At 45.3% G+C, this 57,671-nt stretch carries 61 protein-coding genes and 1 rRNA gene (1 of these 62 running past the window's edge); 15 read left to right on the forward strand and 47 right to left on the reverse strand.

Features of this window, described 5'->3' with window-relative positions:
• The 17 genes from ACN6NF_RS20800 to ACN6NF_RS20880 all read right to left on the reverse strand — a co-directional run.
• Nucleotides 1-116, reverse strand: a 16S ribosomal RNA gene (locus ACN6NF_RS20800); the annotation flags it as partial.
• 457 nt (nucleotides 117-573) lie between these two features.
• On the reverse strand, nucleotides 574-1,452 hold the full coding sequence (locus tag ACN6NF_RS20805) for a nucleotidyltransferase-like protein (RefSeq protein ID WP_474319407.1): 879 nt from the start codon (nucleotides 1,450-1,452) through the stop codon (nucleotides 574-576).
• A gap of 112 nt (nucleotides 1,453-1,564) precedes the next feature.
• Nucleotides 1,565-3,283 carry a glycosyl hydrolase family 18 protein gene (locus ACN6NF_RS20810; protein ID WP_474319408.1) on the reverse strand — a complete coding sequence of 573 codons (1,719 nt, stop codon included), beginning with the start codon at nucleotides 3,281-3,283 and terminating at the stop codon, nucleotides 1,565-1,567.
• A 185-nt stretch (nucleotides 3,284-3,468) separates the two neighbouring features.
• Nucleotides 3,469-3,900, reverse strand: a complete 432-nt coding sequence (locus ACN6NF_RS20815) for a Fur family transcriptional regulator (protein ID WP_013373015.1) — start codon at nucleotides 3,898-3,900, stop codon at nucleotides 3,469-3,471.
• A gap of 108 nt (nucleotides 3,901-4,008) precedes the next feature.
• Nucleotides 4,009-5,412 carry a DUF4097 family beta strand repeat-containing protein gene (locus ACN6NF_RS20820; RefSeq protein ID WP_474319409.1) on the reverse strand — a complete coding sequence of 468 codons (1,404 nt, stop codon included), beginning with the start codon at nucleotides 5,410-5,412 and terminating at the stop codon, nucleotides 4,009-4,011.
• The gene (locus ACN6NF_RS20825; RefSeq protein ID WP_474319410.1) at nucleotides 5,397-6,065 is read right to left on the reverse strand and encodes a hypothetical protein; all 669 of its coding nucleotides are present in this window, start codon (nucleotides 6,063-6,065) and stop codon (nucleotides 5,397-5,399) included. The genes ACN6NF_RS20820 and ACN6NF_RS20825 overlap by 16 nt, the downstream gene beginning before the upstream one ends.
• Nucleotides 6,066-6,148: 83 nt before the next feature.
• Nucleotides 6,149-6,862: an MgtC/SapB family protein gene (locus ACN6NF_RS20830; protein WP_474319411.1), complete on the reverse strand. Its 714-nt coding sequence runs from the start codon at nucleotides 6,860-6,862 to the stop codon at nucleotides 6,149-6,151.
• 59 nt (nucleotides 6,863-6,921) lie between these two features.
• A complete protein-coding gene (locus ACN6NF_RS20835) occupies nucleotides 6,922-7,383 on the reverse strand; it encodes a GNAT family N-acetyltransferase (protein WP_474319412.1) in 462 nt (153 codons plus the stop codon).
• Between the two features lie 128 nt (nucleotides 7,384-7,511).
• Entirely contained in the window at nucleotides 7,512-8,957 is a 1,446-nt protein-coding gene (gene gatB / locus ACN6NF_RS20840; protein WP_016820259.1) for an Asp-tRNA(Asn)/Glu-tRNA(Gln) amidotransferase subunit GatB, read from the reverse strand.
• A 26-nt stretch (nucleotides 8,958-8,983) separates the two neighbouring features.
• A complete protein-coding gene (gene gatA / locus ACN6NF_RS20845; RefSeq protein WP_474319413.1) occupies nucleotides 8,984-10,441 on the reverse strand; it encodes an Asp-tRNA(Asn)/Glu-tRNA(Gln) amidotransferase subunit GatA in 1,458 nt (485 codons plus the stop codon).
• Between the two features lie 27 nt (nucleotides 10,442-10,468).
• Nucleotides 10,469-10,756: an Asp-tRNA(Asn)/Glu-tRNA(Gln) amidotransferase subunit GatC gene (gatC, locus tag ACN6NF_RS20850; RefSeq protein ID WP_016820261.1), complete on the reverse strand. Its 288-nt coding sequence runs from the start codon at nucleotides 10,754-10,756 to the stop codon at nucleotides 10,469-10,471.
• A 293-nt stretch (nucleotides 10,757-11,049) separates the two neighbouring features.
• Nucleotides 11,050-11,436 carry a hypothetical protein gene (locus tag ACN6NF_RS20855; RefSeq protein ID WP_016324719.1) on the reverse strand — a complete coding sequence of 129 codons (387 nt, stop codon included), beginning with the start codon at nucleotides 11,434-11,436 and terminating at the stop codon, nucleotides 11,050-11,052.
• Nucleotides 11,437-11,516: 80 nt separating this feature from the next.
• On the reverse strand, nucleotides 11,517-11,726 hold the full coding sequence (locus tag ACN6NF_RS20860) for a hypothetical protein (RefSeq protein ID WP_474319414.1): 210 nt from the start codon (nucleotides 11,724-11,726) through the stop codon (nucleotides 11,517-11,519).
• 244 nt (nucleotides 11,727-11,970) lie between these two features.
• On the reverse strand, nucleotides 11,971-12,600 hold the full coding sequence (locus tag ACN6NF_RS20865; RefSeq protein WP_474319415.1) for an MBL fold metallo-hydrolase: 630 nt from the start codon (nucleotides 12,598-12,600) through the stop codon (nucleotides 11,971-11,973).
• A 3-nt stretch (nucleotides 12,601-12,603) separates the two neighbouring features.
• Nucleotides 12,604-13,173, reverse strand: coding sequence for a thioredoxin family protein (locus ACN6NF_RS20870; protein WP_474319416.1), 570 nt, complete (start codon nucleotides 13,171-13,173; stop codon nucleotides 12,604-12,606).
• A 1-nt stretch (nucleotide 13,174) separates the two neighbouring features.
• Entirely contained in the window at nucleotides 13,175-13,789 is a 615-nt protein-coding gene (gene uptA, locus ACN6NF_RS20875) for an undecaprenyl phosphate transporter UptA (RefSeq protein WP_029517185.1), read from the reverse strand.
• Nucleotides 13,773-13,904 carry a hypothetical protein gene (locus tag ACN6NF_RS20880; protein ID WP_474319417.1) on the reverse strand — a complete coding sequence of 44 codons (132 nt, stop codon included), beginning with the start codon at nucleotides 13,902-13,904 and terminating at the stop codon, nucleotides 13,773-13,775. Before ACN6NF_RS20880 ends, uptA begins: the two co-directional genes overlap by 17 nt.
• A gap of 29 nt (nucleotides 13,905-13,933) precedes the next feature.
• Between ACN6NF_RS20880 and ACN6NF_RS20885 the strand changes: the two genes are divergently transcribed.
• Nucleotides 13,934-14,257 carry a dehydrogenase gene (locus ACN6NF_RS20885; RefSeq protein WP_474319418.1) on the forward strand — a complete coding sequence of 108 codons (324 nt, stop codon included), beginning with the start codon at nucleotides 13,934-13,936 and terminating at the stop codon, nucleotides 14,255-14,257.
• 80 nt (nucleotides 14,258-14,337) lie between these two features.
• Here ACN6NF_RS20885 and ACN6NF_RS20890 read toward each other — a convergent pair whose 3' ends face one another.
• The gene (locus tag ACN6NF_RS20890; RefSeq protein WP_474319419.1) at nucleotides 14,338-15,552 is read right to left on the reverse strand and encodes a class I SAM-dependent methyltransferase; all 1,215 of its coding nucleotides are present in this window, start codon (nucleotides 15,550-15,552) and stop codon (nucleotides 14,338-14,340) included.
• A complete protein-coding gene (locus tag ACN6NF_RS20895) occupies nucleotides 15,539-16,195 on the reverse strand; it encodes a DUF6483 family protein (RefSeq protein ID WP_474319420.1) in 657 nt (218 codons plus the stop codon). The genes ACN6NF_RS20890 and ACN6NF_RS20895 overlap by 14 nt, the downstream gene beginning before the upstream one ends.
• Before the next feature lie 403 nt (nucleotides 16,196-16,598).
• On the opposite strand from ACN6NF_RS20895, the gene ACN6NF_RS20900 reads away from it, so the two are divergent.
• Nucleotides 16,599-17,165: a pyridoxamine 5'-phosphate oxidase family protein gene (locus tag ACN6NF_RS20900; RefSeq protein ID WP_474319421.1), complete on the forward strand. Its 567-nt coding sequence runs from the start codon at nucleotides 16,599-16,601 to the stop codon at nucleotides 17,163-17,165.
• Nucleotides 17,166-17,263: 98 nt separating this feature from the next.
• Here the strand turns inward: ACN6NF_RS20900 and ACN6NF_RS20905 are convergent, their stop codons facing one another.
• On the reverse strand, nucleotides 17,264-18,058 hold the full coding sequence (locus ACN6NF_RS20905; RefSeq protein ID WP_474319422.1) for an alpha/beta fold hydrolase: 795 nt from the start codon (nucleotides 18,056-18,058) through the stop codon (nucleotides 17,264-17,266).
• An 88-nt stretch (nucleotides 18,059-18,146) separates the two neighbouring features.
• Complete coding sequence (yyaC, locus tag ACN6NF_RS20910) at nucleotides 18,147-18,761, reverse strand: spore protease YyaC (RefSeq protein WP_474319551.1); 615 nt, start codon at nucleotides 18,759-18,761, stop codon at nucleotides 18,147-18,149.
• A 96-nt stretch (nucleotides 18,762-18,857) separates the two neighbouring features.
• Between yyaC and ACN6NF_RS20915 the strand changes: the two genes are divergently transcribed.
• Complete coding sequence (locus tag ACN6NF_RS20915) at nucleotides 18,858-19,085, forward strand: DUF1128 domain-containing protein (RefSeq protein ID WP_013373034.1); 228 nt, start codon at nucleotides 18,858-18,860, stop codon at nucleotides 19,083-19,085.
• A gap of 157 nt (nucleotides 19,086-19,242) precedes the next feature.
• On the opposite strand, the gene ACN6NF_RS20920 is transcribed toward ACN6NF_RS20915, so the two are convergent.
• Nucleotides 19,243-19,962, reverse strand: coding sequence for a pirin family protein (locus tag ACN6NF_RS20920; protein ID WP_474319423.1), 720 nt, complete (start codon nucleotides 19,960-19,962; stop codon nucleotides 19,243-19,245).
• A gap of 231 nt (nucleotides 19,963-20,193) precedes the next feature.
• Between ACN6NF_RS20920 and ACN6NF_RS20925 the strand changes: the two genes are divergently transcribed.
• The 4 genes from ACN6NF_RS20925 to ACN6NF_RS20940 all read left to right on the forward strand — a co-directional run bounded on the left by ACN6NF_RS20925 (nucleotide 20,194) and on the right by ACN6NF_RS20940 (nucleotide 22,311).
• Complete coding sequence (locus tag ACN6NF_RS20925; protein ID WP_474319424.1) at nucleotides 20,194-20,874, forward strand: phosphatase PAP2 family protein; 681 nt, start codon at nucleotides 20,194-20,196, stop codon at nucleotides 20,872-20,874.
• A 169-nt stretch (nucleotides 20,875-21,043) separates the two neighbouring features.
• Nucleotides 21,044-21,301 (forward strand): GlsB/YeaQ/YmgE family stress response membrane protein, encoded by a 258-nt coding sequence (locus ACN6NF_RS20930; RefSeq protein ID WP_474319425.1) that lies wholly within the window; start codon nucleotides 21,044-21,046, stop codon nucleotides 21,299-21,301.
• A gap of 42 nt (nucleotides 21,302-21,343) precedes the next feature.
• Nucleotides 21,344-21,745 carry a YtxH domain-containing protein gene (locus ACN6NF_RS20935; protein ID WP_016820275.1) on the forward strand — a complete coding sequence of 134 codons (402 nt, stop codon included), beginning with the start codon at nucleotides 21,344-21,346 and terminating at the stop codon, nucleotides 21,743-21,745.
• Between the two features lie 95 nt (nucleotides 21,746-21,840).
• Nucleotides 21,841-22,311, forward strand: a complete 471-nt coding sequence (locus ACN6NF_RS20940; protein WP_474319426.1) for a DUF5665 domain-containing protein — start codon at nucleotides 21,841-21,843, stop codon at nucleotides 22,309-22,311.
• Nucleotides 22,312-22,425: 114 nt separating this feature from the next.
• Here the strand turns inward: ACN6NF_RS20940 and ACN6NF_RS20945 are convergent, their stop codons facing one another.
• The 11 genes from ACN6NF_RS20945 to ACN6NF_RS20995 form a co-directional block, all read right to left on the reverse strand.
• Nucleotides 22,426-23,385 carry a magnesium transporter CorA family protein gene (locus ACN6NF_RS20945; protein ID WP_474319427.1) on the reverse strand — a complete coding sequence of 320 codons (960 nt, stop codon included), beginning with the start codon at nucleotides 23,383-23,385 and terminating at the stop codon, nucleotides 22,426-22,428.
• Between the two features lie 120 nt (nucleotides 23,386-23,505).
• Entirely contained in the window at nucleotides 23,506-24,279 is a 774-nt protein-coding gene (locus tag ACN6NF_RS20950) for a sigma-70 family RNA polymerase sigma factor (protein WP_474319428.1), read from the reverse strand.
• A complete protein-coding gene (gene rsbW / locus ACN6NF_RS20955; protein ID WP_061831463.1) occupies nucleotides 24,276-24,728 on the reverse strand; it encodes an anti-sigma B factor RsbW in 453 nt (150 codons plus the stop codon). Before rsbW ends, ACN6NF_RS20950 begins: the two co-directional genes overlap by 4 nt.
• 18 nt (nucleotides 24,729-24,746) lie before the next feature.
• Complete coding sequence (locus ACN6NF_RS20960; protein ID WP_013373043.1) at nucleotides 24,747-25,085, reverse strand: STAS domain-containing protein; 339 nt, start codon at nucleotides 25,083-25,085, stop codon at nucleotides 24,747-24,749.
• 100 nt (nucleotides 25,086-25,185) lie between these two features.
• A complete protein-coding gene (locus ACN6NF_RS20965) occupies nucleotides 25,186-26,856 on the reverse strand; it encodes a response regulator (RefSeq protein WP_474319429.1) in 1,671 nt (556 codons plus the stop codon).
• 19 nt (nucleotides 26,857-26,875) lie between these two features.
• Entirely contained in the window at nucleotides 26,876-27,745 is an 870-nt protein-coding gene (locus ACN6NF_RS20970; RefSeq protein WP_016820280.1) for a CheR family methyltransferase, read from the reverse strand.
• An 80-nt stretch (nucleotides 27,746-27,825) separates the two neighbouring features.
• Nucleotides 27,826-31,542: a response regulator gene (locus tag ACN6NF_RS20975; RefSeq protein ID WP_474319430.1), complete on the reverse strand. Its 3,717-nt coding sequence runs from the start codon at nucleotides 31,540-31,542 to the stop codon at nucleotides 27,826-27,828.
• Entirely contained in the window at nucleotides 31,526-32,707 is a 1,182-nt protein-coding gene (locus tag ACN6NF_RS20980) for a PP2C family protein-serine/threonine phosphatase (RefSeq protein WP_474319431.1), read from the reverse strand. Before ACN6NF_RS20980 ends, ACN6NF_RS20975 begins: the two co-directional genes overlap by 17 nt.
• A gap of 234 nt (nucleotides 32,708-32,941) precedes the next feature.
• Entirely contained in the window at nucleotides 32,942-33,283 is a 342-nt protein-coding gene (locus ACN6NF_RS20985) for a YflT domain-containing protein (protein ID WP_013373048.1), read from the reverse strand.
• 96 nt (nucleotides 33,284-33,379) lie between these two features.
• Nucleotides 33,380-33,898 carry a hypothetical protein gene (locus tag ACN6NF_RS20990; protein ID WP_049825388.1) on the reverse strand — a complete coding sequence of 173 codons (519 nt, stop codon included), beginning with the start codon at nucleotides 33,896-33,898 and terminating at the stop codon, nucleotides 33,380-33,382.
• A gap of 50 nt (nucleotides 33,899-33,948) precedes the next feature.
• Entirely contained in the window at nucleotides 33,949-34,470 is a 522-nt protein-coding gene (locus ACN6NF_RS20995) for a DUF948 domain-containing protein (RefSeq protein WP_474319432.1), read from the reverse strand.
• A 261-nt stretch (nucleotides 34,471-34,731) separates the two neighbouring features.
• Here ACN6NF_RS20995 and ACN6NF_RS21000 point away from each other — a divergent pair, with 261 nt between their 5' ends.
• Complete coding sequence (locus tag ACN6NF_RS21000; protein ID WP_013373051.1) at nucleotides 34,732-34,899, forward strand: DUF1328 domain-containing protein; 168 nt, start codon at nucleotides 34,732-34,734, stop codon at nucleotides 34,897-34,899.
• Nucleotides 34,900-35,028: 129 nt separating this feature from the next.
• Here ACN6NF_RS21000 and ACN6NF_RS21005 read toward each other — a convergent pair whose 3' ends face one another.
• On the reverse strand, nucleotides 35,029-36,216 hold the full coding sequence (locus tag ACN6NF_RS21005) for a C40 family peptidase (protein WP_474319433.1): 1,188 nt from the start codon (nucleotides 36,214-36,216) through the stop codon (nucleotides 35,029-35,031).
• Between the two features lie 188 nt (nucleotides 36,217-36,404).
• Complete coding sequence (locus ACN6NF_RS21010; RefSeq protein WP_474319434.1) at nucleotides 36,405-37,274, reverse strand: cation diffusion facilitator family transporter; 870 nt, start codon at nucleotides 37,272-37,274, stop codon at nucleotides 36,405-36,407.
• A 439-nt stretch (nucleotides 37,275-37,713) separates the two neighbouring features.
• Between ACN6NF_RS21010 and ACN6NF_RS21015 the strand changes: the two genes are divergently transcribed.
• Nucleotides 37,714-37,899: a hypothetical protein gene (locus ACN6NF_RS21015; protein ID WP_016820288.1), complete on the forward strand. Its 186-nt coding sequence runs from the start codon at nucleotides 37,714-37,716 to the stop codon at nucleotides 37,897-37,899.
• A gap of 182 nt (nucleotides 37,900-38,081) precedes the next feature.
• Here ACN6NF_RS21015 and ACN6NF_RS21020 read toward each other — a convergent pair whose 3' ends face one another.
• The 8 genes from ACN6NF_RS21020 to isdC form a co-directional block, all read right to left on the reverse strand.
• The gene (locus tag ACN6NF_RS21020; RefSeq protein ID WP_430192141.1) at nucleotides 38,082-39,710 is read right to left on the reverse strand and encodes an ABC-F family ATP-binding cassette domain-containing protein; all 1,629 of its coding nucleotides are present in this window, start codon (nucleotides 39,708-39,710) and stop codon (nucleotides 38,082-38,084) included.
• 214 nt (nucleotides 39,711-39,924) lie between these two features.
• A complete protein-coding gene (locus ACN6NF_RS21025) occupies nucleotides 39,925-40,758 on the reverse strand; it encodes an ABC transporter ATP-binding protein (protein WP_474319435.1) in 834 nt (277 codons plus the stop codon).
• Nucleotides 40,748-41,731 carry a FecCD family ABC transporter permease gene (locus tag ACN6NF_RS21030; protein ID WP_474319436.1) on the reverse strand — a complete coding sequence of 328 codons (984 nt, stop codon included), beginning with the start codon at nucleotides 41,729-41,731 and terminating at the stop codon, nucleotides 40,748-40,750. Before ACN6NF_RS21030 ends, ACN6NF_RS21025 begins: the two co-directional genes overlap by 11 nt.
• Before the next feature lie 14 nt (nucleotides 41,732-41,745).
• On the reverse strand, nucleotides 41,746-42,705 hold the full coding sequence (isdE, locus tag ACN6NF_RS21035) for a heme ABC transporter substrate-binding protein IsdE (protein WP_474319437.1): 960 nt from the start codon (nucleotides 42,703-42,705) through the stop codon (nucleotides 41,746-41,748).
• A gap of 181 nt (nucleotides 42,706-42,886) precedes the next feature.
• Entirely contained in the window at nucleotides 42,887-47,266 is a 4,380-nt protein-coding gene (locus ACN6NF_RS21040; protein WP_474319438.1) for an NEAT domain-containing protein, read from the reverse strand.
• 99 nt (nucleotides 47,267-47,365) lie between these two features.
• Nucleotides 47,366-47,863 (reverse strand): NEAT domain-containing protein, encoded by a 498-nt coding sequence (locus ACN6NF_RS21045; protein WP_016820293.1) that lies wholly within the window; start codon nucleotides 47,861-47,863, stop codon nucleotides 47,366-47,368.
• Between the two features lie 31 nt (nucleotides 47,864-47,894).
• Nucleotides 47,895-48,362: an NEAT domain-containing protein gene (locus ACN6NF_RS21050; protein ID WP_031462237.1), complete on the reverse strand. Its 468-nt coding sequence runs from the start codon at nucleotides 48,360-48,362 to the stop codon at nucleotides 47,895-47,897.
• Between the two features lie 72 nt (nucleotides 48,363-48,434).
• Nucleotides 48,435-48,950, reverse strand: a complete 516-nt coding sequence (isdC, locus tag ACN6NF_RS21055) for a heme uptake protein IsdC (RefSeq protein ID WP_474319439.1) — start codon at nucleotides 48,948-48,950, stop codon at nucleotides 48,435-48,437.
• A gap of 399 nt (nucleotides 48,951-49,349) precedes the next feature.
• On the opposite strand from isdC, the gene ACN6NF_RS21060 reads away from it, so the two are divergent.
• Genes ACN6NF_RS21060 through isdG form a run of 4 tightly spaced genes read left to right on the forward strand, consistent with a single transcriptional unit; the run spans nucleotide 49,350 to nucleotide 52,478 of the window.
• Nucleotides 49,350-50,330, forward strand: coding sequence for an ABC transporter substrate-binding protein (locus tag ACN6NF_RS21060; protein WP_474319440.1), 981 nt, complete (start codon nucleotides 49,350-49,352; stop codon nucleotides 50,328-50,330).
• Between the two features lie 9 nt (nucleotides 50,331-50,339).
• A complete protein-coding gene (locus ACN6NF_RS21065; protein WP_474319552.1) occupies nucleotides 50,340-51,338 on the forward strand; it encodes a FecCD family ABC transporter permease in 999 nt (332 codons plus the stop codon).
• A complete protein-coding gene (locus tag ACN6NF_RS21070) occupies nucleotides 51,335-52,126 on the forward strand; it encodes an ABC transporter ATP-binding protein (RefSeq protein WP_474319441.1) in 792 nt (263 codons plus the stop codon). Before ACN6NF_RS21065 ends, ACN6NF_RS21070 begins: the two co-directional genes overlap by 4 nt.
• 1 nt (nucleotide 52,127) lies before the next feature.
• On the forward strand, nucleotides 52,128-52,478 hold the full coding sequence (gene isdG, locus ACN6NF_RS21075; RefSeq protein ID WP_474319442.1) for a heme oxygenase: 351 nt from the start codon (nucleotides 52,128-52,130) through the stop codon (nucleotides 52,476-52,478).
• 116 nt (nucleotides 52,479-52,594) lie between these two features.
• On the opposite strand, the gene ACN6NF_RS21080 is transcribed toward isdG, so the two are convergent.
• From ACN6NF_RS21080 to ACN6NF_RS21095, 4 genes are all read right to left on the reverse strand, one after another.
• Nucleotides 52,595-53,605, reverse strand: a complete 1,011-nt coding sequence (locus tag ACN6NF_RS21080; RefSeq protein WP_474319443.1) for an MBL fold metallo-hydrolase — start codon at nucleotides 53,603-53,605, stop codon at nucleotides 52,595-52,597.
• A 210-nt stretch (nucleotides 53,606-53,815) separates the two neighbouring features.
• The gene (gene cydS / locus ACN6NF_RS21085; protein ID WP_474319444.1) at nucleotides 53,816-53,926 is read right to left on the reverse strand and encodes a cytochrome bd oxidase small subunit CydS family protein; all 111 of its coding nucleotides are present in this window, start codon (nucleotides 53,924-53,926) and stop codon (nucleotides 53,816-53,818) included.
• A gap of 6 nt (nucleotides 53,927-53,932) precedes the next feature.
• Nucleotides 53,933-54,964, reverse strand: a complete 1,032-nt coding sequence (locus ACN6NF_RS21090; RefSeq protein ID WP_474319445.1) for a cytochrome d ubiquinol oxidase subunit II — start codon at nucleotides 54,962-54,964, stop codon at nucleotides 53,933-53,935.
• Nucleotides 54,961-56,307, reverse strand: a complete 1,347-nt coding sequence (locus tag ACN6NF_RS21095) for a cytochrome ubiquinol oxidase subunit I (RefSeq protein WP_474319447.1) — start codon at nucleotides 56,305-56,307, stop codon at nucleotides 54,961-54,963. The genes ACN6NF_RS21090 and ACN6NF_RS21095 overlap by 4 nt, the downstream gene beginning before the upstream one ends.
• A gap of 359 nt (nucleotides 56,308-56,666) precedes the next feature.
• On the opposite strand from ACN6NF_RS21095, the gene ACN6NF_RS21100 reads away from it, so the two are divergent.
• Both ACN6NF_RS21100 and ACN6NF_RS21105 read left to right on the forward strand, forming a co-directional pair.
• Nucleotides 56,667-57,221, forward strand: a complete 555-nt coding sequence (locus ACN6NF_RS21100) for a MarR family winged helix-turn-helix transcriptional regulator (RefSeq protein ID WP_474319448.1) — start codon at nucleotides 56,667-56,669, stop codon at nucleotides 57,219-57,221.
• A gap of 91 nt (nucleotides 57,222-57,312) precedes the next feature.
• A protein-coding gene (locus ACN6NF_RS21105; RefSeq protein WP_474319449.1) for an MFS transporter crosses the window boundary here: on the forward strand, nucleotides 57,313-57,671 show its start. Its footprint extends 874 nt past the window's final position; the window shows 359 of its 1,233 coding nt (coding positions 1-359); it begins with the start codon at nucleotides 57,313-57,315; its stop codon lies beyond the right edge, outside the window.

Below are 57,671 nucleotides of genomic sequence, written 5' to 3' on the forward strand. Positions count from 1 at the left end.
TCACCCGTCCGCCGCTAGGTTAGTTAGAAGCAAGCTTCTAACTAACCCCGCTCGACTTGCATGTATTAGGCACGCCGCCAGCGTTCGTCCTGAGCCAGGATCAAACTCTCCATTAAAGACCAACCGAAGCTGGTTTATTGAAAGAGCGATTAGCTCATGTTGAAACTGACGAGATAAATTATCTCATGTTTGATTTTGCGAACAAAATCAGTTTACTCACTCGTTGTTCAGTTTTCAAAGATCAAAATCTTTTACTTTAACATTCGCTTTGTTTCACCACCGCGTCTCAGCGGCGACTTAAATAATGTAACACATAGCCTCGTTTTTCGTCAAGCTTTTTTTAAAAAAATATTTTTCCGCTTGATACAACACCTTTTATCCTGCTTTAGACAGTTCTAAATTATTCGTGTTGCTTAATGGGGCGAGTTATAACTTAGCACATATTTTACATGCTCGTCAAGCTAAAATAATCATTTATATATTTTCATCTCCTGTATATTCTAAATCACGTAAGAAAAAAGGAAGAAAAGATCGTTTATCGATCTTTCTTCCTGATAAATTAACGTCCGCTCATCAAAGAAGGGAGTAGCGCAGTTCACGATTTTGTCCGCGATCCCTATATTCCCCGACGGCTGATTCTCTAATAAGTGAACGATAAACCAGTTTGCGGAGCACGACGGTAAGATCTAATTGTAGATTCTTAAGTTCAGGATGATTCATAAGTTCATCTATAGACCAAGGTTCCCGTCTGCTACCTAATATACGGAATAGCGGAGAGGAGCACTCCTCCATTTTTGACATGACTGAAAATTCACAAGCAAGCAGTACCAGTTCAACCCGTTGCTCCAGAGTCTCCGTACTTAATGTGAGCTCGTTATACAGTTTCTCAATTGTTCGATCCAGCGGCTGCACCTGTACCCATAAGTGAACCTTTGGATAAATCCCACGTTCAATGAGTTCAATAGACGCCCAATGATCCAGTGCCTTCAGAACACTTTGATAAGCGTCAATGATCCGCCCTTCCCGTACTGCTTTCTTACCCTGAACGTAATTGACTAGAAAGCGGGAGAACTCATGAAATCGCTTCTGCTCTCGCAGTGGATCGTTAAATTCAATAATTTCCTCTCTTAAAAGACGTACCCTGTCATCCCGTTCCCAGACCATACGACCTTCTAGCACATAATCTATAATGTTGGCTTGTTCACCTGCGATAATCCAACCCTTCAGACAACTAAGCGTTGTGTACAACACTTGGCATTTTAATCCATTAATAAATAAGTGTTGTATAGATCGAACTGGCTCCCGGCCTTCTCCAATAATTAGAATGAGTTCATCAAAGTCATACAACATCGAACCGTGAAAATATTCTCCCGGCTTTCTGTACGAAATAACACCTATTGAATCTTCCTGCAACAATTCATCATGCATCAGGTTTAATTTGGTTAGCTGCACTTCACCCTCCATACCTGCAAGGCGGCTATAACCGCTAAATTGGATTTTGGATACATGTGATCATTTCTACATAAATAAGAAACTTCCTTCTTCAATTGTATAATTTTTTATCTTATTTAATTATTTCTTTCAGTGTTATCCAAGCGTCTTCATCTGCAAAGCTCCGACTCCACACACCAATTCCGCCCAGGTTCAGTGATTTGGCAAGTTCTACTCTTGCCTTCAGGGATATCTGATCCTCTAGCCAAATCTTTTTGACCACACCGTCTTCGGTATATTCGACATAATTCTGACCTTCAGAAGCTCTAAATTTGGGCTTCAACTTAAATCGGGCTACAATATCGGCTGCTGACTCCATACCAATTGATTTGGAGGTGACCTTAATCTTCCCTTCTTTGGGAGTCTCGGACCAAACGCGGGTATATAACGGAATACCTAAAACTACTTTTTGAGGCGGCACTTCGTCTTCCTGAATAATTCGCTGAATTGACGCTTCTGTCCATGGTAACGAGGCGACGGAACCAGCTTTTGGACTAGCCGCCCAATGCTCATCATACGCCATTACCATGAGATAATCTGTTATAGCTCCCAATGACTTTCGATCCAAAAAAACAGACCACATCTCACTTTGAGATTTGGGCGTAACATCAATGGACAGTATCAAATCATGTTCCCGAGCCATCGGTTTAAGTTCCCGCAAAAATTGGGTGACGTTGGGGCCATCCTTTGTATGAACATTTTCAAAGTCAATATTAATACCGTCCAGATCATTTTCTTGAGCAAGTGAGATCATCTGATCTACAATCGATTTTCGACGTTCAAAGGTAGATAGGGCCTCAGTTGTTATTTCGGGATTAAAACTGTTGCTCAACAAGCCCCATACCTCTATCCCCTTACGATGCGCCCAGCTTACATATGCAGGGTCCGCCTTGCTTTCTACAGTACCCTCATGATCAACGACGCTGAACCATGTAGGGCTCACCACATTTACTCCAGGCATAGGATCAAATTTGGAAGGATCAGGCTTACGATTATAGACGGCTTCCCAAGCGAGATTCACAGGTTTACCCTGCCAATGCTTCTCCGAGATTGACAAATCGTCCTTAACCGAAGGTATCACAAGTTCTTCTCCTTCAGAGATACAGTCTGACTTAATGTATCCTGCATAACCATTGTCTAACTGCACAAAATACCAATCGCCCTGTTGAGACCAGATGCGTACTTTCGTCTGCTGTGATACATCTGCCAAAATAAAAGATAGACTAGAGGCTTCTTTGCGCAAAGCAATTCTAGCATCCTGTTGTCCATCTTTCTTTTCTACACTACCTAGCCTGACTTTTTCTCCGGCTTTCATCAGAATGACGGCACCTGTTACAGGGTCCTCGTGGATGGATATACCATATACTTCACGTACAGCCTCAATGGGAATATATACTTCTCCACTGATTATCTGAGGGGCGGCGCTAAGGGCATATGTTTTACCATTCAGTTCCCCTTGTGTCTTTGAAACATTCATATGGAGCAAGCTTTGTCTCGTTGCCATAATGACGGTTTGGCTGTCATCCTCATAACGAATTGAAGGGTCAATTTGACCTTGTATCAATTTAAGCGGCATCAGCATGTTCTTACCGGAGCTTTGAGCTTCATATCCGGTCAACTTGCCCTTTATAAAAATAGGTCGGACACTCCCCTGCCAATCGGGTTTCTCGTGAAGAGGATTACCATACCATACGACAGTAATTGCGCATATAATCGCTGCGAATAATAGCAGGCTTGCCGCTCCTTTGAATCGAGAACGTTTACGGCGGCGTCTGGAATGATTTCTGGCCAATATTGAACCTCCATTGTAAGAAATTTTGATTTCTGTATTTTGTAACTTTACAGATTACCTGAGACCAAAAACAAAGTGATTTAAACAAAAAAACGCGGTAAATCCCCACTTATGGGGAATTCCTCACGTTTCCAATCCATTACAATATATACATTCCGCACAAAAAACTTCAATTCCTTGTTTCGTTACGATTGTTTGTTACTACAAGCTTTGCATACTCCGTGTAACTCCATACGATGTCCATGCACCTCGAAGCCTGTTTCCAACGCAGCATGGCGTTCCACATCTGCCAAATACGGATAACTGAAATCTTCAATCTTTCCGCACTTTTCGCAAATGATGTGATAGTGCTCCGAAATATTGGCATCATAACGACTGGCGTTATCTCCATAGGTCAACTCATGTACCATACCCGCTTCTATAAACATTTTTAAGTTATTATAAACCGTAGCCACACTCATACTTGGAAACTTGGACTCCAGCGCACGATATATTTCATCTGCAGTCGGATGCCCCATAGATTCCATCAAATAGTTTAATATGGCATGGCGCTGGGGTGTTATGCGTACACCTGTCTTCTTCAGAAGTTCCAAAGCATGCTGGACGCGTGCTGCCATATATGTCCACCGCCTTATCCCTTACTTGCAATCCTATCAATTACCACGCATCTATTTACAATTTACTTCTAAAGCTACTCACATTGTACGGTCTACTCAAGAATCTTGTCAACGCGCCGTATTGTCGCCGGATGTTCCTATCGAAGTATCGGTCGCAGGAACTTCAGGTTCATCGGGAGAGCTTCCAGATGCATCGGGTGCAGTCGATTCCCCGGAACCATTCAAGTCGGGTAACGACGGAATCAGTAACTTTTTAATGGTTAAATTGCTGTTACCCTCTACATTAATCACATATTTGCCATCTCCGTTTTGGCCTGAAATGCTTTTACTGTCTATTTTAAACGGAAAATCAGATTGAAGATTACCATAACTGCTTGAACCCTCTAGCTGAAAATCTCCATTTGACGGAAGATCCAATACGATATCACCGACAGCACTGTATATTTTCCAATCTCCACCTACCTGCTCGCTATGCACTTTGATAGCGCCATTAAGCGAATTTGCATTCAGCTTGGCTGTAGAATTCAGCACATTCATGTCACCATTTTGAGTATCAACGGTAATATCCCCTTCCGAACGAGCGACCTGAATGTCACCTACCATAGTGTGGAGTGACACGGCCCCTTCAATATCCCCTGCCTGCATATCGCCACGGTTCGTGCGTACATCCACATCTCCGGAAATCCGATGCAATTTAATCTGACCGTTCAGGGTGCCTCCTTTGACATTGCCGATAGCGTCATTAACTGTGAGGTTCCCATTACCACTCTCAAGCCGGATGCTGTCGATAGCGTCAACTCCATTCAAGGTAATATTCCCGTTGGAGGTTCTAATCTGCATATTGAAGCGCCGATCCTCTGGTACGGTGATCAACATGTTCATTCGAGGCTGACGTTTACTTGATGCTCCGTATGACTGTACCTCCGGACGAATCTGGATGGTCTTGCCGTCGGTAGAAGTCAGTGAAGAAGCTTGAGCAATCTTGTCCGCTTCGGCAGCAGGCGCTTGATCCACCCATAGAGTCCCACGCACCTCAATATTGGACACAGGCCTTCTGATCAGTGTTATATCCCCATTCACTGAATCAACTACTAAATCGGATGTCTGCATAGTTACAGGTACCAGCACACCGCCCATATCATACCGATTCTCTTTAGCCTGGCTAAAATCCATAGAAGCCGATGTCAGATTGAGACTAACCCGGTTCCACAGGTACATATAATGGTTTTGCTGGGTCACGATAAAAACCGAAGCAGCCACTACCAAAGCGGACAGAATCCCCTTTAAGTCAGGTCTGAAACGTCGTCCGTTGTCAGGCTTGCCCTCTTTGCGATAATACACACCAAAAAAAATCAGATACTCCAGACCCCAAAGCACAAAGATTACAGGCCACCACACAAGGAGCTGCAGCATATATTCCGTGTTCTGAAGCACATCTACAATCAGCAAAATGCCTACAGCCATCAACAGAAGCGAAGCGGTGTAGCGGCCGACTCTTATTTTACGGTGCACGCCTGCTTCACCCTCTTTCTTTCAACTTTTTTACGTTTAAAGGCTAGAAAGGCTTCCCTTAGAAAAAGGAATAAACCGATCATCATTAATATAATGGCCAGCGTCAGGAACCCATAATCTTCGAAGAAAATGCTTAACCAGCGAGGTTTCATGCGGAACAGAATCATAAGTCCACCGCCTGCCACCAGTAGCACAGCAAAAGCAAAGCCTCTTTCCCACGCATAAAATGGACTGCTTTGCTGACCTCTAGCATCCATTCGTGCATATTGATCTGGCTTGCGCCGATAACGAACCATGTAATCCGCTGACTGTAAGACATCATATACATTATAAAAATATAAAACGGGTATGAACAAGCCAAGCAAAATTAGTAATGGGATGTTAATCCTCAATCCATCGGAGGAAACATACAGCATCGCAAAAATATCTAGCAGGAGCAATACAATAAATGTAAGCCCCCTAATAAATAGTCCTAAAAAAAGATGTCCCATTCCAGGTATCAGCGCTGCCATGATAATGGCAATTACTTTGCGAAATTTAGCGTATTGCAGACGCCCCCGCTGTTTCTGTCCATGTGGCTGTTCAGCCTGTCCGGACGCTCCCGACGGTAACGGTTGTTCCGAGTTCATGCCATCCTCCCCTTTGAATTCCATACGTAGCTCCGCTGTAAAATACTTTGATGGTTACATAGTACCCCAATCAGATTTGATAGTAACTGTAAAAAAAAGGGTTATGCTCACTCGACGGAGACGGCAGCTATATCTTCCCATTGTCGTAAATCAGCTGCAATACGTACCGGATTAAAGTCATGTCGGGCCAGCACCTCCAGGGAAACCTCCATACTCTGACGATCCGGATGCAATTCATGAAATGGAATGTTTTCATGTTCTTTAATCATGATTTTACGTATTTCCACTTTTTCTTGCTCTAAATAAGTCGAAATTTGATCAAGCAATCCGTGAGAGGACAATCCGTACAGTGTAATAAGATGAGGCTTGCGTCCACGCATATACCGAAGTTCTAATTTGTTGAACACCCATAAATTTAAAAATACGAGCACAGTTGCCGCTATAGAGGGTAAATAGAAGCCTGCTCCGACCCCAAGGCCAATGGCAGCTACGACCCAAATGGAAGCCGCCGTTGTGAGTCCAGTAATCGATTTACCTGTGAACATAATCGTACCTGCGCCCAGAAAGCCTACGCCAGTAATCACCGCCGTAGCCAAACGAGCTGGATCTATACGCACATTAGCTTCTTTAATAAAATCAGCAAAGCCGTAAATGGAGAGTAACATAATCAGCGCCGATCCAAGACTGACCATAATGTGAGTCCGCAAACCAGCAGCGTGATTGGAACGTTCTCGCTCAAAGCCAATGAATCCACCGAGAAGCATGGACAGTAATAGCCGTAAAATGATATGTGAATCATCTATAATCCACGGATTATTCATTCGAGTCTCTCCTCCCGGTTATGTCGTGCTTCCCTGTCCGGGCATGCGGTTTGTGAGTATTATTCCACGTTATGCAAATGGTAGGTGGTTAATTCCACGCCTGGGGCCACTTCTGCCGCGGAAACGGGGCGAAAACCATGTTTTCGATAAAGCGTCACTGCAGGAGTGTTTAAAGTTCCTGTGGTGACGATAAACAGGGGGACATTACGGTGTTTATTCAAAACATGCTTCATTAAGGAGTCCGCAATCCCTTTGCGAAAATGATCTGGATGAACCATCATACGTGTAAGGGTAAGCGAACCAGATGACTCAGACTGCACAGCTAGTGCTCCTAGCAGTTCATCATCCTCCAGCCACCCATAAAAAGACTCCCCGCAGCTTCTCAGCGTCTCCAATGTATCCATCAGTGGAGGAATCTCATCAAATCCAATCAGTTCAGCTTCCAGCCTATAAGCGACGTGCTGAAGACGCCATATCTGACTGACAATATCATCATCTTCCAATGAACATAGGGTAATCATACTGTTTGCCCTCCTAAGGAAACTCATCATATGTCATCACGCTATTTGTTTGATGCCCCATTCGTGTCTTTGCACCTATGCAAAAGGGGCCTGTCCCTATAAGACAAGCCCCTGTCATAACTATGCCATTAACGGTTCAACACTTCTGTCAGCAACTTATTGGCCAGGCCAGGGTTAGCTTTGCCCTTGCTCTCCTTCATCACTTGACCGACCAAGAAGCCGATGGCCTTTTGCTTGCCAGCTTTGTAATCCTCGACCGATTGCGGGTTAGCTGCTACAACTTGTTCGACAATTGTCAGAATTGCACCTTCATCACTGATTTGCACAAGTCCTTTTTCTTCAACAATTTGCTGTGGCAGTTTATCACTTTCCAGCATTTCCTTGAAGACCGTTTTGGCAATTTTACTATTGATCGTCCCCTTCTCCAGTAGTCCGATCATTTCACCCAAGCCCCGACCTGTCAATTTAACCTGCGACAGTTCTACATTGGCACTATTCAAATAGCCGAGTAAATCCCCCATAATCCAGTTGGATACTGCTTTGGCATCCTTGGTGTACTGAAGACTATCCTCGAACAAATCAGCCAATGGCTTGGAGGACGTAATTACCTGTGCATCATACTCAGGTAATCCATATTCCGAAGTGTAACGTGCTTTACGCTGGTCGGGTAATTCAGGAATCGAAGCACGGATACGCTCTTTCCACTCCTCATCAATATGCAGTGTAACCAGATCCGGGTCCGGGAAATAACGGTAGTCGTGCGCCTGTTCCTTACCACGCATGGACAAGGTTTTACCCTGTGCCTCATCCCAGCGACGTGTTTCCTGTACGATCGTGCCACCTTCGTCCAGCGTCTGTTCTTGCCGGAACTGCTCATATTCCAGTCCGCGCTGTACGCCACGGAAGGAGTTCATGTTTTTCAGTTCCGCTTTGGTTCCCAGCTCTTTTTGTCCATGCGGCCGAAGACTGATATTCGCATCGCAACGAAGCGATCCTTCCTCCATCTTCACATCGGATACGTCACAATACTGCATAATGGCACGTATTTTTTCCAGATAAGCCTTGGCTTCTTCCGGCGAAGATATATCCGGCTCCGAAACGATTTCAACCAATGGTGTGCCGACCCGGTTAAAATCAACCAAAGAAGCATAGCCACCATCAACGTGGGTTAATTTTCCCGCATCCTCTTCCAGATGCAACCGGGTAATGCCGATACGCTTGGTTTCACCGTTCACTTCAATATCAATCCAGCCATGCTCACCAATCGGTTGGTCATATTGCGAAATTTGGTAAGCCTTCGGTGAATCAGGGTAGAAATAGTTTTTGCGGTCAAACTTGCTCACATCAGCGATGGTGCAATTGAGCGCCATTGCCGCTTTCATCGCATAATCAACGGCTTGACGGTTCAATACCGGTAATACTCCCGGATGTCCTAGACAGACCGGACATGTATGAGAGTTTGGTGGCGCTCCGAAGGATGTCGAGCATCCGCAAAATATTTTGGACTTCGTATGCAATTCCACATGGACTTCAAGTCCAATGACCGTCTCATACTTCGATGTAGTTGTAGACATGAATAGGTTCCCTCCTTTTTGGCAAATTACAGCTGCGGACGCAGCTTGTGAAATTCAGTATTTTGTTCGAATGCATGCGCTACACGCAGTACAGAAGACTCATCAAAGGCTTTTCCGATAATTTGTAGTCCGACTGGCATTCCATCTGCAAGACCACAAGGAATACTGATCGCCGGCACGCCAGCCAAACTCACTGGAATCGTCAAAATATCGTTCAAATACATTGTCAATGGATCGTCCACTTGGGAGCCGATTTTGAAAGCGGTAGTCGGTGCAGTGGGTCCGATAATCACATCATATTGTTCAAATACACGATCAAAATCCTGTTTGATCAGTGTGCGCACTTTTTGAGCTTTCAAATAATAAGCATCGTAGTACCCGGAGCTGAGTGCATAGGTACCGAGCATAATCCGACGCTTCACCTCAGGACCAAACCCTTGCGTACGGGACTGATGGTACAGATCAAGCAGGTTATCCGGATTATCAGCGCGTACACCATAGCGCACGCCGTCAAAGCGGGCCAGATTGGACGATGCTTCGGATGAAGCCAACAGGTAGTAGGTCGCAACTGCATATTCCGTGTGTGGAAGAGATACTTCTTCCCATACAGCGCCCAATCCTTCCAGTGTTTTCAGTGCATCGAGCACCTTTTCCTTGACCTGTGGATCTACGCCTTCACCAAGATACTCTTTAGGCACAGCGATACGAAGTCCTTTTACATCTCCGGTTAAAGCGTTCAAATAATCAGGAATGTCTACCTTCGCAGAAGTGGAGTCCTTCTGGTCATAGCCTGCAATGGCTTGCAGGACATAGGCTGAATCCTGAACATTTTTTGTAATCGGACCGATTTGGTCTAAAGATGAAGCAAAAGCCACCAGTCCAAAACGGGATACCAGACCATAGGTTGGTTTTAGGCCAACTACGCCGCAATAAGAAGCGGGCTGGCGAATGGAGCCCCCTGTATCGGAACCGAGCGTGAAATAAGCTTCACCCGCCGCAACAGCTGCAGCCGAGCCGCCACTGGAACCGCCGGGAACACGTTCCAAATCCCAAGGGTTACGCGCAGGGAAAAAGCTGGAGTTCTCGTTCGAACCGCCCATGGCGAATTCGTCCATGTTCATTTTACCAAGTGTCACGGTTTGCGCTGCGCGTAACTTGCCAACCACTGTGGCATCGTAAACAGGATCAAAATTTTTCAAAAACTGACTGCCACATGTGGTGCGTAGCCCTTCCGTCACGATATTATCCTTAATACCGACCGGCAGACCAAACAGCAACCCTCGTTCCTCTCCCGAAATCAGCTGATCATCCAGCTGACGTGCGGATGCCCGAGCCTGTTCCTCGTCAACAGTAATATAGGCTCTGATCTTCTCTTCCCGCGCATCAATTGTCTCCAGAGCGTGTCCCACCAGATCACTCACGGAAATTTCCTTTTGATGCAGCTTGTTATGTATTTCCGGCAATGTGTTATTAAACAAGCTCAATTTGCATCCTCCTTTCAAATGTGAAATCTATTCCAGAACAGCAGGAACTTTAAACTGTCCATCTTCTTCTTCAGGTGCATTACGCATCACTTGCTCATGCGTCAAACTTTCGCGAACTTCGTCGTCCCGCATGACATTGCTGACGTGCAGCACATGAGTGGTCGGTTTTACCTGCTCCGTATCCAGCTCATTCAGCTTCTCCGCATAATGGAGAATGGCGTTTAATTGCCCTGTCATCGTTTCTTCCTCAGTCTCGGTCAAATTCAACCGGGACAGCCTAGCTACGTGACGGACATCTTCCTTGGAAATGTTCATTCAAAACCCTCCTCATGTATATATAAAAATCCAATAAGCGACTGGAATCGGATTTTGCAAAATCCTGGTATCAAAAATGTTACACCGAACTTTGAAATAACGTTTTTAATTATAGGATAGAACCCTATACAATTCAATCTTTGACGCAGTACAGAAGCAGACTGTACATCAATGAGGTAAATGTTACTAAAAGAATATAAAAAAAGCACCTCTCGGTGCTCTTTCCAGAAAACTATAGCAGCTGAAATCGTGCCCATTATATATTGTTAAAAAGAGTCGGCAACAGCCGATTCCTATATCCAAGCACGCAAATTAACTTGTTTGATAAAATCAGCCTGTGACAATAATTCTGCCGCGGTTTCTTCTTCCTCAGTCTCTACTGAATCATGACCACCGTTCATCACATGTCTGAACAGCTTCTCATTATGAGTAGCAAGGGCGTAATCTATCAGCGCTTCACGCTCAATCCGCTCGGCTTCCAGCTTGAGAATACTTTCTTCCAGCTCAATGTCCCCGGATGGTACGAAAAAATTGCGATTCACCTTCGGTACGCGAATGACATAGTCAAAAGCATTGTCCGCATTACGGTCGTAAGCAATGATATAACCATGTTCGCCCACAGGAAGATTCTGCTCAAAAGCATCCGCGACGATCATAATTCTAGCTCCTAAATGATGCATCGTTAGCCCCCCCGTTTGTCTGAACTTATCTGCTAAGTCTACTAAAAAAAAGGTAGCTTGTCTATATCATCTATGTATCTTCATAATCTACCGTCTCCACGTCCAAATCTATGTTCATTAAGCCGTATATGCCAGTTTTGCGTAAGGCTTCCGCCCTGCCGCTTTACCTTTTTCCAAGTTATGATCTTCGGTTCGGAACCTACCACAGCATCTTCAAAATCTATTATTTTGGGAAGACGGAAACTGCCTTCGTTCTCTCGGTGTACCCCATATATATGTTTTCTTTTCATGCTTGCTCCCCCTTGTGATCTGACGGCCTCATGCCTCTTTATCCTCTTAATGGGCAAAAAAAAGAACGCAAACCGGGATTCATCCACAGCTTGCGTGCTTCGCGAGTTTAGTATGTAACTTCAATAAATGTATGTTAACAAAAATAAAAACCTTTGTCTATACATAATTTATATTTTGTTGTCGAATTGAGGCAAAACCTGTCACTTCTTTGATTTTGCCTCAATTAATTAACGTTTATCAAATTTACCGGATATACGGATTGTTAGCTTTCTCATAACCTATAGATGTTTTGGGGCCATGACCACAATAGACCGTAACGTCATCTCCGAGCGGAAACAATTTATTCTGAATGGAATCGTACAAATCCCGTTCCCGCCCCCCCGGCAGGTCGGTACGTCCGACACCCTGACGGAATAGCACATCCCCGGAGAAAAGATCTTTGCCACACAAGAAGCTAACACTTCCGGGTGAATGTCCCGGTGTATGGAACACCTTGAACGTGTGCCCGATTAGATTTAATTGCTGACCTTCCGCCAAGTCATATTCGGCAGGTCCTGTCGAGATCGGTGGAGATGCCTCTGGCCACATTAGGGAGCCATTCAGCTTAGGAGATGTGAGCCAGTCTTGCTCCAAGTCGTGCAGATACACCGGGCATCCTTTCGCATTGCGAATCTCCTCCACTCCTCCAATATGGTCAAAATGGGCATGGGTCAGCAGGATAGCTTCAATGGTCAGGGATTCAATCGCTCTCAGCAAAGGTCCCGGATTCATTCCTGGATCAATAATAACGGCACGCTGTGGATCATCCCCTTGAAGCAAATAAGCATTCGTTTGAAGTGGACCCAGATTAAAGCTGCGAATGGATAAGGTCATAAGTTAAAATCCCGAGATCAGCTCGCGTAATTCCTGAACAATCACAGGATGAACCTCGGTTCCCTCCCCATATTTTGCAGCCATTTCTTTGCGAGCAACTGCGATTTTTTCTTGATAATCATCGGCTTCCCGATCTGGATTTTCACGTTTGAATTCGATCATAATTTGTTGGACATGTGCAGGACGTGGTCCCCAGTGACCAAGTACGTGGCCCCCAGTATCCGCAAAAATCACAATCGGCACAGCACGTCCGCCCATCGTCAGGAAGTCGTCCATCAGCGCCTGGTGATTTTCCAAAATTAATACTTCGGTTGGAATACCGCTATTCTCCAGCGCGCGGAACACAACGGGCACATTGCGCACTACATCCCCACACCAGTCGGCAGCTAAAATAAGCACACGCAGATCATCACGATGGTTCAGGCTTTCAAAAAACTCCCGATCCTCTTCGCTGTTCCACACAAACTGATCGTATCCGGAGCGGAAGGCTTCTTTGTTCTTTTCCATGCTCTCCATAAACTGCTCAGGACTCAAGCCCTTGCCGAAATATTGCGATACGTTAGTACGGCTCATGTTATACACTTCCTTTTTTGTTTTTGGCTACAATCCATTTGATAACAAAATAAATGATCAAGAGCGCAAGAGCAACTAGCAAAATGGGTTTGATGTAAGGTGCTGCCACTTCGTCAATTTGCTCCCACTTGTCTCCCAGCAGCATACCTAAATATATAAACAAAACAGACCAAGGTATAATCGCCAGCGTCGTCAAAATAATAAAGCGCCATACGTTCATTCGAGCCAACCCGGCAGGGATTGAGATCGCGTGACGCACAACAGGGATGAAGCGAGCTGTAAAAATGACCCCCGTACCATATTTATTGAACCAGGCTTCAGCGTGGTCGACATGGCTTTTTTTGATGAGTATGTATTTCCCGTACTTATCCAATACCGGTCTGCCGCCATAGCGTCCAATCCAGTAAATGAACAGTTGGGCCAGCACCCCGCCAATCGTTCCAAACACGACTGCGCCAAAAAAATTAATATGACCCGAAGACACTAAAAAACCGCCATAAGCGAGAACAATTTCACTTGGAATAACCTCCACCATCAAGCCTAGCATAATACCAAAATACCCCAGACTGCGAATGATCTCAAACAAATAATTAATGATACTAGATATCTGGTCCATTTTTCTTCCCACTCCCTGCCTGTTTCTCTATTTTCATTAGTGTATCACAGCGGCAGAACAAGTCGCCACTTCGCTCAATTAGGGTGGCCAGTGACCCCAGCTCCTGTGCCCGCATAAGTTGAGAGAGAGAGGAGGGGGTACAATATGCCTCCCGGCAAATTCCCCAAACATGACAATCCACATTCCCGTTTACCCACGGCTCGTGGTATCCGCCGAGCATGCTGCAAAGAGCTGTACCGAACCTGCAAACGTCTACCTGTTCACATTGCTCCTGATCTGGTCAAGCAGGGTGAGGAGCTGTACTGCCGCAAGGTCGTCGGACACCTCATCTGGATTGCGGAAAACCATAGCAATCGCAAACTACTGTGCGACTGGTGGGACGAAGATGTCAGCGAGGAGCTCGCGGCATTGTGGAAGGTGGATCGCGATGTCCTGTGCACCGCTTTTAGAAGTGCTTATGGCGGGTAGAGGTTTTGCGTACAGCAACCATAACTGTAAACTACAAAAAAGTGGAGCCACCCCGCAGTGGCTCCACTTTTACTATATGATTAGCTGTGTGTCTGCTTCTGCCCCGCTCCTTCGGGAAGCAAATCCGCACAAGCAAGTTCCAAATACGGGTCAGCATGTATAAAATCCCGAAATGCTGTGTACTCACGCCACAGAACGGACCGTTCTCCCGCTTGGCCTTTGACAGCACGAATCAGAATATTTTTAGGCGTATGCTCCATGTCGATAAATTCCAAGAGCTGTGTCCGATACCCCATCATATCCAGCAGCTTGGCCCGGATTCCATCCGTTGCTAGTGCAGAAAAACGCTCTTTCAAAATGCCATGGGAGAGCAAAGGCTCCAATACCGGATTTTCCAGTTGGCTAAACAGCTCATGCTGGCAGCACGGCACTGATAAAATGACAGACGCTCCCCAGCGTACAGCCTTTTCCAGTGCTGCATCTGTTGCTGTATCGCATGCATGCAAGGTAACGACCATATCCACCTGCTCCAGTTCGTTATAGTCGGCGATATCTCCGACCAGAAACTCCAACTGTCGATATTGCAGCTTTTGCGCCAGAACATTACAGGTTTCAATGACATCTGCTTTTAAGTCCAAACCGACAATCTGCAAAGGTCGTTTTTGCTGTACTGCCAAGTAGTGATAAAGAGCAAAGGTCAAATACGACTTGCCGCAGCCAAAATCCACAATCGTCAATGGGCGGCCTACCGGAAGGCTGGGCAATACATCCTGCACCATTTCGAGAAAACGGTTGATTTGACGGAATTTATCGTATTTGCGGGCCAGCACCTTGCCGTCCTCATTCATAATCCCCAGCTCAATCAGGAAAGGAATACGCTCTCCTTCCTCAAGCACATATTGCTTTTTGCGATTATGAGACAGATCGGCTTTACTTTTGCTCGGTGACTTTGTCAGGATGGATACTTTATATTTTTTACTGATCAGCACCTGATAGTCTGCATCCTTGGCACATAGAAGTCCTTGGCGGAATGTGTCCTCAAACAAGGCAGTCATGCGCTCATTAGCTTCGTCAGGGGTCAGATTTTCATGAATGACTTTGTTGCTGTAATGAAAGGCAAACTGATAATGCAGTTTGTTTTTCAATTCCACAGGTTTGATTTGCACTTTAGTAAAAGAAGCATCCTCACGTTTGCGCAGCTGACTCAGCGTTGCTGTTATGAGGGAGCCTCCCGTGGTCAATTGGTATACAAGTTCGCGCAGTGAATCCAAAAGGTACATCTCACTTTCTTTCATGTAATTGGGTGATCTCGGACAAACCCTCGATGATTTCCTGGCGTGAAATTCCACCCAGCTCCAGCTCTGCATCGGTCTTATCCAGTAACTGACTGTAAAATGCCTCTGCTTCCGATCTCAGGTCCGGCTGCTCCCATGCCAGTCCAAACCAGACATCGGCGGCTTGGTTCAGTCTGTTTTCCCGCTCATAATGAGCAGCCAACAGCTTGCTGGTTTCAGGAGAAAGCTCATATTCATGAACCAGTTTTACGATACATGCTATTCGTTCAGGCAGGACCTGTAGATCACGAGTCGCGCCATTCAGATCGCTGTACAAATATAGATGAAGAGATTTCATTAAAATTCGTATGCCCTCGTCTATTTTTCTGGTCTCCATGTATATAACAGCTTCTTCTTCCAGAATGCGAGCCACTTGCTGAAGCTCATCCGCTTCCATCCCAGGACCCATTCGAAAAAGCTCAATAATTTGTTCCGGCGGCAATCGTCTGAGCAAATCTGAACGAAGGCGAAACTGCTTGTTGAGTAGGTCATCTAGTTGTTTTAGCGCTTCGATGTGTTTATTTTCACGCCTCAGACCGAGCACCGATGCTACTGCTGATGTCAATTCTTCCATCATACTAAGCAAATAATCTTTTCTAAGCAAGCCGTTCCCTTCCTTTCATCCTGATGCTTAGAGAACCAGCAACACTGCCCCTTCTGATTGTAAGACATCCTTGTCTAAAAGCCAAATGTCGCAATCATGGCGTATCCCATTTAGCACGATTACTAATGTAGAGGATCGTAGAGGATGAATGATAGATACTCAGAAAATCACGTATGGCATATAACATTCCAGTAATACAGTGTTTTGTGTCAAATCATGTGACTAGCGAAATACAAGCATTCGAAAATTGGATATTGATTCTCTGTCACTCTCGTGTTATTTTTGTTTCATAAGAAACAAAAATAGTTGTTATGTTTTATGTATTTATATAAAAATACAATATATTTATTTTCATGAGAAACAAAATTATGCCATGATATTTTACGAAAAGGAAGTTGGAAGTATGGGAAAACAATTTAGTTCGATATTACCGGAATATAAGGAGTTCATACAGCGACAGCATATTTTCTTTGTAGGATCAGCACCTGTATCTGAGACGGGGCATGTGAATATTTCCCCCAAGGGATATGATTCCTTTCGTATATTGTCAGATCATAAGGTAGCCTATCTCGACCTGTCGGGAAGTGGCAACGAGACAAGCGCACACATTATAGAGAACGGCCGGTTAACCATCATGTTCTGTGCATTTGAAGGCGAGCCCTGTGTATTAAGGCTCTTTGGTACTGGCACAGTCGTGCTGCCTAATACAAAGCGTTGGAATGAGCTGTATCCTCTCTTCAATCCACTGCCTGGGGCCAGACAAATCATTGTTGTTGATGTTCATATGGTGCAACATTCATGTGGTTTTGCAGTTCCCTTCATGACTTACACGAGCGAACGGGAAAAGCTGAAGGACGTGGCGATTCAGATGGGCGAAGAAGCACTTAAAAAGTATGCATACGAGAAAAATTTAGAGAGTATTGACGGTTTGCCAACGGCGTTTGCCTTGAACAAAAACAATATGACTTAGACATTCTGCACATCAACCAATAGGAAGCAACAAGTCAGCAAAAACCGGAACCCTCTGATACCACATCAAAAGGTTCCGATTTTTGAACTTACCTTACTCTACTTTTTCAAGTTTAGCTCCAAAAATGACAAGATGGCATTCGCTAATAACTGCGGTGCTTCGAACAAGCTCATGTGTCCAGACTTCGGTAGGGTAACCTGAGTTACTCCGGCTCGATCTGTTGTAAACGTCCGTGCTGGAGGAACCGCATGATCCTGCTCCCCTGCCACTAAAAGTGCTGGCAATGCAGATGCCGACAACACATCCCGACGGTCAGGACGCTCGCGCATAGCCAGTGATGCTCCTACGGCTCCTTGTGGAGGTGTTTTGTAGCCAATTTCTTTGACTTTGAGTAGTTGGCTCGGCATCGACTCCACATGTTCAGGAGCAAACAACCCCGGTACGAGTCCATCTACAAAGGTTGTAATCCCTTCCGTTTGAATGGTGGATACCGCCTTGTTCCGCTTTTCTTTACCTTCGTCCGTATCTGCATGAGCCGTTGAATGAATCAGTCCAAAGGCTGTAAGACGCTCTGCATGTCTCTGTACCGCGGAAAGGGCTAAGTAGCCTCCTAGGGAGTGACCAAACCATGCAGCCTGAGGAATGTCCAATTGTTCCTGCAGTTTAAGCACATCGTCTGCCATTTGATCAATCGTATAGGCTCCGAGTGGAGCATCGCTGCGTCCGTGTCCACGCAAGTCCGGAACAATACAACGATAGCTTTGGGATAGCAAGGGAACAACCTCATCCCAATAGGAGGAGCTTCCGCAAAATCCGTGCAACAGAATGATCGGATCTCCTTTTCCTTGTTCGGCATAGCAGATCGTCGTTCCTTCGCATAATACCTTTTCCATGTGGAACCCTTCCTTCTCTGTATATAATCTATTGGTTCTGAATATATTAGTAAGTAGAACATGCTGATGTATATTATTAAGCAGACCATCAATATCTGAAACGGTAGCCCGCTGGAAAATCTTGCGAAGCTGTTTTTAAACCAAATTCACAAGCCACTGCATCTGCAATATATGCGGCCATCGTCATCACCAGGTGAAGTGACGTCATCTGGAGTGTCCAGTAGGGTTTGGGACTGCGCTCGTTCACAATCGCGGCCACGCTATAATGCCCGACGGACGGCAGAGACAGCCCGACCGATCGCGCAGGGGTTAGCGGTTCACGGGCAACAAGGAACATTCCCGTTGAGCCATGCTGTCCAAGACAAGCATCTATGGCGATCACATGATGATCTTGGGGAATACGCTCCAAGTATGAAACCAGATGATCCGCATCACAAGGCTCTGTCATTGTGCCAATCACATGAGGAAAGCCTTGCTCCTTGAGCATGGTGCCTACCAGAGGCCCGAGTGAGTCACCCGACGAGCGATCTGTACCGATACATACAAAAGTCAACTTATCTATAGCATGCTGATGTTGAATTTCTCGAAAAAACGGTGCGAGTCCGTCGCGATCTGTTTTCTCTACATTAGATTCTACGGGCGAGCGACCAGATGTGGAAGCTCGATTATACAAAGACAACTTTGTCCATCCTCCTTCATTCAGTTATATATCGGTAATCTGGCTATCAGTACATTCTACAACAAAAACATGATACAATACAGGCAACTTCCCCTGTTATGAAAGGATGGAACATTAACGATGGATTTGTCTGTACCTTCTCATGCCAACATTGAGTATATGATTGAGGGCATTAAAACCAAGCTTCGTATGGCAAGTGGTGCTGCTATGCAGGCTTCCGCTTTCTCGCTAGAGCAATACGAGGACATCCATGATGTCTACGATATGGTAATCAGCAAGCCTAATCTCAGCATTTCAGAGGTTGAAGCCATTGTCTCCGAACTGGGTAGATTGCGTAAGTCCTCGTAAATCAGCTTGTAGACAGACAGCTTGGCTATTTTAAGTGTGTCACCACAAATAAAGCTCGTATCTCCGGTCGTCTTATCAGACGCGCAAGGAATACGAGCTTTATTTTTTCGATGCATATACGTATTTTCATCCACTTCTTTCTTTACCCATGGATGCTTCAAGGCAAATCTACTAATACCAGTTCAGATATTTCCTCATTCCCTGTAGCTAGTATCTTTAATGTACAGTTATTCTGAATTCGCGCGGCATCCCCAGGTCTTAACTGAAATTCCCCATCCTGACACGTAACTTCGACATGACCGCTAATGATATAAATGTGACTGCGGCGCTCCTCTTGCTGTGGATACTCAAGCTGCTGTCCCTTTTCCAATCTGCTCAGATACAGATTTAAATCCTGTGCAATCGATAGGGCTCCCTCCACCTCTGAACCAGACACTACGGGCTGAAGTCGATTTAGGCGTTCACTGTGCTTGAATCTCTGTACCTGATAAGAAGGCTGAAGGCCAGGACTCTCGGGTAGAAACCACATTTGCAAAAAACGAACCGGTTTTTCATCCCCAAGATTTCGCTCCTCATGTTCAATTCCGGTGCCTGCACTCATAACCTGGATCGAGCCGCTTTTCAGATCCTGTTCGTGGCCCAAGCTGTCGCTATGATGCAGAAGACCTTCAATTACATAGGTGACGATTTCCAAGTCGTGATGCGGATGTCTTTTGAACCCTTGCTGCGGTTTAAGCTCATTATCATTATGGGCTAGCATACATCCAAAATGGGCATTGCTCGGATCTTCATAATCTGCAAACGAAAAGCTAAACTCACTATGAATCCATCCCTTATTTGAGGTATGTCTCTCTGCTGATGTCACTATTTTAATCATCCTTAACACCTCCATGGATTTCAGTTCCGTAAAGCAGCCCTTACTTCGTGATTCCTAATCCACTTCCGGCCCTGGCATTACAAACGCTGTAATACGATCCCTTTACCCCGCACTTATATGCGTCAATCAGCCTATTGTCTCTGTCTAATTTTGCTCTCCAGTTCATTATTCGTTAAGTTAATAGTACACAAAATCAATCTATCACAGCCATAAGGAGGCGATTTACTACATATGCTATCCCATGAACCTCAACGATTCCGATTCTTACCAAGCTATTTGCGTCGCAGTCTATCCGCATCTATGATCATGATCGCTGTCTTACTTCTCATTGCCTATTCAGTAAAATGGATTGGCACAGCTCCTTTTCTATATTGGGATGAGCGCATTCAAGATATTGTTTTTCCAGACACAACTGCTGCTCATTACCAACTACTACCCGTCGCCATCTTCATTACATCGTTAGGCTCATTCCGCATATCATTACTGATAGCAATCGGTACCGCAATCTTGTGCTGGGTCTATCTCCGCTCAAAAGCGTATTCCTTTGCCATCCTAAGCAGCTTTACGGAGATGTGGGTGCTAAATACGATCATAAAGGAATTTTTACAACGGGAACGCCCGTCTCTTCAACATTTGGTTGAAGCAGGAGGTTACAGTTTTCCCAGCGGTCATGCGATGATTTCCATGGGATTTTACGGAATGATATTTGCCATTTGGGCTATAGAACGAAAGGTTCATAAGCGTACATTCTTCCTTCCGTGTGTTCTTGGTGCATTGCTCATTCTCTTGGTTGGCCTCAGCCGTGTATATTTAGGAGTTCATTTTCCCACCGACATTGCAGGCGGCTATATTGCAGGTATGATCTGGCTGGTATTTACCGTTCCCGTGGTCTATTGGCGAGCACGTCTGTGACGTTCTCCCCTCTCTCTCCCCCGTCTATAAGCGCTCTAAGATGGCTTTTTGTTTCACTCACGGTCACAACGTTTATATACGAAGTAAGCAAGGCGAAGAAATAACGAAAGCTCAGCATTTATCAAAAACATTATCGATGTGTGAACTCAGGATAAAGGAGGCGATCCTTGTGTGGGGAATGGTCCTAAGTATTGTAATGGCTATTATTATCGGATTGATTGGCGACGCACTAGCGGGTCATGAAATGCCTGGCGGCATTGCGGGCTCTATGATTGCTGGATTTGTAGGAGCTTGGCTTGGTGCTACGGTCCTAGGAGACTGGGGCCCAGTCATCGGAGATTTCGCAGTCATTCCAGCCATACTTGGAACTGCATTGTTCGTGTTCTTGCTCGGACTTGTGTCCAGGCTATTAAGAAGGGCTACCTAACATTTATATATATTTTTTATTCTATAAAAGGAGTGATATATCATGAGTAACATTGACAATCAAAATATGGCAAGCACTTCAGGTTTTGCAAAGGGTTTATTCATTGGAGGTTTGATTGGTGCTGCGGCAGCCCTGCTGTTCGCTCCAAAGCCAGGCCGTGATTTGCGTAGCGATCTGTCCGAAAAAATGACTGTTGTCTCCGATAAAACCAAGGATGTTGCATCCGTAGTCAGCAGTAAAGCGACGGATTTGGCCAAAACCGTTTCGACCAAAACAGCAGATGTAGCCAAAACGGTAGCCGAGAGCAAAGACAACATCGTATCCAGCGTAACTAAAGCCTCTGCTGATGTTGCTAATGAAGCGGCTAAAGCAGATAAAGAAGTAATGGATGCAACCGCTCAGGCAGCCAAGGACACTCAGAAACAATTAAACGCAAATTCATAATAGGAACACATTCTCATTATAACCATAATAAGCTCCAAACACTGAACAGCCAGCAGGCAAGAAGCTGGCTGTTTTTAAATGATAGAAAGGCTGGGATGACAATGAACAAAACAAACTCCTATGGAGATGATCTTGCTCGGAACAACAAGAGAACCTTTCACCCCCTACAGACACAAGATCAACCAGACGAGGCTTCATCCAAGCAGACCTCATCTACTCATGTTAAAAAGCATGATCATGAAAGAGATTTTGATGTGGATGAACATCCTTTTGAGCTACGTCATGAGGTCAAGCGGCTTAACAAACGTCTAGATCAAATCGCAGATACATTAGAAAAAGCAGAATTCAAAGATATTATAGAGAACTACTCCAGCACGAAAAGAAGAATTATTAGTAATCTGACGGCTGGGATTTCAAGGGGTCTTGGCCTTACACTGGGTACAGTGGTCGTACTCGCCTTACTCGCTTGGTTGCTCAGCTTCCTGGTGCAGTTAAATCTTCCGGTTATCGGAGATTTCATCGCCGAGTTGTTAGGATATATCAAAATGAGCCAAGGTACTAAGTGATTGCCTTCTATCTCATATAAAAACGATCCATCGAACCGGTAATGAGCTCCTACAATGCCCCCGGTTATGATGGATCGTTTTTTGAATGCACATTATAACTGCCGTAAGCAACCGCTACAATTTGTTACGCTTATTCGTTTTTAATAAATCTCCTGTCCATCCCTTCATCATCAGCCAGCCGTACATCCCTGCCATACTTAGCAGAGTAACGACAATCACGAAGGTAAAACCCCAGCCTGTTTTAATCCAAGGCAGATTTTCAAAGTTCATGCCCCAAATAGCCCCCACTACAGTGGCCGGCATAAATACAGCGGTCACAATCGTGAGCGTCTTCGAAATCTCATTGCCCCTAAATGCAGAAATGGCGTCATCAATAGAGATCAGTGTGTCGATTTCCTTTTCATAATGGCTGAAAAGTCCCTCCATTCGAGTGACACGGTACAGCAACTGCTTAAAAAAGCGATTTTCCTCCAGCTTATCCAGGTATGCTTCGCGGGAAGCCGTGACCAGCTCTGAAAAAGGAATGAACATATTGCTCCAATACAACAGCTCGAAACGCGCGTTCAATATAGAATCCATCAGCGTACGTGCATTCCTTTTCTCCATGTCCTCTTCCAGTCTTCTCAGGTTGATCTCAAACTTATCCATACCCGTATGAAAATAATGAAGCACGGCTCTCGCCAATACGAACATGCCATCTGCTGCATCCTCACACTGTTGCAGCATGGTTTGACGTTCTGGGGTATGCATAATTTCACGGGTATTTTGATCCAAATTTAAGGTCACTAGCTTCTGGTCTAGAACTAGAAAATAAAACTTGTTGCAATTGCGCTGACTGTCGATCTCCTCCTGAACGGAGTAGATCAACGATCCGCACATCAACGGCTGATTGCCATCTGGAAAGCGTACAGAAATAAAGCTGGATGGAATGTCCTCTACCTTATCCAGCCACTCTGCGGCCTTTGGGAGCTTCTCCTTCAAGTGCTGTATGACCGAATCCTGCCAGTCCGCAGCACAGATGTCCCACCATTCCCATCCTCCACGGAAGGTAGAAATCTGTTCAAATGCTGTCATGGATTCCATCCTTTCTTTGTTTTTTCCGCTTTATAAAAAGGACACGCTTCCCTATTGGAATAACGTGTCCTTACGATGGGACGTCAAATATTATGAGCCACGAATTCAGCGAGCTTGTTGTCATGAAATAGAGGAATTAGACATAATCTGCTTCAACTTTTCTGTTGCCCTCTTCTGAATACGGGAAACGCTCATCTGAGATACGCCCAGCGTCTGCGCTATCGCACGTTGAGATTGACCGTCCTGAAATGCCAGAAGAAGCACTTTCTGTTCCTGCTCTTTCAGTTGGCTTAAAGCCTGCTGAAGATCCATCCGTTTTTCCACCGTGTCAAAATCATTAGCATCTGAGCTAATGAGCTCACCTAACGTAGCTGCACTCTCTTCCTGGGATAATGGCGAGTCCAGAGAAACATAGTGGTAGCACTCGCGACCAGCAAGCACCTCGATCGTTTCCTCAACGGTAAGGTCCAAATACTCCGCAATCTCGTTGACATTGGGTGAGCGTTCTAAATTGACGGTCAGCTCATCAATCGCATGTTGAACAAGCGCTCCCTTTTCCTTGATACGGCGAGGAACCTGTATGTACCAGGATTTATCGCGTAAATAATTTTTCATATGTCCCAGCATACTTTTCATAGCATACGGCTCAAATGGGATACCCAAGCTGATATCGTATTGCTGGAGCAGACGTATCAAAGCCATCTGACCGGTCTGATATAAATCCTCGTATAAGTCCGGACGGTTACGGGATATCTTCCCGGCAGCCATCTTGACCATCGGCTCATACTTGCGGATCAGCACGGTAGCAATTTCGTTATCTTTGGTTTGCTGGTACTCCCAGATTAGACCAACGGCTTCATCCATCGACTCCGGGGGAGTTACCTTTTCATTCATACTCTTTCCTCACTTCTGGTCAGACGCTTTACCAACACCACTTCGGTGCCTTTTCCTGTCTCATTCAAGATATGAACATCGTCCATAAGCGCCTGCATGAGATAAAAGCCTAATCCGCCGATCTGTGCATCATTCAACTCCTTGTCATGCAAGGATGCGATACGAGACGGGTCCTCCACACGTTCAAAGCTCTCCCCTTCATCTTTGACACGAATGGACAACGAAGCTTCGTCAAATTCGAATGTTACTTCCACGACTCCTCCCTCATGACCATATGCATAAAGGACAGAGTTATTACAGGCTTCCGATACAGCCACTTTCATGTCTTCAATATCCTCATAAGAGAATCCCATTTTCGCGGCAATACCGTATAAATTTAATCTTACAATATCAACAAAGTCAGCTGTGGCCGGCAAATTAAGAACTACTTTTTGAATTTGAGCATTCATTTCTTTTTCTTTCCTTTCCTATTGGGAATTCTCCTGGGGGGCAAAGAATTTAGCAATACCGGTCATATCAAACAGTTTTTGAATCTGAGGCGGTACCTCTTGAACCGTAAACCGGGACTCCATCCCATGCCTTGCTTTTAAAATGGATAACAAAATACCAATGCCTGTGCTGTCAATGTATTTAAGGTCTCTCAAGTTAACAATCAAATCCTGGCTGGATTCCCCCACTAAAGGCTCCATGACCAGACGGAAATCAGGTGCTACCGAAAGATCCAATTCTCCACTCAGATAAACGGTATTTACACCATCAGCTGTTTCTGTGATCGCATTGAACTTCTCATTTTTATTTGTATTCATAGGCCTACTCTCCCAAAAAAAGATTTCCCTACATACTAACCCAATATACGAGTGTTTGAATCACCTTATAACTTTTTATCCACTTGTCAAATACAACCAGCTAAGCTTCATTGATTCGATCTTTACCTGGCTGCATTGGAAAATGATCCGGTGAATGCCGGAGCAACGCCTGTTTTACACTGCTGATTTTAACGGGCTTACTAATATAATCGTTCATTCCAGCTTCAATACATCGGGGCTGAATCCCCTCCATAACGTTAGCTGTCATAGCAATGATGGCTGGTTGAGATCTTCCCGCCAATTGTTCACGTACTCTACCCGTACACTCCAGGCCGTCCATAACAGGCATCTGCAGGTCCATAAAGATATAGTCGTAATCCTGATTCGCAGTGACCATGTCAAGCGCCTGTTGCCCATCTGCTGCCACGTCTGAAGCCAAACCAAGCTTATCCAGTATATTCACCATCAGCTTCTGGTTGATGGGATGGTCATCCACGACCAGTACAGGTCTACGGGTTGGGGACTCCTGTTGTGGAATTTCCCAATCGTGGCTGGGCTCCCCCTCCAGTTCATTTTCCTTGGCAACTCCAAGCTTCATTGTGAAATGAAACACCACACCCTGTTCTCCACTCGTATCTACACGGATATCTCCGCCCATCATATTCACTAAGGTTTTGCAAATAGCGAGTCCCAGACCCGTACCACCATATTTGCGTGTCATTGAAGAATCCAGTTGGGAAAAAGGGTGAAATAGCCTTCCAACCTTGGCGGGATCAATACCAATGCCTGTATCCTTTACAGAAAACTCAACCGTAAGCCCATTGTCGCTACGCTCTTTGACCGATGCGAAGACATATACCCCGCCCTGGTCTGTAAATTTGACGGCATTGGACACCAAGTTAATCAGTACTTGACGCAATCTGCCCATATCTCCATATAACACGGGAGGCAGCTGTTCATCGAGAAAATAAACCAGCTCCAAATTCTTGCGGTTCACCTCTACTGTAAACAGGCTGAAAACTTCCTTGATACAGGAAACCAAATCAAATGGATATTCCTCAACCTCCATCTTGCCTGACTCCAGCTTGGTAAAGTCCAGAATATCATTAATGACCGCGACCAGCGCGTCTGCACTGCGGCGGATGATATCGGCATATTCCTGTTGATCGTTTTGCAGCTCTGTCTCCATCAGCAGATCAATCATACCAATGACACCGTTCATAGGTGTGCGAATCTCATGGCTCATCATTGCCAAAAATTCGGTTTTGGCATTAGCAGCAATCTCTGCCGCCTCCTTGGCGGCAATCAGTTCGCTGTTCATCTTTTCCAGCTCCTGCGTCTTCTGATGAAGCAGCATGGACTGTGTTTTCAAGCGCTTGTTTGTCAGATACATTTGTACAAAGCCTTCAATTTTGGACTTGAGAATTTGAGGGATGAACGGCTTCACCATATAATCAATACCGCCCGCTGAATATCCCGCAAACAAATGCTCCGCTTCCTTGCTGTTAGCTGAAATGAAGATAATCGGAATATCCTTCGTCTTCTCTCTGGCCTTGATTAACTTCGCGGTCTCAATACCATCCATACCCGGCATTTGCACATCGAGGACAACGAGTGCAAATTCATCTTTTAATAGACATCGCAACGCTTCTTCCCCTGATGTGGCCTTTACCAGATTATATTGTTCACTCTCCAGCACTGCCTCAAGAGCGAGCAGGTTCTCAGGTCTGTCATCTACCAGCAATATATGAATCGGTTCATGAAGCCCCATGGAATCCTCCTAAGCATCTCTATTTAATCTTCCGGTATATTTTCTCTACCCGGTCCAGCGGCTCGTAGGAATCACTATAATCGGTGAAATGTATGGATTCCTTGGCCCCAAGCACCAACACACCAAAATGACTCAAGCTATCATAAAACAACCCATGTACATGGTTGCGAAGTTCATCGTTGAAATAGATCATAACATTCCGGCAAAAAATCACATTGAACTCGTTAAAAGACCGGTCTGTCGCTAAATTGTGCTCAGCAAAAATGATATTTTTTCGTAAAAAGGGATGAAACATCACCGAATCATACTTGGCTGTATAATATTCAGAGAACGATTGTGTGCCCCCAGATTCCAAGTAATTTTTGGTATACAGCTTCATTCGGTCGATCCCATATACGCCTTCTTTCGCTTGCTGTAAAGACAGGTTATTCATATCCGTCGCATAAATACGGGCCTTATCATATAAGCCTTCCTCATGCAGCAAGATTGCCATTGAATATACTTCCTCACCTGTGGAGCAACCTGCATGCCATATTCGGATATACGGATACGTTCGTAAAATAGGAATAATTTTTTGCCTAAAAATTAGAAACAGCTCCGGGTCGCGAAACATCTCGGTCACCGGAATAGAAAGACTCTGTACCAGTCTATCGAAGGCGCTGCGATCATGCAGCACCTTCTCTTGAAGTCCTGATATCGTGCTTACATTCTCGGACTGCGCATGATAATAAATACGCCGCTTGATCGAAGGCAGAGCGTAGTTACGAAAATCGTAGCCGTACAGCCGATGAATACCTTCCAGCAACAGCTCAATCTCAATCATTTCCCGCTCATTGTCATTCGATTTCACTTCATTAGCAGCATTATCCGCCATATCCTTCGATGTCATAATCTCTCTCCAATTCCTAAATAGGTTTTGCCTGCACCGCTCTCAATCATGTGTCGTTTTATATTACCCATTTTTTTGGGTTACGAATACAACCACACTCGCATTAATGATAAAAGCTGTTCGGTTTGAATCGGTTTTTTTACATAATCGGAAGCGCCTGCCTCAATACACTTGGAACGATCATCTTTCATCGCCTTGGCTGTCAGGGCAATAATAGGCAACTTTTCGAATTGTGGCATTAACCGGATACGTCGCATCGCTTCATATCCATCCATTTCCGGCATCATCATATCCATCAGCACCAGATCAAAATCAGGTGTCTGTTCGAGCATTTCCAGTGCTTCTCTTCCATTTTCAGCAAAGGTAACCTCCATACGATAGCTTTCCAGCACACTGGACAGAGCAAATACATTACGAATATCATCGTCTACCAACAATATTTTTTTGCCTTCAAACAACTCTTCCTTGTTATAAAGCTTCTGCAGAATTTTACGTTTGTCCTCTGGAAGATTTGCCTCCACCCGATGCAGGAACAACGTAGTCTCATCCAAAAGTCGTTCCGGTGATTTGACATCCTTAATAATAATGGACTCTGCATATTTTCGAAGTTGTGTTTCTTCCTTACTATCCAGATCTTTGCCTGTATAAATAATGATCGGCAGATCGGTGAGCTGCTCATTTTCCCGAATGCGGTCCAGCAATTCAAAGCCTGTCATGTCACTCAACATCAGATCCAGTACCATGCAGTCATACCGCTGGGTAGCCAGCTCGTTTAGTGCTTCTTTACCTGTCGATACCGCCGTAATGGCCACATCATCATGGTCGATGAGCTCAATAATGGATTTGCGTTGATTATCGTCATCCTCAACCACAAGGAGGCGTTTTACCATTTGGTCCGTATACGACTTTATATGTGAAAATGCCTTATCCAGACTCTCCTTCGAGGAAGGCTTTTTGAGATAAGCAATTGCGCCCATCATCAAGCCCTGTTTCACATCATCTATGACTGAAATAACATGTACTGGAATATGACGTGTTGACGAATTGCCTTTCAGCTCGCCCAAAATGGACCAGCCATCCATCACAGGTAACTGAATATCTAATATAATAGCGTCGGGCAAATAGGAATGAGCCATGTTCAGCCCATCGTCTCCTTTGAGAGCAATCAACGCCTTAAAGCCCCGACTACGGGCCATGTCGTACAAAATATTTGCAAAATTAATATCATCCTCAATAATCAGCAGCACTTTATCCTGCGGGGTAATCTCGTTTCGGTCATCACCCGGATGTATGTCCTCCGCTCCGCTCTTCGCAGGTATCTGATACACAGGTAAGCGTTCAGCAGGCATGATCATTGGCAGATCTGCTTCCGCTGAAGCAGCGGCGCCTTCAAAAGCCGGATGCACATCTGCACTGTCAAGCGCCTCTCTCGAATGAGAATCCATATTCTTTTCGGTAGGCGTTTGTTCCGGCAAATACAGTGTAAAGCAACTGCCCTGTCCCTGCTCGGATTCGACTGTAATGGCACCGCCCAACAATTTGGAAAGCTCACGGCTGATCGACAGCCCCAGCCCTGTTCCCCCGTATTTTCGGCTAGTCGTACCGTCTACCTGCTGGAAGGCTTCGAAGATCAGATCTGTCTTATCTGAAGCAATCCCGATGCCCGTATCACGTACAGATAGAGCCAGATAGGATTTTCGTGGATTTAGCATACCCGGAAGCTGCTCTCCATTTGCCCGAGATACCTTGAAACTTATAGAACCTTCCGTGGTGAACTTGAACGCATTGGACAGTAAGTTACGTAAAATTTGTTTGAGACGATAACCGTCACTTATAATAGCATCTGGCAAATCCTCTTCGATTTCGGTATGCAGTTGAAGCTCTCGTTTGGCTGCGACTGGAGCAAAATTCTGTTCTACAAACAGCTCCAATTCCTTCAAATGGACCGTTTCATGGTTAATATCCATTTTTCCAGCATCCACTTTGGATAAATCCAGAATTTCATCAATCATTTTTAACAAATCTGCGCCTGACATATAAATGGTTTGTGCATATTCGACTTGTTTGGGCTTGAGATTGCCTTCCTTGTTCTCAGACAGCAGCTGAGAAAGAATAAGCAAGCTATTTAGCGGAGTACGCAATTCATGCGACATATTGGCCAAAAACTCGGATTTGTATTTGCTTGTGATCCCAAGCTGCATCGCCTGTTGCTCCAACTGGGCTCGTGCACGTTCGATCTCATCGTTCTTTTCTTCCACTTCTCGAACCTGTTCTTCCAGTGCTCTCGTTTTAGCAATCAGTTCAGTATTAAAATGCTCCAATTCTTCCTGTTGACGCTGTAATAATTCCTCGGAACGCTTAAGCTCCTCTGTTTGCTGCTCCAAATTCTCGTTAGAACGCTTGAGCTCTTCTTGCTGAGTTTGCAACTCTTCGGACTGGCATTGCAATTCCTCGGTAAGTGCTTGTGATTCGCGCAACAGTTGCTCAACCCGCATCCGTCCCTTGATATTGTTCAAAATGATTCCCAAGCTCTCCATTAGCTGAGCAAACAGCTTCGTTTCCAGATCACTGAAGCGATCCAGTGACGCTATTTCTACGGCACCAATGCATTCATCCTCGAACAAAATAGGGAAAATCATAATTCCCACTGGCTTGCTTTTTCCTAAAGCGGAGCCAATGGACAAGTAATCGTCAGGCGCCTCTGTAATCAAGATCGGCTTACGATCCAGAACACACTGTCCAAGCAAACCTTCGCCCACCTGGATAACGTCTCTAATCGAGCCTTCGCCAGTCACTTTTGCATAAGAGCCGTACAACTTAAATCGGTTATCTTCTACATCTTTTCCTTGCAGATAGATAGCTCCGTAACTACCTCCCAAGATTGGCGTAAACTCACTAATGAACATCTGAGCAACCTGTTCCAGTGAATTCACACCGCGAAACAGCTCAGTCAACCGAGCAGTATTGGCATTAAGCCAAGTTTGGTCCTTCTGCGTTTGAAGGACGGAATGCTCGAATTTCCTTTTTTCATCCAAGTCTCCAGCCAATTGTTGAAACACACGAGCAACCTCTCCGATTTCATCTTTGGAGGCCACACTCATCCGGCTGATAGCCCTGTACTTTCCCTTGCCAAAACCGTTCATCATGAGGTTAACGGTATTTAGACCTTTGGCAATGCTAGGAAGCACCCACAAAATAACCAGTAAGCCCATCATCAGACCGGCCGCCATCAGGATTGTAGTAATCTGCACGGATTCCTCATAAGCCAGATTGGCTTGCTTCATATCGTTATCAATTTCCCGGTCTTGAAAAACAGCAAGGGTATTAATGCTGTCCATTGCCTCCTCTTGAGCAGGCAGACCCGTGCTATTACGGAAAGCATTAGCTTCCTCAATACGATCTTGCTCCAATAAGGAAACGAGTCTCTCTTCATAGTTTAGGAAATCTTTCCAGGCAACAGCCACCCGGTCAATCTGCTGTTGCTCTTCACTCGTACCGGAATCCGTTTGCAGACTAGCCAGCACTTTTGTTCCAGTAGCAGAAATATCATCCATCTCGCGCTTGGCCTCGCCGACAGAGGAGCCTGGATTCAAGATCAGATTGGCCATCACTTTAGCCATATCGTTCACCTGTCCGCGTATAGCCGTTGTTTTGCGGACCTTCACATATCGTTCTTGGTAAACCTGGTTCAGCTGTTCATTCAAGCTCCCCATCCGGTCATAGCTGATTAGCGTCAGCACAAGGAGGATCGCCATAAGCGATCCAAAGCCAATCAGCAGTTTATTTCTGATTTTCATGCAAGCTCTCTCCCTCTTTCAACGAAATCCAGATCAGGCACTTATCATCATCGCGATCCTGCGGCCCCTCGTTACGAAAAAACGCATCCAGCATCGCTTCTTCATTCCATTCCTCATACTTGCGCAGACAGGCAGTCAGATACTCCAATTGTTCCTCATATTCACCTTCTACCGCCTCCAGCAAGCCATCTGTATACAAAGCGATATGCCCAGTTCCTTCGTAATAAATCGTGTGCATCTCTGCATCAATTTTATCAAACAATCCGACCGGGCTACACGCACGGTCTAATTTGGTTATGCTACCGTCCTGATTGAACAGCAAGCCAGGAGGATGCCCTGCATTTACATAGTCAATTCGCCGTGAACGAGTATCAACCACCATATAAATTGCCGTAAAATAATACTGTACCAGTTGCTTGCCCAGATCCAGCTGATTAAAACGACGATTCAGCTCTTGTATAACCTTCTCCGGCTCCACATACGTGGTCACCGTATCCTTGAGTACAGACGCAATGAACATGCAAAACAAAGAAGAAGAAATGCCATGGCCCATCATATCGAGCAAAATGATGGCATATCTCCCTTCTCCTAGCGGATACCATGAATATAAATCTCCCGCCAGTTCAAAGGAAGGCTGGTACAGTGCATTCGCTTGCAGCATCGGGTCCTGAATGGCAGGACTCAGTACCGCCTGCTGCACCATCGCAGCCAGTTTCAATTCATCCTGAATTCGCTGATCCCGGTCCTTATGCCAGTCCTTTTCCTGCTTAAGACGCAAGGCAGATCGAATTCGCGCCATTAGCTCTACCTTGTTGATCGGTTTTGTGACATAATCGACGGCTCCCACATCCAGAGCTTCGGCCAATTTTTTAGAATCGCCTACAGCGGTAACCATAATAATCGGAATATCTTTTAAATGTTCATATTCCTGTACAATACTGCAAGCTTCAATGCCATCCATTTCAGGCATCATCATATCGAGCAGCACCAAATCAATATCCGAAGGACGGGGGCGAAGACTAATGGTACGGTCGCCGATTCCCAGATGCTCCAGCATTTCTGCGGCCGAGCTGGCAGAGATCACATCGCGATAATTTTCTTTTTTTAGTATTTCACGAATAATAATGACATTCGTTGGATTATCATCAACAATTAGAATTCTCATTGCTCTCTCCTTATCTGTAACCCATGTATTATACTATACCTGCTTATGGGGCAACACCCTTGGTAATTAGAAATAGCGTTTCCGTAAGCAAGCATTCCAAAAACATAGATAAGGAATGAGGCTAAAACCCCATTCCTTATCTATGTTTTGGAGGACCCGCGAAACACTTGTGCTGCGGCCAACATCCTCTTTTTCGAATCTAAGCTTGTTTGATTCTATGATGAGCTGGAAATATCACGCTTTTTTCGCAATAACCAGCACTTTACCCTGATCTAATTCTTTTTCATAAAAATCTGCTTCCGTATCTGTAAAACCCAGGGAAGTGATTTTAGCACGAAGCTCATCACCACGGGAACGGAACAAATTCGCTAATGAGTCGAAAACGCCCTCTTCCTTAATCCCGATTTCCTTGGCAGCCACCGTGTCCGCGATACGATCCGTCCGATCCTGATCATGAGCGAGCACGAACACATCCTCATAACGATAGCCCGTGTTACGCAACTCATTCACAGCTTCAACGGCTTGTACACCGTTCTCTACCACCTTGGCATAAGATTTATGATTGGTCTGATTCATGTTTCTCACGCTCCTTTAAGGATTGACTTCTCTGACTATTACACTTCATTCAACTATTTGAAACTTCCATATGATGTCACGCCTCGAAAAAATCGATTACCACTCCGTTTCATCAAAAAACTCAACATACTTCGGCTTATCAGACGTCTTATCCGTAAATACTTTGATCGCACGCTGCCCGCGTACATACACCTCTCCGTCTTCTGCCGTAAATTGCGAGCCACCTAGCTCCTGATCCAGTGTTTTCCGTTGCAGTGGCAGCCACTTGTCATTCACTTTGATGCGACCAGCAGCAGGATCTACATGCACATAGGAGACGACGTCCTCACGCATACCTACGGTGACATCCGGGTATTGATATTCTGTAGAAAGCAGCAGCTTATCCTTCTTGACTCGAAGTGGCTTGCCCAGTTTTTTCAATACATCCGCACGAGTATCATCCAGAGATATGCCATTTAAGGTATGGAAATCAGTTGGCACAGCATGTGGAGCAGTTATCGTCTGAACAGCCCTTACCATATGCCCCGCTGTCTGCGGGGAGACGGTTTGCTGAACCGTATCCTGTCCGGAAAAGGGAGTGAGCAAACCAGCGGCTAGTAATAATGTCTTCATCATAATTCTCACCCTTTCAATGAATTTCCTATAGTTTACGGTTCAGCACTATACTACTGACGCATTTTCTGCCACACCCCAGCAGCGATGTCTACATAACCCAGCCAGTTTTTAGCCGGCTTGCTCGCAGGTTCCCCATAAGTGGCATTGTAGCTCTGAACCGTCCGCTCTGTTGCAGTCAAAGGTCTGTTCGATCCCGTTGACTTGATCGCCTTCTCCGTTCCGGAAGTGCTGCTCGCAGTGCTACGCGACTTTTGAAGGCGTGTCATTAACGCTGTTGAAGCCTGCTTGGCGGCCAGCGTCACTTCGCTGAGTACCTCCCCCAGGTTTTTAACCGACTCCATTACCGGTTCCACTTGCTTCAATTTATGATCAACGTCTGCAGTGATGTCATTTGCATGTCGAACCGTTTGTTTTACTTCATAACTCAATTCGTCGACTGTCTTTTGTACTTCCTGCAGGGTTTGAGTTACCTTATCCAGAGAACCTTGGGCTGCTTTCAAAGTCTTAATAAGGTAAATAACGAGAACGGCAAATGCGATAGCAATAATAAAAATGCTGACCTGTGTTAACATAGCGTAACCTCTCTTTCGTCTTTCACGATGATGTTTATGATTACTGCATAGTTACCCTCTACATTCGGACACGAAACAACGTCCAGACTGGTAGGTTCTTGTGATCCGAACGTTATGATTCACGGGCCCTCGCACCGTTTAAAACAACATATAATGATGGCAGAGCCACACTTAATCTGTAGAAGTCACCGTCATCTGCTATCACGCTCTATCGGGGCGCGAGTATGCCACATTATATACAATCAAAGGAGGATACAGAACATGCTGAAATGGTCGGCTTTATTCTTAGTTTTTGCTGTAATCGCCGGGATTTTAGGTTTTTTTGGTATCGTCGTCTCCGTAGCAGCTACAATTGCTAAAATGTTATTTGTGCTATTTTTGGTATTATTCGTTATTTCACTCTTTACCGGAAGAAAACGAGCTTCATAGACGTCGGAAGATAGCTACACCCAAAAGTGATATGTATCATATGCTTATCAAAAAAGGATGTTCCCACCCTGGTCAACAGAGCTGTGGAACATCCTTTTTTGATGCAACTTTTAACAGTGAACGGCTTTCTTATTGGATTACGCTCCCCCCAAACAGGAAACGATCCTGCCAAGGCTTGCTGAAATCCGTAACTTTTACACCGCCGGCCGCTACAGAAAACGTATGGAGAAGCTTGTTGTCCCCCAAGTATACAGCTACATGCGTAATCGTTTGGGAGGAATTATCCAAGGACGTGTACGCCCCGGAAGATGCATTATAATTTGTAAAAAAGAGCAGATCGCCACGCTTCAGTGTAGTCATATCTGTATTCGGCTGACTGTTCTGCTTGATCCACTCACCTTGTGAACGAGAATCTGCCGGAAGCTGGATACCTACAGCCTGACGGAAGATTTGGCGAGTGAATGCCGAGCAATCAAAAGTAGCCGTACTGTTGCGATCAGAACCATATTCATATGGTGTTCCGAGATACGTCATACCTGTGTCAATAACCTGTTCGATTGCAGCCGCTGCATCACCGGAAGACAAGCTAACCGTCGATATAGGAGATGCTACCGCAGCTAGAGCAGTAGTATCTGAAGCGGGTGCAGCCGAAGAAGCCACAGGCTGTTGCACAACAACCCCCTCACCAATACGAATATATTGTGGAGATGAGCTGACATAGCCTACTGTACCATCAGCAGTGGTGACCTTGAACCAATACGCGTTACTGGAATCGGTAATCGTAACGACATCCCCTGTATTCATATAGCCCAGAACCTCGGAAGAAGTGGATGCCTCCGCCCGCAAACGAACGGACGTTTGAATCGTAGCTTTCGTTTGACCGGCAGAACTATTCACTGAAGCCGGAGCCTCTTTAGTTGAAACATTTTTAACTGAAGCTGAAACAGTTTTAGCTGACTCTGAGGCTTCCGTTTTACGGCTGGCAGACGGGGTGACAGCAGCAGCGACGCTGGTAGCGCCAACTTTTATGTACTTGTCGGAGCTGCTTGTGTAGCCGGTTACTCCATCAGAGGTCTTGATCTTATACCAATAGCTATTCGTTTTCTCCAATACCGTTACGGCCTCTCCCTGCTTCATAAAGCTGACTACATTGCCCGTAGTCGAAGGATCGGATCTAAGCTTTACAGCCGCCTGAATAACCGCCTTCTGTCCTGTGGATGCTGTCGATGCCGCTGCGTCAACCTGACCCGGCGCCACATGAATTGCTGCCAACAGCGCGGCTGACGTCATGAGCATTCCCATCACGCGTCTTCTCAATGTTGCACCTCCTGGCTGTTTTTACGAATCTGAAGAGCATAATTCCGACGAATATAGCCGGACATGCCTTCATTATAGTAAAAGCAGCAGGAAGAGAGATATAATCCAAACGTCACAAAAGATAGCGCGTACACCTTTTTTGATATAGGTCTAAAGTCACTTTTTATACTAATTATTTAATAATTAATCTATAATTTAGGTTCTACATGGACATGAACGTGCATTGTATTATGAACCTCTTGTAGACGTTCCTCAATCCGGTCGCTGATCCGATGTCCTTCGATCAGACTGAGTTGCGGATTCACCTCAATGACCACATCCACCAGTGCGTGGTTACCGTGTACCCGTGCCTTAACGTCTCGAATTCCTTCTACTCCAGGTATAAGAGCAATCGTACTCCGTAAGTCGGATAGTTCTTGCTCATCAAATCCATCAGTTAAGCTATGTGTGGAATCCCTAAAAATCTCCCACGCCGTTTTGCAAATAATGAATCCTACCACGATCGCCGCAACAGTATCCAACCACGGCAACCCGAACTGTGCGCCAATAATGCCCACTGCTGCTCCAATACTGACGAGTGCATCGGATAGATTATCCTTGGCCGCAGCCAGCAACGCCTTGTTGTTGATTTGCCGAGCCAGCCTGTTATTGTACAGGTACACCCCGAACATAATCACTGCGCAAATTACAGCCACACCCGCAGAGGTAATATCCGGTATTTGCTTTCCTCCCTTGAAAATGCTTCCGATTCCATCAATCAGCACCTGCAAACCAACGACAGCCATAATAAAGGACGCCAGCAGCGCCGCAATCGTTTCGGCACGAAAATGTCCATAGGCATGGTCGGAATCTGGTGGTTTTTGCGAAATTCTCAGACCAATTAATACAGCAACCGACACCACAATATCGGTGACATTGTTGAATCCATCGGCCAGCAACGCGCTAGAGGCAAATATATATCCGCTAATCAGCTTAAAAGCGGACAGCAAGAGATAAGCAGCAATGCTTACCCACGCCCCTCGCTCACCTTTTCGTATTTCATCATAGACATTTACCACAACGGAGGACACTCCTTCAAATAGATAGTTCGCAGCGTAAAGATCTGCCCAGAAAAAAAAATAGCAGCATAGCTGCCCTTACACTCCCCCTCAAACAAGCAGCATAGCTGCCCTAAAAATAACAATTCGCCTGTGGAAAACTGTTATTTTTAGGATAACAGACGAACTTTGTGTGGGTCTAGAGAAACAGTCTTTCCACTCTACATCGCTGTAGGAACAATGAAAAAGTATTGCCAGGCCCCATCCCTGTGGGTTACACAAAACAATTTTTCCTTCATGCAAAAAACAGACATTTCTCCCCTTGCCTCACTCCAGCGATGTGTTATCATTGTTGCCCTTGTCCCTTCTTTTAAAAACGTATAAAATGAGGACACAGCCGCGTTTTTCTTCAATCCAGCATGATTGACATGAATCTGGCGGCAACAGGAGGAATTTATTCATGAGCGATGCTAAGGAACCACGTAAAATTAATCTCGCAGATGCCATTCGCGAAAAGCTGGCACAAAAAAAACAGCAGTCCGGCGCTTCACAGCAGGGCGGCTTTCAAGGCGGTTCCACCAAAACACTGAAAAGCCAAAATACGAAGAAGCCGAACAACCAACGCCGTCGTACAGGCGGATCATAAGCCACCCCATAGGCTATATAGGGTACCGAAGATCAGGCGAGATTTATCTTACCTCACTCTCGAAACCAAGTAAGCTGAGGGTCATGGCACAAAACGAAAAAAGAGGAGTCCCCCGGCCATGTCAATGGCCTGATGGAGCTCCTCTTTCGTTTATTTATTTGCAGAAACTAGCGGTTCGAATGTTAGCCGATTTCTACCGGATACATGCGTTCACGCAATTTAGCGATTTCTTCATTTTCCAAGTATTCATCATAGCTCATCGTACGGTCGATTACGCCGTTTGGTGTAATCTCCACTATGCGATTCGCGATGGTTTGAATGAACTGATGGTCATGGGAAGTGAACAAAATAGTCCCGTCAAAGTCGATCAGACCATTGTTCAGCGCTGTGATGGACTCCAGGTCCAAGTGGTTGGTCGGTTCTTCCAGAAGCAGTACGTTAGCACCGTTCAGCATCATTTTCGCCAGCATACAGCGAACCTTTTCTCCCCCGGACAGCACACTTGCTTTCTTAAGCGCTTCTTCGCCTGAGAAAAGCATACGTCCCAAGAAGCCGCGCAGGAACGTTTCATCCTGATCCTTGGAATATTGACGCAACCAGTCCACCAGATTCAGATCCACCCCTTCAAAATAAGTGGAGTTATCTTTCGGGAAATACGCTTGGCTCGTTGTAATCCCCCAGGAAAATTCACCATTATCCGCTTCCAGTTCGTTCATCAAGATCTGGAAGAGCGTCGTTTTAGGCAGCCCGTTCGGACCCACAAATGCAATTTTATCGCCTTTGTTCACGACCAGACTGAACTCGTTCAGCACTTGCTCGCCTTCCACGGTTTTACTGAGACTATCTACAGTCAGCAATTGTTTACCCGCTTCACGCTCAGGCTTGAAGTTAATGAATGGATATTTACGGTTCGATGGACGGATGTCGTCCAGCGTAATTTTATCCAGTTGCTTTTTACGCGAAGTTGCTTGTTTGGACTTGGAAGCATTCGCAGAAAAGCGCTGAATAAAGGCTTGCAGTTCTTTGATTTTTTCTTCCTTTTTCTTGTTCGCATCGCGAGCCAGTGTAAGTGCAAGCTGGCTGGACTCGTACCAGAAGTCATAGTTGCCGACATACATCTGGATTTTACCAAAATCAATATCCGCAATATGCGTACATACCTTGTTCAAGAAGTGACGGTCATGGGATACAACGATGACGGTGCCTTCATAGTCCATCAGGAAGTTCTCCAGCCACTGAATGGATTCGAGATCCAAATGGTTGGTAGGCTCATCAAGCAGCAAATTGTTCGGACGACCAAACAACGCTTGTGCCAACAGAACGCGCACTTTGTCGTTGCCGCTCATCTCAGCCATTTTTTTGTCATGCAGATCACGCGGAATCCCCAGACCGATCAGCAATGCAGCCGCATCCGGCTCGGCATCCCAACCGTTCAGTTCTGCAAATTCGCCTTCCAATTCACCAGCACGCAAACCGTCTGCTTCGGAAAACTCCGCTTTGGCGTACAGTGCATCCTTTTCCTTCATGATTTCATACAGACGCGTATGACCCATAATAACGGTTTCCAGAACCGGAAATTCATCGTATTCATAATGGTTCTGCTTGAGGACAGCCATCCGTTCGCCCGGTGTCATGTGAACCTCACCTGAATTGGCTTCGATTTCACCGGAAAGAATTTTCAAAAATGTGGATTTACCCGCGCCATTTGCCCCAATCAGGCCATAGCAGTTCCCAGGAGTAAATTTAATATTTACGTCTTCAAAAAGTGGGCGTTTACCATAACGAAGCGTTACGCCGCTTGTACTGATCATATAAGCATACCATCCTTATCATTAGTAAAGTGCTAAACACAAAATTACCGACGGCAATAGTATAACACACAAAAGATCGGATTCGAACCGTAGTCTAAGCAGAACTGCCTCTGAATCTCATCCAATATCTTATAAATAAAATAAAAAAATGCTTCTGTCTTCACGTTTGTCACCTGACAAACACCTGGACCAGAACCATTTTTATGTTTTAAATTCAGTGAGATAACTCAAGGACAGACACCTTATACCCTCTCTGTGTGTGCAAATGTTCTGAAGCTCCGACGCCTATTGGAATAAGATACATGCCCGCCTCGTCGTCCTGTCTTATGACTACCTTCACACCATAGACTCCCTGAATCAGTTCGGGTGTAACGACCTCTATCGGCGGACCATTCGCTATTATGCGTCCTTCCTTCATAGCGATCATCACGTCGCTATACCGAATAGCCTGATTAATATCATGCAGCACCATCACGATGGTCAGTCCGTGCTCCTGATTAAGCTGCCGAATCAGCTCCAGAATCTCAAGCTGGTAATACATATCCAGATAGGTGGTCGGCTCATCCAAAAATAAAATCGGTGTTCGCTGTGCCAAAGCCATCGCAATCCACACACGCTGCCGTTCTCCTCCTGAGAGCTGATCCAGTGTATGTGTTCTGCGTCCCTCCAGATTAGTGCAGGCTATAGCCCATTCGACTGCTTCCTCGTCCTCGTCCCGGCTGGTTGTGAACATGCTCTTATGAGGCAGTCTTCCGAAGCTGACGAGTTTTTCTACTGTCAGGTCGGAGGGAGCTTCGTTCTGCTGATGAACTACAGCCAATTGACGGGCCAGCTCCTTGGGCTTGTAGTGGGCTATCTCCTTGCCGTCCAGAACGACCTGCCCCATACGAGGAACAGCATTGTTAGACATCACGCTGAGTAGTGTCGATTTGCCACATCCGTTGGGGCCAATAATCGTAGTGATTCGTCCCCGCTCAATAACAGCATTAATTGCATGTAGACGATCTGTTTTTCGATCATAGGAGAAGGTTATATCTTTAATGTCCATAGGTGCGATCCGCCTTTCTGATCAGGAATATCAGGAATGGTCCGCCAATGACTGCCATAATAATAGAGGCTGGAATTTCATTGGGAGCAAGCACCGTTCGCCCCAGTGTATCCGCAAGCAACAACAGCAAGCCTCCGCATAAAGCAGAGAACGGAATCAGCCACTTATGATCGGAGCCAACCAGGTAGCGGGCACAATGCGGAACGAGCAGGCCGATAAAAGCAATTACTCCTGCAATGGCTGTAGCCGTTGCTGCAAGCAGCACCGCTATCACAGATATTAATAGTCGTGCGCGCGTCACATTAAAGCCCAGATTTTTAGCCGTTTTATCTTGAAGGGACAAGAAATTACACCAAGAGAAGACGAGCATGGCTAAAATTAGCCCAATCCCGCCATAGGCCACGATTACCTCGACATCTACCCATTTTTTCATAGACAAGGTTGAGGTGGTGACCTGGTTAATGCTGGTGACCGCATAACTGCCCCGATAGTTAAACGACTGACCTAGGCCGGAAAAGATGGCGTTTACTGCCACCCCAATCAGAATAAGACGAATGGGATGCAAGCCGGATTTCCATGAAAATCCGTAGACCATTAGGCAGGCCAACGCACCGCCAATAAATGAAAAGAACGGCATCCAGAAATAAAGCGCCGGAAAGAGGGTCACCGCGATCAGCGAGACCAAGGCCGCTCCCGAAGAAATGCCGATCACCCCGGAATCTGCCAGCGGGTTTTTCATGACGGCTTGCAGCAAAACGCCCGCCACTGCAAGGGCTGCACCCGCCATCACAGCTACGATAATTCTCGGGAGTCTGAGATCCTTGACCACATTTACCTGATCATCTGTTCCTGTCCACAATCCGGCCACCAACTGACTCAAATTCACCTTGAGGCTGCCTGTCATCGCTGAGTACAGCATGACACCGACGAGTAAGACAATTACAACAATAAGGCTCCATAATTTTTTGGACATGTCATCAGCTTCCTTTAATTCGAAGGATACAGCATTTTCATCAGCTCATCCAGCGCAGAGCTTGCCGCTAAATTCCCAGTGGTGCCAAACAACGGTTCAGGCAAATCATAAACATGCCCCTTTTTCACAGCGTTGAAATGCTTCCAGATATCGTTAGTTTTGAACTCTTCATCGAACATTTTTACAACCTCATCCGGCATCCCGTGTGCAGCACGCAAAATGATATCAGGATTGGATTGCTGCAAGGCTTCGGTATTGTGGGCTATGAACTCCACCTTCTCACCTTGAACCACATTTGTCCCGCCTGCAATTTTAACCAGATCCCCAATATAGGAATGTTCGGTAGCCACCAGATAGCTTCCCGGAACACCCAGTAGAATTAGTACTTTAGGAGACTTCTTGCCTTTAATTTTTTGCTGAATCTCAGTAACTTTGGCATCCAAGGCCCCATTAATCTCTTTCGCCTTTTCAGCTTTATCAAATCGGTCTCCCAGCTTTTGAATTTCCTTTTGCATATTCGCAAGGCTTTCAAAATTCAAAAACTCAGCATTAATGTTCAGGTCCTTAAACTTAGGCTCCAAATCATATTTGAGTGTGGTCACCGAAAGCACATCTGTAGGTTTCAAGGACATTACTTTTTCCATATCAGGACTCATCGGATTTCCCACATCAGGGACATCCTTGTAACGATCAGGCAATACTTTGGTGCTTGTCGGCTTGCCAGCCAAATTCAAGCCCAGCGCATCCGTAATTTCAGAAATGGCTACTGTAGTCGCCACAATACGTGGAGTTGCCGTTTTATCATCAGACGACTTTCCGCTTGTACCTGATGCCTCTGTTGAAGTCGAACCATCGCTATGGTTCTGTCCGGCCTGTGCTCCCCCGGAACATCCGGCCAGCAATAAGATCATGATGCCGATTAACATATAGAAAACAAACGCTTTCCTTTGAGCCAAAACTGCATGCTGTTTCATGAAAATGCAATCACCTCAATTCAAAATATAGAGCAACAGCGTGAGTCCCAATTTTTTCGGGTAGATTTTTGCAAATTCCTCCGGTATGTAAATGCTGACAAGTCTTGATGCCGGGGCACCAAGACTTGCTCGCATACAAACTTTGCTGTTATTCAAGCTTCAGTGATGTCCTAACCCGAGGTTATTTCACCTTTAGGCTGGCTTCATCAAATTGGAACTGGACCGTATACCAGTGATCATACGGTACTCCGCCAAGGACCAAACCAGGCACAATGACGTGTGTGTAAGCACTGATTTTCTTGGACAAGTCCCCTACCTCAAATTGAACAATACGTGTATCACCGGATGTCGAGATCACTTCCACATCTTTTAGGGTACCGTTTTGCTTCACTTGTAGAGTCGGCATCCAAGAGCTGTTTTTCAAAGTGACTTGGATATAGCGCTTGTCTCCCTTTTCAATCAATGTGGCTGGTTTATCGAGATAACCATCCATAACGGACGCTTCATTCGTTTTGTCTTTAAATACGTTGTAATTGATCGTGTATTGCTTCTCGGAAGCCGTTTGAACCGGCTGTTCAACTGCTGGTTTTGCTTCAGCTACCGAGGTGGTCGTTTCTGCTGCTTTGTCCGTAGAAACTGCTGTTGATCCAGTAGCGGTTGCGGTTGCGGTTGCAGTTGTAGCTGCATTAACTCCCTCACCTTTGAGCGATGCACGGTCAAATTGAATCTGTCCGCCGAATTTCTCATTAAAAATGTATTTCTCAGGCAGATATACCTGTGTGTACACACTCAGCTTTTTATCCAGATCCGGTACTTCGAAGGCAATTGTGTGTGTATCACCTTTTGTGTCGGTACCCACAATCGTCGGATTCGCATAGCGGCCCTCAAAGTCCGTTTGGAATAATTTCAAAGCTTGATTGTCTGTTACGGTTACATGGGCCTGGACCTTACCATTTTTCACTATCAACTTCGCCAGACTCAGTACAAATGGAGCCACCAAAGCATCCTTGTCCGTTCCGTTTGCAAGCACACGGAAGTTCGCAGTGTACTCTCCATCGGCTAAGTTATTTTTCCCCTCTTCTACTTCGTCTGCTTTGGTTTCGTTGTGATAAGATACATTACTGGTATCGAATTTAAATTCAAAATCATATACCTTTTCTACTCGATCCTCCGCCTTGAAAACCATCGGAGCGCTACTTGCCACTTTTGGAGCTTCGTAGACAACCAGTTGACCTTTTACGTTGTTCTTAAAGTCACTTACACTGAAACGAACGTCCTTCGTATTACTTGCTGCATCTTCCCGGGTCACTTCTGCATCCTGATAACCTCCACTTACGTTATCCCAAATGCGCAGCGCCTTAACTTCATTGCTGTTTTGTAGCTTCAGACCTACAAACCGTTTGTCGCCTTCCACGACCAATTGCGCTGGTTCATTAGTGATGAAGCGTTGAGCCGGAGATTCAGATCCTGTGATACCATCTGGCAGCACAATGCTGAATTTCAATGCATATTTCCCATTGGCAAGCTTGTCAAAATCCAGTTTAACGATAGGATCAGCCGCCCCTGAAGAGGTAGGCTCAACAAAGCTGCGAATGGTGGCAGGCTCGAATTGGAACTGCACATCATATACGTGGTCATATGGGATGCCACCCAAATCTAATCCAGGTACGATGACATGCGTGTTCACTGTAACTTTATCTGACAGATTAGGTACTTCAAATTGTACTGTTCTTGTGTCTGCAGAGGTGGACTGTTCAACCACCTGAGCTTCAGAACCATTTACTTTAAACGTTTTAATCCAGCTGCTCTTGTCCATTTTAATTTGAATGATATTTTTACCTGACTGTTTTAACAGTGTGGCTGGCTTTTGCATATATCCATCCATCACAGATATTTCATTGCTTCCGTTTTTAAATACGGAGAAATCAATGCTGTATCTGCCATTTTCCACTGGAGTTGTGGTTCCGTTATCCGGACCTTTAGCCGTAACGCTACTGCGATCAAATTGAAGACGAAGCTTATGATCCATCTCATAAACCCCACCTGGATAGGTCGTGCTCACATGTACCTGTGCATTCAGAATAGCGTCCAAATCGGCCACCTTGAATTTCACAACACGTGTATTCGCATTCTTATCCTCACTTACGATATCTGCATCTGTCAACGTCCCGTTTTGTTCTGTTTTGAACTCTGTCACGGTGGTGCTGTCTTTAATCGTAAAGGAGGCTTCATACTTGCCCTTCGATACCGTCAGCGTAGCCGGAGACAATAAATATTGCGCCATGGCCGATGGCTGATCTTTGGTTGCGTGCAACGCATCAAAATTAATTGAATACGTTCCATCAGCTAAATTCTTTCCAGGCGTGCCTGGTGTACCTGGCGTCCCAGGATCAACCGGGGTTGGAGCATTTGTAATGCTGTTTTTATCAAATTGAAGACGAAGCTTATGATCCATTTCATAAACCCCACCTGGATAGGTCGTGCTCACATGCACTTGTGCATTCAAAATTGCGTCCAAATCAGCTACCTTGAATTTCACAACACGCGTGTTGGCTGTCTTGTCCTCGCTTACAATATCTGCATCCGTTAATGTCCCGTTTTGTTCTGTCTTGAACTCTGTTACGGTAGTGCTGTCTTTAATGGTGAAGGAAACTTCCTTTTGTCCTTTTGCTACCGTTAAAGTCGCTGGAGACAACAGATATTGCGCCATTGCGGATGGCTGATCTTTGGTTGCATGCAGGGTATTAAAGTTAATAGCATACGTTCCATCTGCCAAGCTAGGTGATGTAGGTGCAGAAGCCAATTGAAGATCTACATTATAAGTATGCACGTAGCCCAGTTCAGGCCAGTTGATACTTACCCATGCGCTTAACTTAGCAGGTATTTCTTTAACCTCGAATTCAATAACTCGTGTATTCGCAGTTTTGTCTTCACTTACTGTAGCAACATTAGTTAATACTCCGTTTTGTTCTACCTTAAAACCATCAATTTGTTTACTGTTTTTCAAGGTAAAACGAACATACTTCTTGCCATTACGTTCAATCAAGGTGCCTGGTTTCCCCGTATACCCATCCATCATAGAAACTTCATTCGTTCCATCCTTCAAAAGAGTGAAGTCCAGATTGGATGTCGTTTCTGGAGAGCTTCCATTTTCTGTGATACTATTTTTATCGAACTGAAGACGAAGTTTATGGTCCATCTCATAAACCCCACCTGGATAAGTCGTGCTCACATGGACCTGTGCATTCAAAATTGCGTCCAAATCAGCTACCTTGAATTTCACAACACGCGTGTTGGCTGTCTTGTCCTCACTTACAATATCTGCATCCGTAAGTGTCCCGTTTTGCTCTGTTTTGAATTCTGTTACGGTAGTGCTGTCTTTAATGGTGAAGGAAACTTCTTTTTGTCCCTTCAATACCGTCAAAGTCGCCGGAGACAACAGATATTGGGCCATGGCCGATGGCTGATCTTTGGTTGCATGCAAAGTATCAAAGTTAATAGAGTAGGTTCCATCCGCCAAAGTTGTTGGTACAGGTACAGAAGCCAACTGCAGATCTACATTATAAGTATGCACGTAGCCCAACTCAGGCCAGTTGATGCTCACCCATCCATTCAGCTTGGCTGGTAGTTCTTTTACTTCAAACTCGATAACTCGTGTATTCGCATTCTGATCTTCACTTACAATAGAGGTGTCAGTTAACACTCCATTTTGCTCTACCTTAAAGCCATCAATTTGCTTACTATTCTTTAACGTAAACTGGGCATATTGTTTGCCTCCACGCTCAATTAGCGAGCCTGGCTTCTCCGTATACCCATCCATCATGGACTTTTCCTCTGTTCCATCTTTCAAGAGGGTAAAGTTCAAATCAGTTAATTTTTCTCCTGTGCCAGGAGGCGTTACCGGCGGTATCACTGGTGGAACCGTTGGATTCTCGGTTGAGTTTTTAAGTCTCAAACTGGAAGGATCAAACTCAATCCATTCCTTCACTGAACGGTCCGGATCGGTATCTACATACCATGGAGAACTGCTGTTAAATCCAAACTCCGTATTTACATTTTGATGAAAATCATAAACATCGAAGCTTACCGTTCCCGAAGCTTTTCCGGAATCTACTTCTATTTTGGCGGGAACCGTTTCCCCGTTTTGTTCAACTAGAAATTTCGAAAGCCCTTGAGCCTCTGCAAATTTAAATGAAAAATGGTATTTTCCATCTTTAATAATCAAATCTCCAGGGTAGGTATAATTTGTTTTAAAACTCGAATCCTTGGTGCTTCCACTGACTGTCTTGCGCAAAGGCTTATAATCAATCAGGTATTCTCCATCTGCATAAGTCGCTTCAGTTGTTGTTATAGCATTGGTAGGCTCAACATATGGACCGGGCAGTTCTACCGGATACTCATAAGTAGCATACGTAGCACTAGTCACTGTAGTGCTTGAGTCAGGCAAATTCGACGAAGTGGATTCATCCTCGGGTGTTGCTCCTGCGTATGGTGAAAATAAAGAAAACAACATTAGAATAGCAGCGAATGTCGTAATATATTTGTTCAATCGGCTTTTCAAGGTGATGTATCCCCCTACTTAAAATATACTCATTTGGAGCTTTGGAACTAAGCTCCAAATGAGCATTCAGTTCAAAATCATTATCTCAAAAAGAAACCCTTAGATATCACTGTCGTCGAATTGGAATTGAACAACATAGTCGTGATCGTAAGGAATGCCGCCAGTGTATTCTTTTGGTACACTTACATGCAACTTAACGTTTAATTTTTGAGCAAAATTACTTACAGGAAACTCTACTATTCTTGTATCACCTGATGTACTTACCACAGTCGCATTCACATACTGGCCGTTTTGTTGCGTTTTGAATTCAGTAACCCAAGCACTTTTAGTAATAGCTACTCGCACTTTGTATTGACCATTCGTAACAATCAGTGTGGCTGGTTTTTTTACATAACCATTGGTATCCATGTAAGAAGGCTCAGTGGTTCCATCTTTATAAACGGTATAAGGTAATTGATACGTTCCATTAGGCAAAGCCGCGTTCGCTTGATTAGCTGAGAATGGGGCTAGTACCACAAAAACAAGCGCAGCCATCAATACAGTGAGCATTACTTTTTTTAGAGACAATTTCTCCATACGATTCATAATCATGTTCATGTTTTAATCTCCTTTTACGTTTTATTTTGGATTAGATTTCGTCGAATTGCAGTTGTACATCGTACTTGCCTGTGTAGCCAATCACTGGGATGGTAATTTCAGCGTAAGCATTTACTTTTGCATTCAGGTCAGCCACTTCGAATTCCACGACACGAGTGTTGTTCGCCGTATTTGTGCTTACTACAGTCGCATCTTGCAGTACGCCATTTTGCTCTACTTTGAACGCCGTAATCAGATTACTGCTTTTCACAGTCAGACGAACAACATTTTTGCCATTAGCTACCGTAACCTGAGCAGGCTTCGTCAGATAGCTGTCCAATCGAGAAGTTTCATTGGTTTGATCCTTCAGAACGGTATAATCTACGTTATACGTGCCGTCGGCTGCTGATGCTTTAGCAGAAAGTGGAGCCATCAGTGCAAAAACAAGTGCTGTCATGATCAGTGCTACGAATGCCTTCTTGAAAGAAAATTGCTCAAAGCGATTCATTACCATATTCATATCTACACACACTCCTCATTTTTTTATGCTTGAATTTATGTTGATTTTATGAACGATAAAGATAGCTTCAATTTACTTTTTGGAAGATTTGGCTGATTTCGTTGACTGGACGGCTGCAACTTTTTTGATGCTTTTGGAATCAAAAGCGAAGCGGATCGTATAATCATGATCGTAATTGTATGCAGGGACAGTAACATGGATTTTAGAGATCAACGGGCTGTTGACACTCGCAATGGGAAATTGCACGGTGCGAGTATCGGCTTTGGCATCCTTTTGGATGACCTTGGTATCGATGATTTTGCCTTTGTAATCCACTTTAAAACCGGTTGTCCATTCACTATGATTCAGCTTAATTTGCATGGTCATTTGACCTTTCTTTACATACAACTTAGCTGGTTTTTCAAAATAATCATTTGCCATGGACACCGAATCATTTTCTGCCTTGAGAATATTGTATTTGAGCGTGTATGTACCATCCGCCAATTTTGGAGAAGCCGCAGCGGCTCCTACAGATGACGAAGTTGGCCAAAAGCTCAGCACACTCACCAGCAGAAACACAGCAATAATTGCAGAATACCCCTTCTTCATTTTGACAGCAGTTCCTCCCCACGAGAATATAACTAATTGATTATCATTCTCAATTAATAATTTAAAAAAAATAGCTCTTTTCGAGCTTGTCTCCCCACCTCTCTATTCCATAATTTCGCAAAATCAAGTAAACCCATCACCAATATATCTTACACTTTTCGAAAATGTCAATATGTATTTGTGTGTACGTAATCCCTTGATATATGCTATTTTTTAATAAAAATTTGTAGTTCTTTCTTCTATAATTCGAATCACTACTTTTTATTTTTAGTTCAAAATTTATTTAAAAATTTGCTTTTTTCAATTGACAATCCTCAGTGATATTCATTATCATTCTCTTATACATAAATGAAAATGATTATCATTATTGTTTAACTTGAAATTTGCAGGAGGAATAACATGAAATCTTATGTGTTGTGGTCGTCCGCAGCGCTTTTATTGGCAGTTACCGGATGTAGTAATGGTACCTCGACCGCAGATCACAAACCAGCCAGCGCTTCCGTATCTACCGCCTCAAGCACGACAAGCGGCGCGACGATTCAAGTTACTGATTTTTCAAAACGGACGTTGGCGTTTCAAAAGGTCCCTCAACATATCGTTGCGCTCAGCAATGGTGATCTGGATATTATTTACGCATTAGGCGGGACAGCCGTGGGCAGACCCAACTCCAATGGAGCTTCCGTCGTCCCTGCTGCTGAAAACGTTCAGCAAATAGGCTCCACGCATGAAGTAGATCTGGAGAAAATTACGATGCTCAAACCAGATGTCGTGCTAGGCAATTATCCTATGAATGAAAAAGACATTCCAGCTATTGAAGGAGTCGGTTCACAGCTGCTGCTGACTGGAGCCAATTCAGTCCAGGATATCCAATCACAAATTACGCTGTTCGGACAATTACTGCAAAAGCAGGCCGGAGCCGTAAAGCTGAACCAACAAATTGACCAACAGGTAGCCAAGCTGCAAAAGGAAACAGCCTCTACCTCCAAACCGAAGGTGTTGCTGGTATACGGAGCCCCGGCCACGTACATGGCAGCGCTGCCGAATTCTCTAGGCGGAAACATTCTGGAAGTTGCAGGTGGCTCCAATATCGCCGCTGATTTTCCGGGTCTGCAAAATTTCCCGCAATATGCGCAGTTGAACACAGAACGCATCGTACAGGCTGACCCTGACTACATCTTTATTATGACCCATGGCAATACGGAAGAGGTTAAAGCCGCATTTATAAAAGAAATGCAGGAAAATGCAGCTTGGAACAGAATCCGCGCAGTCCAAAACAATCAGGTCGAGGTTCTACCTTCAGATTTGTTCGGGACGAATCCGGGAACACGGGTCACTAAAGCGCTGGATTTGATGCACCAAAAGCTGTATCCGGCGAAATAGGCGATGTCGATGAACAAACTACAGCGCACCAGAAGACGCACCATCGCCTGGATTACTCTTCCGATCTTACTGCTATCCGTCTCTGTGTACGGTCTGGCCTACGGTTCGGTGTCGATTCCACTTCAAGAAATCAATCAGGTTTTGCTACATAATGATGAATCCACATATCGCACGATCCTAATGGATCTCCGACTCCCCAGAGTATTGGTAGGTTTACTGGTAGGCGCTTGTCTGGCAGCTTCTGGAGCGCTTCTTCAAGGTGTCATGAAAAATCCATTGGCTGACCCAGGCATTATTGGGGTATCGGCTGGAGGTGGACTTGCAGCCGTCTTTACGATGGTGATGCTTCCACAACTGAGTTACCTTCTTCCGGTAACGGCCTTTTTGGGGGCCTTTCTGAGCGCGATCGTCATTTACCTACTGGCTTGGGACCGAGGGGCTTCCCCTGTCAAAATTGTGCTGGCTGGTGTTGCGATCAACGCGTTGCTGGGCGCGCTCACCAACGGCGTAATGGTCATGTACAGCGACCGCGTACAGGCTGTACTTCCTTGGCTATCCGGCGGGTTAAATGGACGAAGCTGGCATCATCTGGAGTTCATGGCTCCTTACGCTATCATTGGCTTAATCGCCTCTTTGTTTGCCATTAAGCCTGCAAATTTGTTGCTATTGGGTGATGATTCAGCACAGCTGCTGGGCCAGCGGGTAGAGCTTCAACGGATGCTCATTATTTTGCTCTCTGCCCTGCTCGCCGGCACGGCAGTCAGTGTAGCCGGGCTGATCGGGTTCGTAGGACTGGTCGTCCCCCATGTTATAAGGCTGCTCATCGGGGAAGATTACCGTTTTCTCCTCCCCCTTTCCATTGTGGGCGGCGGAACACTGGTTGTCCTGGCGGATACGGTGGCACGCTCTTGGTTTGACCCAATTGAGCTGCCTGTCGGTATTTTGCTGGCCGTCATTGGGGCACCGTTCTTCTTAATCCTGCTCAAGAAACGGGGGAATTTTGGATGACAGCCATTCAGGGTGAGCATCTTTCCTTACAACGCGGATATTTCCAGCTGGACGATGTGAACATTACCTTGCCCGCTGGACAACTCACTGCCATTGTCGGTCCCAACGGCTCGGGCAAGTCTACACTTTTGCGAATTTTGACCCGTCTGCTCAAGCAGGATCAGGGCAAGGTTTCCGTACTGGGCAGGCCCATAGAGGAATACAAACGGCGTGATTTTGCCCAGACGATTACAATGCTGCCACAAATGAGGGATATGCTGCCGTTATTAACGGTTCGTGAGCTGGTCGCTTATGGAAGATCTCCTCATACCAAGGGCTTGAGTACAAGTCCTACCAGACAAGACCAGCATATTATCGACCATGTCCTAGAAATCACAGGCATCAAGCCCTATGCAGATCGGATGTTCCATACTCTATCGGGAGGTGAACAACAAAAAGCGCGAATTGCAATGGCCCTGGCCCAACAAACGGGTATTCTTTTACTCGATGAACCGACTACTTTTCTGGATATCGCTCATCAATTTGAAGTTATGGATATGCTGCGGCGTATCAATCACGAGTCCGGCTTGACGATTGTTATGGTACTGCATGATTTGCAGCAAGCTGCGGCCTATTGTCATCATATGATTGCGCTTAAAAAGGGACGAATCGCCGTTGCTGGCGAACCCCGTCAAATTTTGACGTCTGCTTTTCTTCGCGACATTTATGAAATGAACGCTACCATCAAATTTGAGGATGGCTATCCGGTTATTATACCGACCATACCACATCATTCAGGAGGAATTTAATATGGTTATAGTTACAAATACATCTAAAATTACACCGGGCAATGCCCACCTGCTCATCGAAAGGTTTAACAAAGAAGGACAGGTTGAAAAAATGGAAGGCTTCCTCGGTCTGGAAGTGCTGCTGACGGAAAACACGAAAGATTATGAGGAAGTAACGATTAGCACACGCTGGAAGGAAAAAGAGAACTTCCAAGGCTGGACGAAAAGTGAAGCGTTCCGCGAATCCCACAACCACCGTCAAATTCCAGACTATATTATTGAAAACAAAATCACGTTCTATGAGGTTAAAATCGTTCGTCATCCCATTGCGAACCATGATTCCTCTTTGGCGAGTGATATCGAAGCCGTTTAAGTTCTGGACGGTAGCCTAAAACCAAAAAAAGCGGCTCGGCAGGCAAATTCATTGTCCACTGAGCCGCCTTTTTTATCGGTATTTGCAAAATTCCCTTATATACGTTATTGAATCCCTCAGATTCTGGTTGAGCAACGGCGCCCAATTTTCAGCGTCTCTCCGTGCCCCAGTACATGGATGCGTTCCTTTGCAATCCCCAAGCGTTCTCGCTCCACTTCGAGACGATCCAGCGCCTCTTTCGGCGTATCATCTGCCAGCTTAAAGGCTCCATAGTGCATTGGGATCATCTGCTCTGCGCCGCAATCCACAAAGCCCTGCAACGCCTCCTCCGGTGTCACATGCTGCGAGGTCATGAACCATTCCGGTTCATACGCACCAATCGGCATAAAGGTCAGATCAATAGCAAAGCGCTCACCAATCTCCTTAAACCCACGGAAATATCCGGTGTCTCCCACAAAATACAACGTAGGCGTCTCCGCTGAATCTGATTCTGCGTGAGCATCTGAGCCTACAGCAGACGTGGCAGAACCGATCACCTGCTGCTCACTTTGCAGAACGTATCCACCCCAATGTGAAGTATTGGTATCAAACGGCGTACGCCGTGTCCAGTGCTGTGCCGGAACAAATGTAATCCGCACTCCACCTACCGTAAAATGCTCCCACCATTGCAGCTCATGGCAGTTGCGAAAGCCTTTGCGGATCATTTTCGACTTTAACCCCGAGGGTACGAGCATCAATGTATCTGCACGATATAACTTCCGCAACGATGCCAAATGTAAATGATCATAATGCGAATGTGACAGCAGAATGATATCCAGCGGTGGCACATCCTGAATGCGAATGCCGGGCGGAGCCAATCTTTTATCAAAAGCCATACGCTCTGCCCACACCGGATCGGTGACAATATTCAGTCCAAGGTACTGAATGAAAAAGGTGGAATGGCCCACCCAGGTTGCCGTCGCCATTTCCCGATTATGATGCAGAAACTCCAGCTCCGGGGGATGGTTGGGCACAACGAACGTATAATCCTTTATTTTGCTGCGTCGCTCCTGCCGCCATTGTCTGAATTGCTTGATGGTTTTATCGGTATTTACATGATCCATATTGTTGAAACGCACTTTAGGCATGATGCAGCCCCCTCCCTGACAGACCCGCTCTCCAAAAACACAACGGTTCAATTTAACTATATATTGTTACTCAAATGTGATCATGAAATGATGCAACATCCTGATATATGTAAAGTATAATTCAATCACATCTGTAAAGGAAATTTTGCGATAATACAGCAAAAAACAGACCTCCCGGATCTATCAGAAGGCCTGCTCCACATGTTATTGTCAGTCCTGTGGATTTTTAAAGCGTGCCACATAAATAAACAAAAACACAATAGCCACCACTATTATGATTGGCGACTCATACATGATCGTAAAATGCTCGAAAGCAACCACTTTAGCTCACCCTTTCTTTCCCGCTTGTCCTCGTACATACTTTGCATCGAACAGAAACAATCTCAATATCAGGATCAGCGAAGGAATCAGCACCAGCAGACCCGCAACAAACGCCGTAATTAATGCATACGCCATCGTAGAGTTCGTAAAGCTGTCATATACATTAATGTAGGGATACAGAACATACGGAAGATGTGAGCGGCCATAGCCATACCAAGCAAATGCAAATTGCAGCATCACCAGGATGAAGGAGATACCCAAATGACGACGCTGCCAGACCAGATATACTGCTCCGACAAAGCATATGAAGGATGCGACAAACATCCAGGCCATACTAAGCATATTGGCAAAATGGTCTGGATTTTGTTTGTTAATCTGAAAAAATGCGAACAAACTCGCCAAAATTGTAGGGGCACTCCATAGCAACGCGTACCCTCGTACGATTTCGAAGGCGACCTTGTCCCCTGCCCTTTTGGCATAAAAGGACAAAAACATCGCCGATATATACAATACACTCACCAGCGCCAGAATAATAACTGCCCACGTGTAAGGGTTGCTTAATAGCTGGCCCCATTGCAGATGAACACCTGTGCTGTTCTCTACAATAATGCCGCCTTCTGAAATAGCGAGGACCGTCGACAGTGCTGCTGGAATCAGTAACCCAGTCGCACCGTACAATGCCATGTAGACGATATTATTTTTACCCGAATGTCCATACGTATTGTAAGCATAATATACTCCCCGGATCGCAAGCAGCACAATCGCAATACTGCCCGGAACGAGTAACGCTGTACCATAGTAATAGGCGGCATCCGGGAAAAACCCGTTTAATCCCACCACAAAAAAGATGAGAAATACGTTCGTTACCTCCCATACCGGAGACAGATATCGTTGAATGATATTGTGGATTTTGTTCTGGTGGCCTGTCAGCACACTGTAAAAGCTGAAAAAGCCTGCACCAAAATCAATGGATGCCACAAGCAAATATCCAAACAGGAAGGTCCACAATATGGCGATACCTACAATTTCATAGCTCAATTGCCTTCAGCCCCTTCCAGGCCCAGCTGTCTTATCTCTTCCACGGCATCCTTATTACGGAATAGCTTGCTGAGTACCTTGATGGCCGAGAAACACAACACCAGATACAAAATAACAAACAACACCAGCATCCACCCAACACTTGTAGAAGTGGTTGCTGCTTCGGACACCTTCATATATCCGCGTAGAATCCACGGCTGTCTGCCGACCTCTGCAAACATCCAGCCCAGTTCAATAGCTACCATAGCCATCGGTCCGACCAAAATGAGCGCTAACAGTAGCCATTTGGGGTAGGGTTTGCGACCTGGCAAACGCTTACGGATCAGATACAGCAGTGGGATGACGAGAATCAGCACTCCTGTGGTGATCTTGAGGTCAAACATATAATGAATAGACAGCGGCGGACGCTCCTCCACCGGATAGTCATTTAATCCCTTAACCTCCGTACTAGGCAAATTCCCGGCCAACACACTAAGTGCATAAGGCACTTTCAGAGCATATTTGATTTCACCGTTTTCATCCATAAAGCCACCATATACAAAGGGGGCGTGCGTCATCGTATCAAAATGCCATTCGGCGGCAGCCAACTTCTCCGGCTGATATTTGGCCAGAAATTTACCGGATGCGTCTCCAATCATCACGGTGCTGATGGCAAACACAATGGTACAAGTGGCCGTCAGCTTTAGCGCCTTTTTGAAATAAGGGTGATTACGCCCTCGCAGCATGCTGTAAGCAGCCAGCCCCATCAGCACACCAGCGCTCAATGTATACGAGGAGGCTAGTACATGGGACACTTTGGTCGGTGTGGCCGGATTTAGCATAGCCTCGATAGGATGAATATTGGTCATGACTCCATTTTTGAGTGTAAAGCCTTGAGGTTGGTTCATGAACGAGTTCACCGTTGTAATAAAAACCGCTGACGCAGACGAGGCAATCGCTACCGGGATGAGCAGAATTAAGTGGAAATATTTACTTTTGAATCGATCCCAGGTATACAAATAGATGCCTAGGAATATTGCTTCGATAAAGAAAGCAAACGTCTCTAAAAACAGGGGCAGCGCAATCGCTTGTCCGGCCACACGCATAAAGGTAGGCCAAAGCAAGCTGAGCTGCAGACCAATGGAGGTGCCTGTCACGACGCCCACGGCAACAGTAATGACGAATCCCCGCGCCCACCGCCGGGCCAGCAGTGTATAATGCGGATCACCAGTTCGCAGCCCGCGCCATTCAGCAAGTGCAATCATTAAGGGTACGCCAACGCCGATGGATGCAAATACAATATGTACAAACAAGGTAATTCCGGTCAGCATCCGGCTTAGCAATACAGGGTCCAGTGAAGACAAATGGGTTTCACTCCTTCATTTCACATTTTTAATAGGGAAAACTTCGATTTCACTCTTGATTACCAACTAGGGAGTCAAGCGAGCTATGCTTTTAATTACGGCATATAGCATGATGGCCGCAATGACTATACATACAATAATGAGCGTTCTTTCTTGCTTGCGGAACATAGCAACGCCTCCTTCACTTATCTTTTGGCGCATTCTGGTAACCTATTTACAGTTTGGTTCATTCAGCTGATTTTTAACCCTGCTTCTGTATGGAATGTAGCAGTATTTCTTTCTAGATATTGTTTTATTCATGACAATACGTTATATTGGAATATAGTTAGATAACCTAATTACATGAAAAGAGTGAACTTATGCCGCCAAAACAAAGTAAGCGGGACTCCATCCAGCAATCTCTTCCTCGTCTGGGACCAGAACCTTATCTAGAGTTAATGGATCAAACTGCCCTTGCAGAAACAGACCGGCGACTTGCCCGTATTGGTCTCTTCTTGCTATGGACAGGTGATAATGTGCTCGATGCGGTAGATTTGGATCTAGCTGCTTACGGCCTGACAGAGAGTAAGCTAGATTTATTGTTGCTATTGACATTGCACCAATCCCAGGCTCAGATGAGCCCCTCTATGATTGCCGACCGTCTAGGCATCCGACGTGCATCTGCAACATCCCTCCTGGATTGGACTGAGCAACGAGGATGGATTATCAGAGAACATAATTCTACAGATCGGCGCAAAATTCATGTACGCATTACAGAAACGGGTTCTCGCCTTGTACAGCAGGTGCTTCCTGTATTTTGGTCTTCCTGTGCTTCCCTAGCGAGTATTTTGGATCCCGAGGAGCAGATTATTTTCTCGCGAATTATAGAAAAAATCCATCATCATATGGAAGATAAACTGGGGGTGGGCAGATAATTTTTTTTAAACATATAATTAGATTATCTAATATATTAAATTGTTTATATTTAATAAGTTACTTATTTGAAGATTAAGGAGTGTTCCATTGATGAGTAAATTACGAACTAATGATAGCGTTATACAGAAGGAAAATGTTGCTCTCCCTTATGCATGGATGATTGTAATCCTATGCTGGTCAGCGGTTGCCGTGATGTCCAGCCTGTATGTAACGATCCCTTTGGTCCCTCTCTTTGCTAAAGTATTTGGAAAAACGCTAGCTGAAGCAGCTCTGCCGGGAAGTATCTTTTCCTTAGGATTTGCCGCGGGATGCCTTATTTATGGAGGATTGTCTGATCGCTTTGGACGCAAGCAGGTTATCGTTGCCGGACTGCTCGCATTGACGATCCTTTCGTTATCCCTCGGCTTAACCAATCAGTATTCTGTATTAGTTGTGCTGCGCTTGCTGCA

The sequence above is a fragment of the Paenibacillus sp. TSM33 genome (assembly GCF_056099025.1).

Coding starts and splice junctions, on each gene's coding strand:
- ACN6NF_RS20960 (WP_013373043.1), bottom strand. CDS start 25,085: ATGAATACAAATAAAAATGAGAAGTTCAATGCGATCACAGAAACAGCT.
- ACN6NF_RS21050 (WP_031462237.1), bottom strand. CDS start 48,362: ATGAATATGGTAATGAATCGCTTTGAGCAATTTTCTTTCAAGAAGGCA.
- ACN6NF_RS21015 (WP_016820288.1), top strand. CDS start 37,714: ATGAGCGATGCTAAGGAACCACGTAAAATTAATCTCGCAGATGCCATT.
- ACN6NF_RS21025 (WP_474319435.1), bottom strand. CDS start 40,758: ATGGACATTAAAGATATAACCTTCTCCTATGATCGAAAAACAGATCGT.
- ACN6NF_RS20815 (WP_013373015.1), bottom strand. CDS start 3,900: ATGGCAGCACGCGTCCAGCATGCTTTGGAACTTCTGAAGAAGACAGGT.
- rsbW (WP_061831463.1), bottom strand. CDS start 24,728: ATGAATGCTCAAATTCAAAAAGTAGTTCTTAATTTGCCGGCCACAGCT.
- ACN6NF_RS20945 (WP_474319427.1), bottom strand. CDS start 23,385: ATGACAGCATTTGAACAGATTTCTACCTTCCGTGGAGGATGGGAATGG.
- ACN6NF_RS20925 (WP_474319424.1), top strand. CDS start 20,194: ATGCTATCCCATGAACCTCAACGATTCCGATTCTTACCAAGCTATTTG.
- isdE (WP_474319437.1), bottom strand. CDS start 42,705: ATGAAACAGCATGCAGTTTTGGCTCAAAGGAAAGCGTTTGTTTTCTAT.
- ACN6NF_RS21065 (WP_474319552.1), top strand. CDS start 50,340: ATGAACAAACTACAGCGCACCAGAAGACGCACCATCGCCTGGATTACT.
- ACN6NF_RS20950 (WP_474319428.1), bottom strand. CDS start 24,279: ATGAATGAAAAGGTAACTCCCCCGGAGTCGATGGATGAAGCCGTTGGT.
- ACN6NF_RS20985 (WP_013373048.1), bottom strand. CDS start 33,283: ATGAATCAGACCAATCATAAATCTTATGCCAAGGTGGTAGAGAACGGT.
- ACN6NF_RS21100 (WP_474319448.1), top strand. CDS start 56,667: ATGCCGCCAAAACAAAGTAAGCGGGACTCCATCCAGCAATCTCTTCCT.
- ACN6NF_RS20975 (WP_474319430.1), bottom strand. CDS start 31,542: ATGAAAATCAGAAATAAACTGCTGATTGGCTTTGGATCGCTTATGGCG.
- ACN6NF_RS20980 (WP_474319431.1), bottom strand. CDS start 32,707: ATGAGAATTCTAATTGTTGATGATAATCCAACGAATGTCATTATTATT.
- ACN6NF_RS20855 (WP_016324719.1), bottom strand. CDS start 11,436: ATGCATCATTTAGGAGCTAGAATTATGATCGTCGCGGATGCTTTTGAG.
- ACN6NF_RS21000 (WP_013373051.1), top strand. CDS start 34,732: ATGCTGAAATGGTCGGCTTTATTCTTAGTTTTTGCTGTAATCGCCGGG.
- ACN6NF_RS20970 (WP_016820280.1), bottom strand. CDS start 27,745: ATGACATCGAAGGATATGGCGGATAATGCTGCTAATGAAGTGAAATCG.
- ACN6NF_RS20920 (WP_474319423.1), bottom strand. CDS start 19,962: ATGATTAAAATAGTGACATCAGCAGAGAGACATACCTCAAATAAGGGA.
- ACN6NF_RS20880 (WP_474319417.1), bottom strand. CDS start 13,904: ATGCGGGCACAGGAGCTGGGGTCACTGGCCACCCTAATTGAGCGAAGT.
- ACN6NF_RS21045 (WP_016820293.1), bottom strand. CDS start 47,863: ATGAACATGATTATGAATCGTATGGAGAAATTGTCTCTAAAAAAAGTA.
- ACN6NF_RS20890 (WP_474319419.1), bottom strand. CDS start 15,552: ATGAAAGAAAGTGAGATGTACCTTTTGGATTCACTGCGCGAACTTGTA.
- ACN6NF_RS20905 (WP_474319422.1), bottom strand. CDS start 18,058: ATGGAAAAGGTATTATGCGAAGGAACGACGATCTGCTATGCCGAACAA.
- isdG (WP_474319442.1), top strand. CDS start 52,128: ATGGTTATAGTTACAAATACATCTAAAATTACACCGGGCAATGCCCAC.
- ACN6NF_RS21080 (WP_474319443.1), bottom strand. CDS start 53,605: ATGCCTAAAGTGCGTTTCAACAATATGGATCATGTAAATACCGATAAA.
- ACN6NF_RS20935 (WP_016820275.1), top strand. CDS start 21,344: ATGAGTAACATTGACAATCAAAATATGGCAAGCACTTCAGGTTTTGCA.
- ACN6NF_RS20885 (WP_474319418.1), top strand. CDS start 13,934: ATGCCTCCCGGCAAATTCCCCAAACATGACAATCCACATTCCCGTTTA.
- gatB (WP_016820259.1), bottom strand. CDS start 8,957: ATGTCTACAACTACATCGAAGTATGAGACGGTCATTGGACTTGAAGTC.
- ACN6NF_RS20830 (WP_474319411.1), bottom strand. CDS start 6,862: ATGAATAATCCGTGGATTATAGATGATTCACATATCATTTTACGGCTA.
- ACN6NF_RS20940 (WP_474319426.1), top strand. CDS start 21,841: ATGACAATGAACAAAACAAACTCCTATGGAGATGATCTTGCTCGGAAC.
- gatC (WP_016820261.1), bottom strand. CDS start 10,756: ATGAACATTTCCAAGGAAGATGTCCGTCACGTAGCTAGGCTGTCCCGG.
- ACN6NF_RS20825 (WP_474319410.1), bottom strand. CDS start 6,065: ATGGAATTCAAAGGGGAGGATGGCATGAACTCGGAACAACCGTTACCG.
- ACN6NF_RS20915 (WP_013373034.1), top strand. CDS start 18,858: ATGGATTTGTCTGTACCTTCTCATGCCAACATTGAGTATATGATTGAG.
- ACN6NF_RS20900 (WP_474319421.1), top strand. CDS start 16,599: ATGGGAAAACAATTTAGTTCGATATTACCGGAATATAAGGAGTTCATA.
- ACN6NF_RS20990 (WP_049825388.1), bottom strand. CDS start 33,898: ATGATGAAGACATTATTACTAGCCGCTGGTTTGCTCACTCCCTTTTCC.
- ACN6NF_RS20865 (WP_474319415.1), bottom strand. CDS start 12,600: ATGACCTTATCCATTCGCAGCTTTAATCTGGGTCCACTTCAAACGAAT.
- ACN6NF_RS20995 (WP_474319432.1), bottom strand. CDS start 34,470: ATGTTAACACAGGTCAGCATTTTTATTATTGCTATCGCATTTGCCGTT.
- ACN6NF_RS20870 (WP_474319416.1), bottom strand. CDS start 13,173: ATGAGCCGTACTAACGTATCGCAATATTTCGGCAAGGGCTTGAGTCCT.
- ACN6NF_RS20835 (WP_474319412.1), bottom strand. CDS start 7,383: ATGATTACCCTATGTTCATTGGAAGATGATGATATTGTCAGTCAGATA.
- isdC (WP_474319439.1), bottom strand. CDS start 48,950: ATGAAGAAGGGGTATTCTGCAATTATTGCTGTGTTTCTGCTGGTGAGT.
- ACN6NF_RS20860 (WP_474319414.1), bottom strand. CDS start 11,726: ATGAAAAGAAAACATATATATGGGGTACACCGAGAGAACGAAGGCAGT.
- ACN6NF_RS21030 (WP_474319436.1), bottom strand. CDS start 41,731: ATGTCCAAAAAATTATGGAGCCTTATTGTTGTAATTGTCTTACTCGTC.
- ACN6NF_RS21060 (WP_474319440.1), top strand. CDS start 49,350: ATGAAATCTTATGTGTTGTGGTCGTCCGCAGCGCTTTTATTGGCAGTT.
- ACN6NF_RS20965 (WP_474319429.1), bottom strand. CDS start 26,856: ATGGGGCTTCATGAACCGATTCATATATTGCTGGTAGATGACAGACCT.
- ACN6NF_RS21070 (WP_474319441.1), top strand. CDS start 51,335: ATGACAGCCATTCAGGGTGAGCATCTTTCCTTACAACGCGGATATTTC.
- uptA (WP_029517185.1), bottom strand. CDS start 13,789: ATGGACCAGATATCTAGTATCATTAATTATTTGTTTGAGATCATTCGC.
- ACN6NF_RS21020 (WP_430192141.1), bottom strand. CDS start 39,710: ATGATCAGTACAAGCGGCGTAACGCTTCGTTATGGTAAACGCCCACTT.